The sequence below is a fragment of the Escherichia sp. WS1118 genome (assembly GCF_046487695.1).
Taxonomy (GTDB): domain Bacteria; phylum Pseudomonadota; class Gammaproteobacteria; order Enterobacterales; family Enterobacteriaceae; genus Escherichia; species Escherichia coli.
Window position 1 is genome coordinate 169,622 of sequence record NZ_JBJQIZ010000001.1, and the last position, 57,671, is coordinate 227,292.

Genomic DNA, 57,671 nt, shown 5'->3' on the forward strand with positions numbered 1-57,671 from the left:
GCGAAAGTTTACTGATGGCGATGTGTATCCGCGACATGATGCAAGGCAACAGCAAACTGGCCGATATTGGTCGCGTGGAAGAATCACTTGGCTACAACGCCATCGCTGCAGGCTTCCAGGGGCAACGTCACTGGACCGATCAATATCCCAATGGCGATACCGCTGAAGCGATCCTCAACAGTTCATTTGACTGGAATGGCGTGCGCAAACCGTTTGTCGTGGCGACCGAAAACGACAGTCTTAACGGCGTGGCAATGTTAATGGGCCACCAGCTCACCGGCACCGCTCAGGTATTTGCCGATGTCCGTACCTACTGGTCACCAGAAGCAATTGAGCGTGTAACGGGGCATAAACTGGACGGGCTGGCAGAACACGGCATCATCCATTTGATCAACTCCGGTTCTGCTGCGCTGGACGGTTCCTGTAAACAACGCGACAGCGAAGGTAAACCGACGATGAAGCCGCACTGGGAAATCTCTCAGCAAGAGGCTGACGCTTGCCTCGCCGCTACCGAATGGTGCCCGGCGATCCACGAATACTTCCGTGGCGGCGGTTACTCTTCCCGCTTTCTTACCGAAGGCGGCGTCCCGTTCACCATGACTCGTGTCAACATCATCAAAGGCCTGGGACCGGTACTGCAAATCGCGGAAGGCTGGAGCGTGGAATTGCCGAAGGATGTGCATGACATCCTCAACAAACGCACCAACTCAACCTGGCCAACCACCTGGTTTGCACCGCGCCTCACCGGTAAAGGGCCGTTTACGGATGTGTACTCGGTAATGGCGAACTGGGGCGCTAACCACGGGGTTCTGACCATCGGCCACGTTGGCGCAGACTTTATCACTCTTGCCTCCATGCTGCGTATCCCGGTATGTATGCACAACGTTGAAGAGACCAAAGTGTATCGTCCTTCTGCCTGGGCCGCGCACGGCATGGATATTGAAGGCCAGGATTACCGCGCTTGCCAGAACTACGGCCCGTTGTACAAGCGTTAATACATTACTCCCTGATGTGATGCCCGGTCGCTCCGGCTACCGGGCCTGAACAAGCAAGAGTGGTTAGCCGGATAAGCAATGTTATCCGGCTATATTGCAGGAGCGATTATGAAACAAGAAGTTATCCTGGTACTCGACTGTGGCGCGACCAATGTCAGGGCCATCGCGGTTAATCGGCAGGGAAAAATTGTTGCCCGCGCCTCAACGCCTAATGCCAGCGATATCGCGATGGAAAACAACACCTGGCACCAGTGGTCTTTAGACGCCATTTTGCAACGCTTTGCTGATTGCTGTCGGCAAATCAATAGTGAACTGACTGATTGCCACATCCGCGGTATCGCCGTCACCACCTTTGGTGTGGATGGCGCTCTGGTAGATAAGCAAGGCAATCTGCTCTATCCGATCATTAGCTGGAAATGTCCGCGAACAGCCGCGGTAATGGACAATATTGAACGGTTGATCTCCGCACAGCAGTTGCAGGCTATTTCTGGAGTCGGAGCCTTTAGTTTCAATACGTTATATAAGTTGGTGTGGTTGAAAGAAAATCATCCACAACTGCTGGAACGCGCGCACGCCTGGCTCTTTATTTCGTCGCTGATTAACCACCGTTTAACCGGCGAATTCACTACTGATATTACGATGGCCGGAACCAGCCAGATGCTGGATATCCAGCAACGCGATTTCAGTCCGCAAATTTTACAAGCCACCGGTATTCCACGCCGACTCTTCCCTCGTCTGGTGGAAGCGGGTGAACAGATTGGTACGCTACAGAACAGCGCCGCAGCAATGCTCGGCTTACCCGTTGGCATACCGGTGATTTCCGCAGGTCACGATACCCAGTTCGCCCTTTTTGGCGCTGGTGCCGAACAAAATGAACCCGTGCTCTCTTCCGGTACATGGGAAATTTTAATGGTCCGCAGCGCCCAGGTTGATACTTCGCTGTTAAGTCAGTACGCCGGTTCTACCTGCGAACTGGATAGCCAGGCAGGGTTGTATAACCCAGGTATGCAATGGCTGGCATCCGGCGTGCTGGAATGGGTGAGAAAACTGTTCTGGACGGCTGAAACTCCCTGGCAAATATTGATTGAAGAAGCTCGCCTGATCGCGCCTGGCGCAGATGGAGTGAAAATGCAGTGTGATTTATTGTCGTGCCAGAACGCTGGCTGGCAAGGCGTAACGCTTAATACCACGCAGGGGCATTTCTATCGCGCGGCGCTGGAAGGGTTAACCACGCAATTACAGCGCAATCTACAGATGCTGGAAAAAATCGGGCACTTTAAAGCCTCTGAATTATTGTTAGTCGGCGGAGGAAGTCGCAACACATTGTGGAATCAGATTAAAGCCAATATGCTTGATATTCCGGTAAAAGTTCTCGACGATGCCGAAACGACCGTCGCAGGAGCTGCGCTGTTTGGTTGGTATGGCGTAGGGGAATTTAACAGCCCGGAAGAAGCCCGTGCACAGATTCATTATCAGTACCGTTATTTCTACCCGCAAACTGAACCTGAATTTATAGAGGAGGTGTGAAATGCTGAAAACAATTTCGCCGTTAATTTCTCCCGAACTATTGAAAGTGCTGGCAGAGATGGGGCATGGAGATGAAATTATTTTTTCCGATGCTCACTTTCCCGCCCATTCGATGGGACCGCAGGTGATCCGCGCTGATGGCCTGTTGGTGAGCGACTTGCTCCAGGCGATTATCCCGTTATTTGAGCTGGACAGTTATGCACCACCGCTGGTGATGATGGCGGCGGTAGAAGGTGACACTCTCGATCCTGAAGTAGAACGACGTTATCGTAATGCGCTTTCACTACAAGCCCCCTGTCCTGACATCATCCGCATCAATCGTTTTGCGTTTTATGAACGGGCGCAAAAAGCCTTTGCGATCGTTATCACAGGCGAACGAGCGAAGTACGGGAATATTCTTTTAAAAAAAGGGGTAACACCGTAATCTCATACCGGTACGCCCGCATGACGCGGGCGGTTATCGAATGATGGGGTGAAAAATATGAAAGCGGCACGCCAGCAAGCGATAGTCGACCTGCTGCTGAACCATACCAGCCTGACCACGGAAGCTCTCTCTGAACAGCTAAAGGTCAGTAAAGAAACCATTCGTCGCGATCTCAATGAATTACAGACGCAGGGTAAAATTCTGCGCAATCATGGGCGCGCTAAATATATCCACCGTCAAAATCAAGACAGTGGCGATCCCTTTCACATCCGGCTGAAAAGCCATTATGCGCATAAAGCAGATATCGCGCGCGAGGCGCTCGCGTGGATTGAAGAAGGGATGGTGATAGCCTTAGACGCCAGTTCAACCTGCTGGTATCTGGCACGCCAGTTGCCTGACATCAACATCCAGGTCTTCACCAATAGCCATCCGATTTGCCATGAACTCGGTAAACGCGAACGCATTCAACTGATCAGTTCCGGCGGCACACTTGAGCGCAAATATGGCTGTTACGTCAATCCCTCGCTGATTTCCCAACTTAAATCGCTGGAAATCGATCTGTTTATTTTTTCTTGTGAAGGGATCGATAGCAGCGGCGCACTGTGGGACTCCAATGCCATCAACGCTGATTACAAATCAATGTTATTAAAACGTGCCGCGCAATCGTTGTTATTGATTGATAAAAGTAAATTTAATCGTTCAGGGGAAGCCCGCATCGGGCATCTGGATGAGGTAACGCATATTATTTCTGATGAGCGCCAGGTTACAACTTCTTTGGTAACAGCCTGACGGAAAGGGTAGCAGGCCGGAGACGACGCCCCGGCCTTGCCTGTTATCGCTCGTCGCGACGCCCCCCCACCGCAGCCCAGATACGGCGGACGTGCACCGTCACTTCTTCGCGATCGTGATACAACTGCCGCGCCTGAATCTGAGCATTTATGCCATGTTCATCAAGCTGTGCCTGAATATACGCCAGATTGTGTGACACTTCTTCGTAGCGTTTTTTCATCGGCAGTTTGAGATTGAAGATAGTTTCACGGCACCAGCCATTAACCAGCCACTGCGCCATTAATGCCGCAACTTTCGCCGGTTTTTCAACCATATCGCATACCATCCAGGAGATATTGCTGCGTGTCGGACGGAATTTGAAACCGTCTTCCCGCAGCCACGTCACCTGCCCGGTATCCATCAGACTTTGCGCCATCGGGCCGTTGTCGACGGAATAAACCCACATGTTGCGCTTCACCAGTTGGTAGGTCCAGCCGCCTGGGCAAGCACCTAAATCCACCGCCCACATCCCGTTCGCCAGGCGTTCATCCCACTCATCCGCGGGAATAAACACATGAAATGCCTCTTCCAGTTTGAGCGTGGAACGACTCGGCGCATCTGCCGGAAATTTCAGGCGCGGAATGCCCATATAGAACGGCGAATTATTGCTGCTGTATGAGTAACCAGTATAGCAACAGCCTGGTGCAATAAAGAATACATGCACAACCGGACGCTTCGGCGTTTCATAGTTCGCCAGCACCCCCGCATCACGCAAGGCAGCGCGTAGCGGCACGGTGAATTTACGGCAGAATTTCAGCAACTCTTTGCTTTCGTTGGTATCGGCAACTTCAACACGCAGTTCACCGCCCTTCTCTACTACGCCCTGTAACATGCCAACAATGGGGGTAATACGATCTTCTGGCGGCAAATGCTGCAGGAGTTCCCCCACTACAAACCACTGGCGGGCAAAAATTAATGAACTGAACGGCAGCTCACGGATTAACTTATCGCCATCATCAGGTTGATAACATTCATAAATCACATAACCCGCATTCTCTTTCACGCGGGCAAAACCGAAAATTTCCCGCTGGCCGGCTTTATCGGTAATTTCTGCGGCGCACTCTTTTTCAAAGCCCGGACGGCACAGCAATATAACCTTATTCATGACTTACGCCCTTGCGCTTTAAACGGATAGCACCAACTAACATTAACGCCCAGCCCGCAAGGAAGCTCACGCCGCCAACCGGTGTGACAAACGCCCACAAACGCAGATGGGACAGCGCCAGGCAATAAAGGCTGCCGCTGAACAGCACCGTGCCTAACGCGAGGAAAACGCTACTCCAGTAAAACCAGATACTGATGCGACGCTGCATTGCCACCGCCAGACCTAAGATCGCCAGCGTATGAAACGCCTGGTATTCGAGGCCGGTCTGGATCCAGCCCATCTCAACGGCCCCCATGGTTTTACTTAACACATGCGCGCCAAAAGCGCCCAGAGCTACAAAAATGAAGCCGCTAATGGCGGCGAAAATCAGCATAAAACGGCTGGTCATGGTCGTACCCTACGTAAATTATTGTTCATAACGAAAGCGGAATTTTTCTTGTTCAGCAGCGGCTTTCGCCAGGATCCATTGGCGAAAGGCGGCTATTTTACCCAGTTCTGCCTGGCTGTCATGACAAACCAGATAAAAAGCGTTTTTACTGACCAGAACATCATTAAACGGGCAAACAAGACGTCCGGCCTCGATTTCAGATTGCGCCATCACGTTATTTGCCAGCGCCACTCCCTGCCCGTGGATAGCCGCTTGCAGCACCATGGCGCTATGGCTAAAAATTGGCCCTTGCTGAACGTTGATATGATTTAACCCCAACTGTCGGGTATATGTCTGCCAGTCACGGCGTGACGCATCATGTAATAACGTATGTTTAGCCAGATCTTCCGGGGTCTTCAAGGGTTTTTCGCCAGTCAGCAGTAGCGGCGAGCACACCGGCAATAAATATTCGGCGTACAGTTTTTCCACCCGTAGCCCCGGCCAGTTGCCCCGACCATAAAATATCGCCACATCAACATCATCCGCCAGCTTATCTTCCTGACGATCAACCGCCTGGATTCGAACGTCAATTCCCGGATAAGCTGAATTAAAGCTGGAAAGTCGCGGAACCAACCAATGAATCGCGAAACTGGGGAGTAAACTGACCGTCAACGCCCCCTTAGCGCTACGGGCCTGGAGTTTACGCGTCGCTTCGGTTAATTGCGAAAATATCTCTTTGATATCGAGGAAATAGCTTTGCCCTTCCTCGGTCAGCAGGAGTGAACGATTACGGCGGCGGAACAGTTTTAGCCCCAGAAAATCCTCAAGAGACTTGATTTGATGACTTACTGCGGCCTGGGTCACAAAAAGCTCTTCTGCTGCGCGAGTGAAACTTAAATGGCGTGCTGCGGCATCAAAAACTCGTAAGGCATTTAGCGGTGGTAATCGTTTAGACATGGCTTTTAAACTTTGATGTTAAATGAATTTAACAATTAGATTACACTGTGTAACCTATTAGTTTTTTTAATCTGAGCCATTATAAATTGTCCGTTGAGCTTCTACCAGCAAATACCTATAGTGGCGGCACTTCCTGAGCCGGAACGAAAAGTTTTATCGGAATGCGTGTTCTGGTGAACTTTTGGCTTACGGTTGTGATGTTGTGTTGTTGTGTTTGCAATTGGTCTGCGATTCAGACCATGGTAGCAAAGCTACCTTTTTTCACTTCCTGTACATTTACCCTGTCTGTCCATAGTGATTAATGTAGCACCGCCTAATTGCGGTGCTTTTTTTTACCTTGCGATCGCGAATTACTGATCCAGTTCGACCATCTCTTTCACGTCAGTACGGTTGATCTGCTGTTTGTTGCCATTAGCGTCTTTATACGAAATCATACCGGTATCGTTATCAGTCTGTGGTTTACCGTCAGAGACGATGGTACGTCCGTCATTGGTGTGCATCACATAGTTCGAACCGGAACAGGCGCTCAGGGCAAAAGTCAGCATACAGGCAGAAATAATTGCGGCAGTCTTTTTCATCATCTTCTCCTTAAAGCGATTAATAAATCTTAATAGTATTGATTAACAGGCTAAAATTAACGCCTAACACTATTCAGCATATGTTACTGACGCGGCTTCGCCAGGATATCCAGATAATTCTGATGGTTAGCACTCTCCTTGTATCAAAGTGAATTTTGCGTCACGATCGGTGCATCAAGCCGAGGAGTACCATGAACGTTTTTAATCCCGCGCAGTTTCGCGCCCAGTTTCCCGCGCTACAGGATGCGGGCGTCTATCTCGACAGCGCCGCGACCGCGCTTAAACCTGAAGCCGTGGTTGAAGCTACCCGACAGTTTTATAGCCTGAGCGCCGGAAACGTCCATCGCAGCCAGTTTGCCGAAGCCCAACGCCTGACCGCGCGTTACGAAGCTGCGCGGGAAAAAGTGGCACAATTACTGAATGCATCGGATGACAAAAATATCGTCTGGACGCGCGGCACCACTGAATCCATCAACATGGTGGCGCAATGCTATGCCCGTCCGCGTCTGCAACCGGGCGATGAAATTATTGTCAGTGTGGCAGAACACCACGCCAACCTCGTCCCCTGGCTGATGGTCGCCCAACAAACGGGGGCCAAAGTGGTGAAATTGCCGCTTAATGCGCAGCGACTGCCGGATGTCGATTTGTTGCCAGAACTGATTACTCCCCGTAGTCGGATTCTGGCGTTGGGCCAGATGTCGAACGTCACTGGCGGTTGCCCGGATCTGGCGAGAGCGATTACTTTTGCTCATTCAGCCGGGATAGTGGTGATGGTTGATGGTGCTCAGGGGGCGGTGCATTTCCCCGCGGATGTTCAGCAACTGGATATTGATTTCTATGCTTTTTCAGGTCACAAACTGTATGGCCCGACAGGCATCGGCGTGCTGTATGGCAAACCAGAACTGCTGGAAGCGATGTCGCCCTGGCTGGGCGGCGGCAAAATGGTTCACGAAGTGAGTTTTGAAGGCTTCACGACTCAATCTGCGCCGTGGAAACTGGAAGCAGGAACGCCAAATGTCGCTGGCGTCATAGGATTAAGCGCGGCGCTGGAATGGCTGACAGATTACGATATCAACCAGGCCGAAAGCTGGAGCCGTAGCTTAGCAACGCTTGCAGAAGAAGCGCTGGCGAAACGTCAAGGCTTTCGTTCATTCCGCTGCCAGGATTCCAGCCTGCTGGCCTTTGATTTTGCGGGTGTTCATCACAGCGATATGGTGACACTGCTGGCGGAGTACGGTATTGCCCTGCGCGCCGGGCAGCATTGCGCTCAGCCGCTACTGGCAGAATTAGGCGTAACCGGCACACTGCGCGCCTCATTTGCGCCATATAATACAAAGAGTGATGTGGATGCGCTGGTGAATGCCGTTGACCGCGCGCTGGAATTATTGGTGGATTAATGACAAACCCGCAATTCGCCGGACATCCGTTCGGCACAACCGTAACCGCAGAAACGTTACGCAATACCTTCGCACCGTTGACGCAATGGGAAGATAAATATCGCCAGTTGATCATGCTGGGGAAACAGCTTCCGGCTTTGCCAGAGGAGTTAAAAGCGCAGGCTAAAGAGATTGCCGGATGCGAAAACCGCGTCTGGCTGGGATATACCGTGGCTGAAAACGGCAAGATGCATTTCTTTGGCGACAGCGAAGGGCGCATTGTGCGCGGCCTGTTGGCGGTGTTGTTGACTGCCGTTGAGGGGAAAACCGCCGCCGAATTGCAGGCACAGTCGCCGCTGGCATTGTTTGATGAGCTGGGATTACGTGCGCAACTTAGCGCCTCACGCAGTCAGGGGTTGAATGCGTTAAGCGAGGCGATTATCGCTGCGGCGAAGCAGGTTTAAGCACAGAACCAGGTCGGATAAGACGTTCGCGTCGCATCCGACCTGATTGTTTACCCCTGACGCGCCGCTTTCGCCATCATCTTCTTCAGCGCATGAGAAACCGCAACAAAGCCAAAAGTGGCGGTCACCATCGTCGCCGCGCCAAATCCTGAGGCACAATCCATCCGCTTTGGCCCTTCCGCCGTGGCTTTCATCGCACAGACGGTGCCGTCTGACTGCGGGTACACCAGCGCTTCGGTAGAGAACACGCAATCCACGCCGAGCTTACCTTTACTGTTTTTCACTACGCCAAAATCGCTTTTCAGGCGCTCGCGCAACTTCGCCGCCAACGGGTCCTGAATCGTTTTCGCCAGATCGGTAACCTGAATCTGCGTCGGGTCAATCTGCCCACCAGCGCCACCGGTCGTGACCAGCGGGATTTTATTGCGCCGACAATAAGCAATCAGCGCCGCTTTGGGCCGTACACTATCAATAGCATCAATCACGTACGAATAACCGGCATTCATATATTGCGCTACGTTATCCGGCGTCACGAAGTCATCCACCACCGTTACACGGCACTCCGGGTTAATCTGGCGAATACGCTCCGCCATTACTTCCGCTTTTGCCAGCCCGACGTTATCGCGCAGAGCGTGAATTTGCCGATTGGTATTGGTGACGCACACATCATCCATATCGATAAGCGTGATTGCGCCAATCCCCGTGCGCGCTAGCGCTTCCGCCGCCCAGGAACCGACACCACCGATACCAACCACACAAATATGCGCGTCAGCAAACAGTTGCAATGCTTTTTCACCATACAGACGCGCTGTGCCACCAAAACGCTGACGCCATGCATCACTAATTACCACAGACATAGCACCTCAGAATTAAAAAGGGTGAGGTTACCCCTCACCCTGTCATATCCGTAAAAACGGCATACAGAATATCACATCAGCCGCTAAAGACGTTACCTGCGCCCGGGGCGGTTTTCAGCACCCAGACACGTCCATAGTGGTTGTACCAACCTGCGCGGTGTCCGGCTTCCGGCCCGATCCCTTGATAGATATCGAAGTGTTGGCCTTTGATTGCGCCACCGACATCCAGCGCCACCATCAGACGCAATTCGTACTGACCGTTAAATTTGCCGTTATTATCCAGCAGCGGCACTTCTGCCAGCAAGGTAGTACCTGGCGGAATAATTGAACGATCGGAGGCAACAGAAGCACGGCCAACCAGCGGCACCGCACTTGCCCCTTTCACCGGTGCAAAAGATTGCGGTTTAAAGAAGACGAAAGACGGGTTCTGTTCCAGCAGCTCGCGAACCTCAGCTTCACTGTGTGTTTCGCCCCAGTGACGAATCGCCTGCATCGACATATCTTCTTTTTTCACTTCGCCACGGTCGATCAACACCTTACCAATGCTGCGATAGGCATGACCGTTTTTCCCTGCATAGCTGAAAAAGTTAAGCGGACTGCCATCACCAAAGTCGATATACCCGCTACCCTGCACATCCATAATGAAGTTATCCATCAGGGAGTTACTGTAAGCGAGAATATATTTATCACTCAGAGCTCCTGCGTAGATCTCCGCACGAGACGGCAGACGACCACGTTTTGGCGGCATACGGTAAATCGGATACTGGAACTCGCCCTGACGGGTATGGCGCGCCTGAATTACCGGCGTGTAATAGCCTGTAAACTGCACGTTACCATAGTTGTCGACACCTTCCATCTGCCAGGCATCAATGCCGAACTGGCGCATATTGCGGGTATCACCGCCTGCGCGCAGCCACTCTTGCACCGCGTTATAAACATTACTCTGGTTGCCATACAGACGCGGTGACGAATTACGGATATGGTTAATTTGCTCGGCAAAATCACCGGCATTAATCGGCGCGCCAACGGCATCTGGCTGGTTCACCAGAGAGAAAGGCTGGGTAAATTTCCCGTCTTTATATTGCTGTCCGCGATCGGTTGGTTTGGAAGAGCAGGCGGCAAGCATTGCCACAACCGTGCCCATAAGAAGGTACTTTACCCAACGTCCTTTCATTGTTCTCTTCTTCAGGTTAAAAAATAAGGCGCAACGAAGATAACAAACCACCGCGTTTAATGAAATGAGCAGCCTCTCCCTGACGCAAATTTTGCACAAAAAATAGGCTTTAGTGATTTGTTTTTGTTCAAAATCATGCCAAATCCGTGATCGGGGTAAAAAAAAGGTTGCATGAAAACGCGAGCAGAGTATAGTGCGCATCCACGGACGCGGGGTGGAGCAGCCTGGTAGCTCGTCGGGCTCATAACCCGAAGGTCGTCGGTTCAAATCCGGCCCCCGCAACCAATTAAAATTTGATGAAGTAAAGCAGTACGGTGACGCGGGGTGGAGCAGCCTGGTAGCTCGTCGGGCTCATAACCCGAAGGTCGTCGGTTCAAATCCGGCCCCCGCAACCAATCAAAATTTGATGAAATAAAGCTGTACGGTGACGCGGGGTGGAGCAGCCTGGTAGCTCGTCGGGCTCATAACCCGAAGGTCGTCGGTTCAAATCCGGCCCCCGCAACCAATTTATTAGAATGCTGACAAACCGCAAAGCTGCTATTGGCTTGCGGTTTTTTCGTTTTTACGCTTCCTTACCCGTTTCAGTGAAGCCTGAGACAATGAGTAAACCGTTAATATCCCTCCATCAAAGCCATCCATCTTATTTATATATTAAACATATACCCCATTAATGAATTTCATTTATATATTCTATAAATCAATTTATTTTGGTTATGTTAACATTTCAATATCACAACAGGGCGCTACGCTTATATAATCATTGTACAAAAAGCACACAACTTTTTAATTAGTAGAAAAATTAATAATTTTTTGTGAAAGCCCGGACAATAAGTTTAATGAATATCTTAATAGACTCTCATACTACCCAATTTCTTAAAAGTGCAAATTTGTGAAGCTTATCCTGTTATTATTTTAAGTTTCATGCCAAATTCTCTCACCAGATAATGCCGCCCTCTTCCGAAAAATAATCAAGAAGCCAAACAATATCTAAAATGATACAACTGTATCTATTCCCCTGAAAAATACATTATTCATTTGTATATTTTCCTCATCATTGCTTTTTATTTAAATCATCCGATAATCCCCTGAATATAATTATGTCAATAACCATCAGAAAAAGTGGATGATGAGGAAAAGGATATGGCCGACAGTTTCCAGAATGAAGTTCCCGCCGCTCGTGTAAATATCAAGCTTGATCTGCATACAGGCAATGCTAAAAAGAAAGTTGAACTCCCCCTCAAGCTTCTTGCCGTAGGCGATTACAGTAACGGAAAAGAGCAACGTCCGCTGTCCGAACGGGACAAGGTTGATATCAATAAAAACAACTTCAACAGCGTCATGGCTGAGTTTTCGCCTGCGGTTAATTTAACAGTAGAAGATACGCTAAACGGAAACGGTAATGAACAAAATTTCGCGCTTGAATTTAAAAGCCTGAAGGATTTTGAACCCGAACAGGTAGCAAAAAATATTCCGCAACTTCGTGTATTACTCGCTATGCGCAATTTACTACGTGACCTGAAATCCAATCTGCTGGATAACGCAACGTTTCGCCGTGAACTGGAAAATATCCTGAAAGACCCGACGCTCAGTTCAGAACTGCGTGATGAACTGGCGAAAATTGCGCCGCAGGAGAACGTTTAACCCGAACGCGTATTCAGGTTAAACCGGAGAAGAAAGGATCACTGAAAAGGAAATGCTGATGTCTGTACAACAAGAACATGCCACCTCTGAAACTGCAACACTCACCACCACTGAGTCCGGCGGCGTTTATCAGTCCCTGTTCGATAAAATTAATTTAACCCCGGTCTCTTCCATTCAGGAAATAGATTTATGGCAAAACAGCGAAACGCTGGCTGATGCCTCACCCGATGAGCGCGTGACAGCAGCGATTCACGTTCTGCTTTCCTGTCTGGCGAAATCAGGCGAGGACGTGGTCAAGCTCGACAAGAGCCTGCTGGATTTTCATATCGACGATCTGGATCAGAAAATCAGTAAACAGCTTGATGCGGTCATGCACCACCCTGAATTCCAGAAAGTCGAGTCGCTGTGGCGTGGTACATGGTTCGTCGTACAGCGCACTGATTTTCGCAAAAATGTCAGAATTGAATTGCTGGATATCAGCAAAGAGCATCTGCGTCAGGATTTTGATGATTCACCGGAAATCATTCAGAGTGGTTTATATCGCCATACATACATTCAGGAATATGATACGCCGGGTGGCGAACCTGTAGCCTCATTAATATCCAGCTATGAATTTGATAACAGCCCGCAGGATATTGCCCTGCTGCGTAATATTTCCAGAGTGTCTGCCGCTTCCCATATGCCTTTTATCGGTTCTGTCGGGCCGAAATTCTTCCTTAAAAATTCGATGGAAGAAGTCGCCGCGATTAAAGATATCGGCAACTACTTTGACCGCGCCGAATATATTAAATGGAAGTCGTTCCGCGATACCGATGACAGCCGCTACGTGGGATTAGTGATGCCGCGCGTGCTGGGTCGTCTGCCCTATGGGCCGGACACAGTGCCGGTACGCAGCTTTAACTATGTGGAAGAAGTCAAAGGCCCGGATCACGAAAAGTACCTGTGGACAAACGCCTCGTTCGCCTTTGCCGCCAATATGGTGAAGAGCTTTGTGAATAATGGCTGGTGTGTGCAGATCCGTGGTCCACAGGCAGGTGGCGCAGTGGCCGATCTGCCGATCCATCTTTACGATCTCGGCACCGGCAATCAGGTCAAAATTCCGTCCGAAGTGATGATCCCGGAAACCCGCGAATTTGAATTTGCCAACCTTGGCTTTATTCCGCTCTCTTATTATAAGAATCGCGATTACGCCTGCTTCTTCTCGGCAAACTCCGCCCAGAAACCGGCGTTGTATGATACCGCTGACGCCACTGCCAACAGTCGTATTAACGCCCGTTTGCCCTATATTTTCCTGCTGTCCCGCATTGCGCATTACCTGAAAATTATTCAGCGCGAGAATATCGGCTCCACCAAAGACCGCCGCGTGCTGGAACTGGAGCTTAACACCTGGATCCGCACGCTGGTGACGGAAATGACCGATCCGGGTGATGAACTGCAGGCGTCTCACCCGCTGCGCGACGGCAAGGTTATCGTGGAAGATATTGAGGACAATCCGGGCTTCTTCCGCGTCAGACTCTTTGCCGTGCCGCATTTCCAGATCGAAGGGATGGACGTCAACCTGTCACTGGTTTCCCAGATGCCGAAAGCGAAAGCCTGATCGGGCAGTGGTGTGATATGAAAATTCATCGACCACTGTGGGCTGAGGGGACATTCCTGTCCTCTCAGCAGTTTCAGCAGCAGGCCCGCTGGGAAGCGTTCAGCAATGACAGCATTGCGCAACTTTGTATTCGTCATCCGTGGGGGATCGCGAATGTGCTCTTTGACCGCGATGCCCTGACGTCCGGAAAGCTGAAAACGCAAGCTGTACGCCTGCGTTTTGCTGATGGCACGCTGATCGATTCTGACGTGAGCGATGTTCTGCCGCTCGCCTGCGATCTGCGCGCGCTGACGAACGACAGCGCGATTGTTCTGCTGGCGCTGCCGCTTGCGCATGGTAACGGCGGTAATCTCGGTCAGGGTGAGCAGACTGAAAGACCGCTGCGCTATCGTCAGGAATGGCAAAAGGTGCAGGATATCTACGGCAGTGACAGTGAAGATATGGCCGTTGAGCGTCATGCGCTGTCCCTGCGCTTTGCTCATGATAACAATCAGGATTACATCACCTGCCCACTGGCGCGTCTGGTGCGGGATGTTCAGGGCAACTGGACACAGGATGAGAGCTATATTCCGCCGTTACTGGCGTTTAACGCCCATGACGGGCTGGTACAGCGTCTGGACACACTGCTGTTGCAGCTACGGGCGAAGTGCCAGCGTCTGATGGCGATGCGCCGGGAAAGCAACCAGCGTATGGCGGACTTCGCCGTCGCCGATGTCTCCCTGTTCTGGCTGCTTAACGCGCTGAATTCCGCCGAGCCGGTGCTGAGCGATTTCCTGCGCTACCCGGCTGTCCACCCCGAACTGGTCTGGCGGGAGCTGGCGAGGCTTGCCGGTGCGCTGCTGACGTTTTCCCTTGAGCATAACGTCAGCGCCGTTCCGCCCTATGTCCACGAATCGCCGTCCACCGTCTTTCCGCCACTGTTCTCCCTGCTCAGCGAGCTGCTGGAAGCCAGCCTGCCGTCGCGGGTGATCGCGCTGGATCTGGCGTCCCTGCCGGGCAACCGCTGGAAAGCAGATCTGCACGATCCGCGCCTGCGGGAAGAGGCCGATTTTTATCTGTCCGTTCGTTCCTCACTGCCTGCGCATCAGGTACTGCACCAGCTACCGCTGGTCTGCAAAATCGGTGCGCCTGATGACGTCACGCTGCTTATCAACGTGGCGCTGAACGGTGTTCCACTGGTGCCACTCACCTCGGTTCCGGCGGCGCTGCCGCTGCGGCTGGAGAACCAGTATTTTGCGCTGGATATGCACAGTGACGCGGCTAAATCGATGCTGGAGTCCGGGTGCTGCATGATTTATGCGCCGGGAACAATGGGCGACCTGAAACCTGAACTGTTTGCGGTGCTGCGCACATGAAAAAAGAGACGGATATCAATATCGACGCGCTGCTGCGCGACACGTTTCTGACGGTGGTGGAACTGCGTCAGGGAACCACCGTGCGTCACGGTATCGAGCTGTATCGCCACTGTCAGCGGCAGGTGGAACTGGTCCGCGAACGTCTGAAAGATGCCGGATTCAGTCGGGAGAACGTGGAGCACATAACTTACGCGCAGTGCGCCCTGCTGGACGAAACGGTACTCAGCCGTAGTGGCATGGACGACGGTCAGGCCATCTGGATGAAAAACCCACTCCAGTCGCATTTCTTCAACACCCTGCAGGCCGGTGAGCTGCTGTACGAGCGGATGAAGCAGGTGCTACAGGAGCCCGCCCCCGCGCAGGCCGTGCTGACCTGCTTTCACCGCGTTCTGCTGCTGGGATTTCGCGGGCGTTATCAGGATCCGGCAGCCCCGGAGCGCGACCAGCTTATTTCGACGCTCAACGGGCAGGTCGCGCCATTTGGTGTGCTGCCGGAAACGGCGGTACTGAACGTGCCGTTATCCACCCGTCAGCACCCTTTGCTGCATTCGCCGTTTTTCTGGCTGGTAACACTGGCGCTGCTACTGGCGGGCGTCTGGTGGGGGCTACACCACTGGCTGAATGTACTGGTGGATGAACTGCTGCCGCAAAGCCTGCGTTAAAGGGAGTCGTGAGTGAGGAACACGCTGAAACAGGCCATCGTGCTGTGGGGAATGGTGTTACTGCTGGTGCTGTGGTCGGTGTTTATCAGTCCGTCTGGCGTGCTGAGATGGGCCGGTGCGGCGGCTATCGTTCTGGCGGTTGCTGCGTTGTTGATTTACCGGCGCAGGCAGGCGTGGACGGAGATGACCGGCGATGCCGGGTTGTCATCGCTGCCGCCGGAAACCTACCGACAGCCGGTAGTGCTGGTCTGTGGTGATATGTCGGCGCACCTGTTCACTGACAGCCCGGTCCGCCAGGTTTCAGAAGGGCTGTATCTGCATGTTCCTGATGAAGAACAGCTTGTGGCGCAGGTGGAGCGATTGCTGACCCTTCGCCCGGCGTGGGCATCGCAGCTTGCCGTGGCGTATAGCATCATGCCCGGCATACACCGGGATGTGGCGGTTCTGGCCGGACGGCTGCGACGGTTTGCCCACAGTATGGCGACGGTGCGTCGCCGGGCGGGCGTAAACGTCCCCTGGCTTCTCTGGAGCGGGCTGTCCGGCTCGCCGTTGCCGGAAAGAGCGAGTTCACCGTGGTTTATCTGTACCGGCGGCGAAGTTCAGGTAGCAACATCCACAGAGAACGCGATGCCCGCGCAGTGGATTGCACAATCCGGCGTACAGGAACGCAGTCAGCGACTCTCTTATCTGCTGAAAGCCGAAAGCCTGATGCAATGGCTGGATCTGAATGTGCTGGCGGAACTGAACGGCCCGGAGGCGAAATGTCCACCACTGGCGATGGCCGTGGGGCTGGTCCCCTCGTTGCCTGCGGTGGATAACAACCTATGGCAGTTGTGGATCACCGCCAGAACCGGCCTGACGCCGGATATCGCGGACACCGGCACAGACGATGCGCTGCCATTCCCGGATGCCCTGTTACGGCGGTTGCCGCGTCAGTCGGGCTTTACCCCGCTGCGACGGGCCTGCGTGACCATGCTGGGCGTCACCACCGTGGCGGGTATCGCCGCGCTGTGCCTGTCAGCCACGGCAAATCGCCAGTTATTACGGCAGGTCGGTGACGATCTGCACCGGTTTTATGCCGTCCCGGTGGAGGAATTTATCACCAAAGCCCGTCACCTGTCGGTGCTGAAAGACGATGCGACCATGCTCGATGGGTATTACCGGGAAGGAGAACCACTGCGCCTCGGTCTGGGGTTATACCCCGGCGAACGCATCCGCCAGCCGGTATTACGCACCATTCGCGACTGGCGTCCGCCTGAACAAAAAATGGAGGTGACGGCTTCGCTTTAGGTTCAGACCGTGCGTCTTGACAGTATGTCGCTGTTTGACGTCGGACAGGCCCGCCTGAAAGACGGCTCGACAAAAGTGCTGGTGGACGCACTGGTGAACATCCGGGCAAAACCGGGCTGGCTGATCCTCGTGGCCGGATATACCGACGCCACCGGCGACGAAAAAAGCAATCAGCAGTTATCGCTGCGACGTGCCGAAGCGGTGCGTAACTGGATGCTGCAGACCAGCGACATCCCGGCCACCTGTTTTGCCGTACAGGGACTGGGTGAGAGCCAGCCTGCGGCGACCAACGATACGCCACTGGGCAGGGCAGTCAACCGGCGCGTCGAAATCAGTCTTGTTCCGCGTTCTGACGCCTGTCAGGACGTGAAATAAAACATACCGCCGGAAGAAGGCGGTGCTTCAATCACACTAACAAGGAGAGTAATTCTCATGGCTATTCCTGCTTATCTCTGGCTGAAAGATGACGGCGGCGCAGATATCAAAGGTTCCGTGGACGTTCAGGGGCGCGAAGGCAGCATCGAAGTGGTGGCGTTGGATCACGATGTGTACATCCCGACCGACAACAACACCGGCAAACTGACCGGTACCCGTACTCACAAGCCCTTTACGTTTACCAAAGAAATCGATGCGTCCAGTCCGTATCTCTACAAAGCTGTGACCACCGGTCAGACCCTGAAAACGGCAGAATTTAAGTTTTACCGCATCAACGATGCCGGTCAGGAAGTGGAGTACTTCAACATCACGCTGGATAACGTCAAGCTGGTCAGAGTCGCTCCGCTGATGCACGACATCAAGGATCCTTCCAGAGAGAAGCATAACCACCTGGAACGTATTGAGTTCCGCTACGAGAAAATCACCTGGACTTACAAAGACGGCAACATCATTCATTCCGACTCGTGGAATGAGCGTCCTTCCGCCTGATAACTGCGGCAGACAGGAAACTGTCTGCCTTTTTGTTGTGTGCTTTGTCCAGTGCCGCAGGCACCGGTACTGAGCAAAGCATACCCACAATCTGGTGAAACCTGATGGGCCTGTGTGAGGTAACGGCTATGGGCGGTAGCGTGCCTGAACGCGGATCGCAGGAATACAGAACACGATAAGGAAACCCTTCTATGACAGGAAATCACCCCGCCGCGCTGCTGCGTCGCCTTAACCCATACTGTGCACGGGCGTTGGACGCTGCCGCCTCACTGTGTCAGACCCGCGCCCATGCGGAGATAACCATTGAACACTGGCTGCTGAAACTGCTGGAGCAGGGAGAAGGCGATATCACGGTGATTGCCCGTCGCTATGAATGGGATATCGACACGCTCTGGCAGTCTCTGCTGGCGCATCTGGACACCTTACCCCGCCCGGTCCGCGAACGTCCTCAACTTTCTGAACCGCTGGCAGCGCTTATCCGACAGGCGTGGCTGATAGCGTCACTGGAAGGCGACGATCCACAAATCCGCAGCCAGCATCTGCTGATGGCGCTGACAGAAAAACCGATGCTGCCCGCCTGTAATGACCTGTGGGTATTGCTGAGTCTGAGCCGCGTGCAGCTTGAGCGGCTGCGTCCCCTGCTGGATGCGCAGTCGGATGAATGTCCGGCACGTCAGCCACAGGTCACCGAACCGCTGACCTCTGCACTGCCGGAGACGGCAACGGCGGACGCACCGGCAAAAACGCTGACGGAGAAACAGGATGACGCCCTGCTGGCGGTGCTTAACCGCTTTACCGAAGACGTGACGGAAAAAGCCCGCAGCGGGCGAATCGACCCGGTATTCGGGCGCGACACGGAAATTCGCCAGATGGTCGATATCCTCTCCCGTCGCCGCAAAAACAACCCGATTCTGGTGGGAGAACCGGGGGTGGGCAAAACCGCGCTGGTGGAAGGGCTGGCGCTGCGTATCACCGAAGGCAACGTGCCGGACAGCCTGAAAACGGTGCATATCCGCACACTGGACCTCGGTCTGTTACAGGCTGGCGCGGGCGTTAAAGGTGAATTTGAACAGCGGCTGAAAAATGTCATCGATGCAGTGCAGAAATCACCGGAGCCGGTACTGCTGTTTATTGATGAAGCCCATACCATTATCGGTGCGGGTAATCAGGCAGGCGGCGCGGATGCGGCGAACCTGCTGAAACCGGCACTGGCAAGGGGCGAACTGCGCACCATCGCGGCGACCACGTGGAGCGAATACAAACAGTATTTTGAGCGCGACGCCGCGCTGGAGCGCCGCTTCCAGATGGTTAAGGTTGACGAGCCGGATGATGACACCGCCTGTCTGATGCTGCGGGGACTGAAGGCTCGCTATGCACAGCACCACGGCGTGCATATGCTGGACAGCGCCATTCAGACCGCCGTGCGCCTGTCGCGCCGCTATCTGACCGGACGCCAGCTGCCGGACAAGGCGGTTGATTTGCTGGATACCGCCGGGGCAAGAGTCCGCATGAGCCTTGACACCCTGCCGGAACCGTTGACGCAGCTTCATGCGCGACTGGCGGCACTGGATATTGAGCGGGAAGCGATTGAGCAGGACAGCGTATTTTATCCCGAAGCCAGCCCGGAGCGGCTGGCGGAACTGACCGATTTGCGTGATGAGCTACAGGCAGAAGCCGGGCATCTGGAAGCGCAGTATCAGCAGGAAAAGGCACTGGCGCAGCAGATTATGACGTTGCGTCAGGAAGGAACAGACAGCACTGAACTGCAACAGCAACTGCGAACGCATCAGGGCTTTGCACCGCTGCTGGCGCTGGATGTGGACGCCCGCGCCGTCGCTACGGTGGTGGCGGACTGGACCGGCATCCCGCACTCATCCCTGCTCAGGGACGAGCAGAGCGATCTGCTCAGTATGGAACAGAGCCTTGAAAACCGCGTGGTCGGGCAACGCCCGGCGCTCTGCGCCATCGCACAGCGGCTGCGGGCGGCTAAAACCGGCCTCACGCCGGAGAACGGCCCACAGGGGGTATTCCTGCTGACCGGCCCCAGCGGCACCGGCAAAACCGAAACTGCGCTCACACTGGCCGACACCCTGTTTGGTGGTGAAAAATCCCTTATCACCATTAATCTTTCGGAATACCAGGAACCGCATACCGTTTCCCAGTTGAAAGGTTCGCCTCCGGGCTATGTCGGCTACGGTCAGGGCGGCGTACTTACCGAAGCCGTTCGCAAACGCCCTTACAGCGTGGTGCTGCTCGACGAAGTGGAAAAGGCGCATCGCGACGTGATGAACCTGTTCTATCAGGTGTTCGACCGGGGCTTTATGCGCGACGGCGAAGGGCGGGAAATCGACTTCCGCAACACCGTCATTCTGATGACCGCCAATCTGGGCAGCGACCACATCATGCAGCTGCTGGAGGAAAAACCGGACGCCACGGACGCAGACCTGCATGAACTGCTGTATCCCCTTCTGCGAGACCATTTTCAGCCTGCACTGATGGCGCGTTTTCAGACGGTGATTTACCGCCCGCTGGGACAGGAGGCGATGCGCGCCATTGTGGAAATGAAACTGGCGCAGGTGGCCCGCCGTCTTCACCAGCACTATGGGCTGGAAACGGAAATCAGTAACAGCCTGTACGACGCCCTGACCGCCGCCTGCCTGCTGCCGGACACCGGTGCGCGTAATATCGACAGCCTGCTGAACCAGCAAATCCTGCCGGTCTTAAGCCAGCAGTTGCTGGCGCAGCAGGCCGTGCATCATAAGCCTGCCCGACTGCGGCTTGACTGGGATGATGAAGACGGGATTGTGCTGGAATTTGATGAGAAATAATGGAGGCTCTTATGAACGTACAGTTCTTCGACCACGCACACCACAAGCTCAAAATTCGCGGCCTGCAAAGTCCGGTGGATGTGCTGACCTTTGAAGGCCGCGAGCAACTGAGTACCCCGTTCCGCTACGACATTCAGTTTACCAGCAGCGATAAAGCCATCGCGCCGGAGTCGGTGCTGATGCAGGATGGCGCATTCAGCCTGACGGCACCGCCGGTACAGGGAATGCCGGTACAGACTGCCCTGCGCACCCTGCACGGCGTCATCACCGGCTTTAAACTTCTCTCCTCGTCACGCGACGAAGCCCGTTACGAAGTGCGTCTTGAACCCCGTATGGCGCTGCTGGCCCGCAGCCGTCAGAACGCCATTTACCAGAATCTGACGGTACCGCAAATCGTCGAAAAAATACTGCGCGAGCGGCACCAGATGCGCGGTCAGGATTTCGTGTTTAACCTCAAAAGCGAATACCCGTCCCGCGAACAGGTGATGCAGTATGGCGAGGACGACCTGACGTTTGTTTCACGCCTGCTGTCAGAGGTGGGTATCTGGTTCCGCTTCGCCACCGATGCCCGGCTGAAAATTGAGGTTATCGAGTTTTACGACGACCAGAGCGGCTATGAGCGCGGGCTGACGCTGCCGCTTCGCCATCCTTCAGGGCTGTTTGATGGTGAAACGGAAGCCGTATGGGGGCTGAACACCGCGTACAGCGTGGTGGAAAAAAGCGTCTCCACGCGGGACTACAACTACCGCACCGCCACGGCGGAGATGATGACAGAGCAGCATGACGCCACCGGAGGCGATAACACCACCTATGGCGAAGCCTACCACTACGCCGACAACTTCCTGCAAAAGGGCGACAAGGAGGCAGCGGAAAGCGGCGCGTTTTATGCCCGTATCCGCCACGAACGCTACCTGAATGAACAGGCCATTCTCAAAGGCCAGAGCACCAGTTCACTGCTGATGCCGGGGCTGGAAATCAGGGTTCAGGGCGACGACGCGCCAGCGGTGTTCCGCAAGGGCGTACTGATTACCGGCGTGACGGTCAGCGCGGCGCGTGACCGCAGCTATGAGCTGACGTTTACCGCCATCCCGTACTCAGAGCGCTACGGCTACCGCCCGGCGCTTATCCCACGTCCCGTAATGGCCGGCACGCTCCCGGCGCGGGTCACCAGCACGGTGAAGAACGATATTTATGCCCATATCGACAAGGACGGGCGCTACCGGGTCAACCTCGACTTTGACCGTGACACGTGGAAACCGGGCTATGAGAGCCTGTGGGTACGCCAGTCGCGCCCGTATGCGGGAGACACCTACGGTCTGCACCTGCCGCTGCTGGCGGGAACGGAAGTCAGCATCGCGTTTGAGGAAGGCAACCCGGACAGGCCGTATATCGCCGGGGTAAAACACGACTCGGCGCACACCGACCATGTGACCATCCAGAACTACAAGCGTAACGTCCTCAGAACCCCGGCGAACAACAAAATCCGCCTCGACGACGAGCGCGGCAAGGAGCATATCAAGGTCAGCACCGAGTATGGCGGCAAGAGCCAGTTGAATCTGGGTCATCTGGTGGATGCCGGAAAACAGCAGCGCGGGGAAGGGTTTGAACTGCGTACCGATCTGTGGGGCGCGGTGCGGGCGAAGAAAGGCATCTTTATCAGCGCCGATGCGCAGGATAAGGCGCAGGGTCAGGTTCTGGATATGACTGATGCACTGGCTCAACTTCACGAGGCACAGTCTTTGGTAGAGGCACTATGTAGTGCTACTGAAGTGGCAAAGGCTGAACTTGCAGATTTGCAGACTCAGAAAGTAATGATGTCAGAGACTCTGGCGGAGCTCAAAAAATCAGCGATGCTACTTTCGGCTCCGGAAGGAATAGCGCAGGTTACGCCAAAAAGCCTGCAACTGTCCGCCGGGGAAAACATCATTAGTACCAGTGGAAAGAATTCAGATTTCAGCGTGTTGAAGAAGTTTACCGTTGCTGCTGGAGAAACGGTAAGTCTGTTTGCCCAAAAGCTGGGGATAAAAATTTTTGCCGGTAAGGGAAAAGTAGAGATTCAGGCGCAGGGAGATGAAATGTTGCTGGATGCGCTGAAAGATATCCGCATCAGCAGCAGTGAGGGGCGAATCCTTATTAGCGCAAAAAACGAAATCATTCTGACCAGCGGCGGCGGATATATTCGTATTGGTGATGGTACGGTGGAATGCGCAGCCCCAGACAAGATCATAGAGCGTGGGGCCGTATGGCAGAAGTTCAGCGGCCAGAGCATCAGTCAGGCGATGCAACAGTGGGATTCTGCTGATTTTGCTGTCACACCAGAAATACTCTGGCAACAAACTGGCAAACCTGCAAAAAATCAAAAGGTACAGGTCACTCGGGGTGATGGCTCAGTGGTGGAAATGACCACCGATGAACAAGGGCGATTGCCCATACAGTCGGGGCTTTTCGTTGAGTCAATAAAAATTGATCTGCCGGATAGTCAGGAAAACTGAGTGCATACAGGGGAAAATTATGACATCGACGATGCATATGGACAGGGCCGATAAGAATAAAGTTAGCACCGCTGAAATTGAGGATCTACGGGTCATTCCGGTTATTTTTCTACCCGGAATTATGGGAACTAATCTGAAAGCAAAGTCTTCCAAGAAGAATGCTAAAGCTGTCTGGCGATATGATAGTGAGACCTCTTTGCTTGGCTGGTCACTTCCCTCATCAGGGCCAATAGAGAGAAAAAGGGTGCTTCATCCTGAGCGGGTGGATATAGACAACCGGGGAAGTATTCCGCTGTCATCAGGGATACAGGAGCAGGTCTCAGCTATCCGCCCCTACCCCTCATCCAATTATGATGAGGAAGGAAAGAAACGTTACGCTGAAGCACTGGATAAGGTAATGGAAAATAACGAACCGGAGAAAAAGCTCTTTGGCTCACGTAGGGGGCGCGGCTGGGGTGAGGTGGCTGCGGCAAGCTATGGCGCTTTTCTTGATGTGCTACAGACAGCACTGTACCGGGATAAGCCCACGAAAAAAGACAATACCCTGAGTGCGACCTATCAGAAATTAATTGATGAACCACTGGGGCTGGAGTACGGCCCGGATTCACTGGATGAAGAATGTCTTGAAGTCATGAAACTGTATCAGTTTCCGGTTCATGTTGTGGGCTACAACTGGCTGGGTTCCAATAGGCTTTCAGCAAAAAGACTAAGTGAAGAAGTCGATAAGATTATTAAGCGGTATCAGGAGCAGAAAATGAAGTGCCATAAGGTTATTCTGGTTACCCATTCAATGGGAGGACTGGTGGCACGGTATTATTCAGAATGTCTGACCGAACCTGGACCGGGCCGGGATAAGATTTATGGTATTGTTCACGGTGTAATGCCGTCCATCGGTGCGGCGGCAACCTATACCCGCATGAAGCGTGGTACTGAAAATCCGGAATCGGGTGCGGCTGGCGCTGTAGGATATATCATCAGCCATGTACTTGGCCGCAACGCAGCAGAAATGGTGGCTATTGGCTCCCAGTCTTCCGGCGCGCTGGAGTTGCTCCCTGCCAATGATTATGGTGACGACTGGCTTAAAATAGTTGATCGTGACGGCAGTACATTAACACTCCCCAGAGATCTCCCGGTCAAAGAGGGCGGCAACTCCGAAGATTGTCTTTATAGCGGACTTTATCTGAACAGGGATAAATGGTGGAAACTGATGGATGAGAATCTGTTGAATCCTCTTATTACCACACCGAGTAAAACACAGATCGACGGTGACTGGCAGATATATGAAAATCTGATTAAGGATAATGTCAAACCATTCCACGAACAGATGGTTAATAAGTATCATCCGAATACCTACTCATTTTATGGAAAAGCACAAGAAGGGGAAATTCCAGAAGCGCATCGGACTCAGGAAACGGCGATTTGGAGCGGCGCTCTGGCAAGCAGTGAAATGGGGGAGCCTCCGCCAGAGCCAAAAATGAATGACGATCGCCTCTATTTAAGTGAGATCAGTGCCGATAGAACGGTGAAAGATGAGCTTTCGCCGGAAGAGCAGGCATGGAAATTAAAGGGCGATAACGGTGTGATGTACGGTTGGGTAGGACAGCGTTTTACACTACGGGATGCCTGTGAAAATGGCGACGGTACGGTGCCTCTGCGTGCCGGGCAAATCGTTCACGCGAATATTCAGGAGCGTCTGGCAGTACCGGCTCTTCACGAAGCGGCTTACCGTCATGACGTTAGTCAGGCTTTTGCCTTACGCTCTATTATAAAAATCGCTCAGCAGGTAAATAAAGATGAAAAAATGGCCTTTATTTAATGGCCCGCACCGCCTGATGAACGGGTTACTGCTGGCGACGTTGATATTAATAGCCGGATGGCTGGCACTCAAACCCGGAACATATCATTATTCATTAAGTGACAGGGAGAAAGAGATGGTCACCTCGTTATTGCAACACCCCGAAACGCGGTATTTTGGCTTCTATTCCGTGGCGCTTCCGGCTGAATTTACGCCAACGGGAATGGTGATGTTTATACAGGGCTCAGAGATGACCCCGGTGGAAACAAAGCTGCAATATTACCCTCCGTTTCAGCAGTTTCTGCTCAGGTATGAGGAAGAACTCAGAAATAAGCCTGTAACAGATCCTCGGGATGCACCTTATCTTAAGCAGGTTTATCAACAGGAGCCACCACTAAAAGGCGCTATTTTTGAACGTAATGAAGAGTCTTTTACTCCAGATATGGCAAGAGTATTAGATGCGTGGAAATGGGCTGAGGGGGTCACATTTTCAGTTAAAATGAAAGCCCGAGACGAACGGGCAGCCCGCTACGATGGTTACTGGCGAGGTAAGAGTAAAGAAGTTTCTGATACCTTTCGATATAATGTCCCACAGAAAAAAGCACAATTACTGGCTATCCTGTCAGGATTACAGCCCCGCAAAGACAACCAGCGCCCGTCAGAAAATAAGTTAGCCATTCAGTACGGACAGGTTGATGCTTCACTGCTCGGGCAGTATGAAGCCTCCGTAAGTTATCAAAACAGCAAAGAAATCACTATAACATTAAAGACGGATAACCACAGTTATATTGGTACACCGTTACTGGATAAAGATGCCCGTGTAATGGAAACAGAGCGTGGTGAAACGTTATATAAAGGGAAACGCAAGGTCAACGGTCTTGAGATTTCAGAGTGGTGGAATAAACAGCATGATAATTATAGTTCAGAACCCGCTATAAACTATAATTTCGAACTGGTTATACATGAAGATAAGAAAGGAGGAAATAAGTTACTTGAGTTGTCGATGGATTACAGTATTGACCTCTTACACGCTGATAACGCATTAACCGAACATGAGCTTGTGGCACTGTGGGAAAGTATAACAGGGACAATTAAATATCATCCTACTCAATGGTAAAGGAAGATAATTAGATATTGCCTGATTAAAGATAACGCCTCCGTCAAACTTTGGCATTACGCTCTATTATAAAGATCGCTCAGCAGGTAAATAAAGATGAAAAAATGGCCTTTACTTAATGACCCGCACCGCCTGAGAAACGGGTTACTGCTGGCGACGTTGATATTAATAGCCGGATGGCTGGTACTCAAACCCGGCAGCTATCATTATTCATTAAGTGACAGGGAGAAAGAGATGGTTACCTCATTATTGCAACACCCCGAAATGCGGTATTTTGGCTTTTATTCCGTGGCACTTCCGGCTGAATTTACGCCAACGGGAATGGTGATGTTTATACAGGGTTCAGAGATGACCCCGGTGGAAACAAAGCTGCAATATTACCCTCCGTTTCAGCAGTTTCTGCTCAGGTATGAGAAGGAACTCAGAAATAAGCCTGTAGCAGATCCGCAGGATGCCCCCTATCTGAAGGGGGTTTATCCACTGACCTCGCCAATGAGTGGACTCATTTTTGAACGGGTGGAGTCTGGAGATACTCCGGACTTTGCAAGAATACTGGACGCGTGGAAATGGGCAGAGGGTGTCACGTTTTCAGTTAAAATGAATGTTACAGACAGGCGACCTGCTCGTTATGATGTGGATCGAAAGGGATCGCCAGGTATCTATTCATATGATGTCCCGCAGAAAAAAGCACAATTGCTGGCTATCCTGTCAGGATTACAGCCCCGCCGGGACAACCAGCGCCCGTCAGGAAACAAGCTAGCCATTCAGTATGGACAGGTTGATGCTTCCCTGCTTGGAGAGTATGAAGTGTCCGTGAGCTATAAAAACAGCAACAATATTGAAATAAGTTTACAGACGGATACTGACAGCTATATTACCTCATTATTAGATGAAAACGCCCAGGTAATGGAAACAGCGGATGGTATAACCCTGTATAAAGGTCAGAAGAAAATTAATGGTCTGGAGATATCTGAGTGGTGGGTTCGTAAGCAAATAATGTTGAGCTCAGAACCATCACGAGATTATGAATTCAGTCTGGCAATCCATGAGGATAAGAAAAACAACAAACAATTATTAAAACTTGTTATGAATTACAGTATTGACCTCTTACACGCTGATAACGCATTAACCGAACATGAGCTTGTGGCGCTGTGGGAAAATATCACGGGGACGATAAAATATCATCCAACGCAATGGTAAGGAAGATAATCAAGTGTATTGAAATATCCACCGCAAAATATAAAGATAGCGGCAACGCATTTATATCAGTGGCTGAAAATGGACTTTCTGCTTTTTAACTATATTTTCACTTTTTTAAGTGTGCTTCAGTTGTGAATAAATCAGAGGTAAAAATTATGCCTGGGATCGTTTGTTTAGGTGATGCCACGACTCATGGTGGTAAGGTGATTACCGCAACTTCAACGCTTTTTATCAATGGCATTCAGGTAGCTCTCGTAGGTGATCTGGTTTCCTGCCCAAAGCACGGCGTGAATCCCATACAAGAAGGTGACCCGACAGCGACGGAAAAAGGTCGTAATGTCGTTGTTAATCATTGCCAATGTGCATGTGGCTGTAGGGTTATCAGTTCTCAACCAGAAAATAGTATCGAGTCATAATATGGGATGGCCTGTACCCGATATTCCAGAAAGAAAAATGCTACCTGAGCCTGTTTATCGACGCTGGATTATATTATTAATATCTATGTTAACAGTTGGTACTCTGTTTATTTTATCGGTCTGGAATTCTGCGACATACTGGGATATTTTTATTTATGGCGTTCTGCCAATGCTGTTTCTTTGGCTATGTTTATTTGGTATTGCGCTAAACAAATATGAACAATCCGTTGCCGCCTGTATAAGTTGGGAATCTGAAAAACAACAAATAAAACAACTCTGGCAGCACTGGAGCCAAAAACAACTGGCAATAGTAGGGAATGTTCTTTTTACACCGGAAGAAAAAGGCATGAGTGTTTTACTGGGGCCACAGGAAGAGATCCCTGCATATCCTAAAAAGGCACGACCGCTATTCTCTGCATCCCGTTATTCTCTTTCGTCTATATTTAATGATATTCACCAGCAACTGACACAACAATTTCCTGATTATCGTCATTATCTACATACGATCTACGTATTACAGACTGAGAAATGGCGTGGAGAAACGGTGAGACTGGCTATTTTTCATCAATGGGACTTAGTTCCTGAACGGATCAGTACTCTTGATCAAATTCAGTCTCTTTATGATGAAGATTTTGATGGTCTCATTCTGGTTATTTGTTTACAAAACTGGCCGGAGAATAAACCTGAAAATACGAGTGAGTTGGTATCAGCGCAGCTTATCTCCTCGTCGTCATTTGTACTACAGCACCAGATACCCGTTATTGCTGGTCTGGGGCGTGTAATGCCATTAGATCCAGAGGAACTGGAGCATAACCTAGATGTATTATTTGAATATAACCAACTGGATAACAAACAACTACAGCATGTCTGGGTCTCTGGTTTAGATGAGGGAACGATAGAAAACCTTATGCAGTATGCTGAACAACATCAACTGTCGCTCCCTAAAAAACGGCCCCTGCACATGATTGATCATTCCTTTGGCCCTACAGGAGAGTTTATTTTTCCTGTCTCTCTGGCAATGCTGTCAGAGGCGGCCAAAGAAACTGAACAAAATCAGTTAATTATTCATCAATCAGCACAACATGCTCAGAAAAAGAGCCTTTGCCTGATTACCCGGAAGCTTTATTCAAGGACTTGAGGAAAAATAATGCATACTCAGCGTTACGGTTTCTGGGGATATCTAATTCTGATTATTGGTCTGGCAGGGATTTGCGCCCTGTTAATTATTATTAATCAGGATGTTCTGGTAAAGAACGGAGTGTCTGCTCGTCTGACATGGGGAATATGGGCGGGATTATTTTCGCTTTTGTTACTTGGGGTTGTGTGTTCGCCGTTCTGGTGGCTCCGGAAGCAAAAGAAAGCGCAATTTATTTACAGACCAAAAAATTCGGCAGAAAACGACCAACCCGTATCTTCTCCATCAGAGGATATTTTAACCGATCTCAGCTCAAATATTCGGTTACGCTATGGTCCGTTCTGGCGGCGTAAAGTCCGCCTGCTGCTGGTGACCGGCGAGCCTGAAGAGGCAGAGGCCATCGCGCCGGGGCTGACCGGGCAACACTGGCTGGAGGGCGACCACACCGTGCTGATATATGGCGGCAGGCCAACAGCGGAGCCTGATGTCACACTGCTGACCGCCTTAAAAAAACTGCGCCGCAGCCGTCCGCTGGACGGCATCATCTGGCCGCTGACAGAAGAACAAAGCCGCCAGACCGCACAACTCGACAAAGGCTGGCGCGAACTGATAAACGGCGGTAAGCGACTCGGTTTTCAGGCTCCACTCTATTTGTGGCAGGTCTGTGACAACGGTGATTATCAGACCGGACGCCCTCTGCAAAGCGTCGGCTGCCTGCTGCCGGAACGCTGTACCCCGGAACAACTGGCTGTAATGCTGGAAGCACAAACCCTGCCGCTGACGGAACAGGGCATGTCGCAACTGCTGGCGGATAACCGCCATGATTTCCTGCTGCGTCTGGCCCATACCCTTGCAGAGCGGGGTATCGCTCACTGGCAAAGCGTTCTGAAACCGCTGCTGGCAGGCGGCGCATTTTCTTCCCTGCGCCTGCGTGGCCTGATGTTCAGCCCGCCGCTTGCCGCCGTGCCGGAGGCCGCACCTCATGCGTGGCTGCCGTCACCGGTCTGGGCGGGCGTGACGGGTGATAACGCGCGCGGGCGCACGGTGGGTTTTCCGTGGCTGCGTACCGCACTGATGTCCGCTGTCTGCGTGCTGGTGATATGGGGGGCCGGAATGACGACCTCGTTCTTCGCCAACCGCGCTCTTGTTCAGGAAACCGGTATCCAGACGGCGCGTGCGCTCGATACCCGCCTGCCGCTGGCAGAACAACTGGTGGCGCTGCATACCCTGCAGGGCGAACTGGAACGCCTGCAATACCGTATCCGCGAAGGTGCGCCGTGGTATCAGCGTTTTGGCCTTGAACGTAACCAGCAACTGCTCGCTGCCGCTTTTCCCGGCTATGCGCAGGCGGCAAACCGGCTGGTGCGCGACGTGGCCGTTGACCATCTGCAACAGCAACTGAGCGCCTTTGTCGCCCTGCCGCCCAACAGTCCTCAGCGTACCGCCACCGGCGAACAACGCTATAAGCAGCTTAAGGCATTGCTGATGACCGCTCACCCGGAAAAGGCCGACGCCGCCTTTTTCAGCACTACGCTGATGACAGATAACCTGCGCTATGCAGGTGTACCGGAAGGCGTGCGGCAGGGCGTGCTGCCGTCACTGCTGACCTTCTGGATGGCGAACCTGCCGGAACACCCGCAGTGGAAAACATCGCCGCCGCCGGAACTGACCGGCGCGGTACGTAAAATCCTGCTGCGCCAGATTGGTGTGCGTAATGCCGAAAACACCCTCTACCAGAACGTGCTGCAACAGGTGTCCCGCAACTACGCCGATATGACGCTGGCGGATATGACCGGGGATACCCTCACCGAATCTCTTTTCAGTACGGAACAGACGGTGCCGGGGATGTTCACCCGTCAGGCGTGGGAAGGACAGGTCAGGGAAGCCATCGAGCAGGTGGTGACGGCGCGGCGCGAGGAAATCGACTGGGTACTCAGCGACCGCCAGCAGGATACCTCTGCGGATATCTCGCCGGATACGCTGCGTAACCGTCTCACCTCACGCTACTTTACCGACTTTGCCGGAAGCTGGCTGGCGTTTCTCAACAGCATTCGCTGGAAAAAGGAAGACTCGCTCTCCGGCATTCTCGACCAGCTGACACTGATGGCCGATGCCCGTCAGTCGCCACTGATTGCGCTGACGGACACCCTCGCGTGGCAGGCGGCGACAGGCAGGGAAAACCGTGGTCTGTCAGACTCGCTGGCGAAATCGGCACAGGAACTGTTTAACGGCAAGGAGAAAACGCCGCAGCAATCCCGTGAAGGTGACGACGTGCCTGTCGGGCCGCTGGATAAAACCTTCACGCCGCTGCTGCGTTTGCTGGGCGATAAGGCCGGAGGCGGCGACAGCCAGCTGAGTCTACAGACCTACCTCACCCGCGTCACCCGCGTGCGCCTCAAACTGCAACAGGTGACCAACGCCCCCGACCCGCAGGAGATGACCCAACAACTGGCGCAGACGGTCTTACAGGATAAAACCGTTGACCTCACCGACACCCGCGACTACGGACGGTTAATCGCCGCCAGTCTGGGCGAGGAATGGAGTGGCTTCGGTCAGGCGCTGTTCGTTCGCCCGGTAGAGCAGTCGTGGCGGCAGGTGCTGACGCCTGCGGCGGACAGCCTGAACCGCCAGTGGCAGCGGGCGATTGTCAGCCACTGGAATCAGGACTTCGCTGGCCGCTATCCGTTCAAAGCCTCACAGAACGATGCCTCCCTCCCCCTGCTGGCGCAGTACCTGCGCGATGACGGGCGCATCAACCTGTTTATTGCAGCCAACCTTTCCGGCGTGCTGAAACGAGAGGGCCGCTACTGGGTGGCTGACGCCATGAACACGCAGGGGCTGACGGTTAACCCGGACTTTATCCGCGCCCTGAACCGCCTGCGTGACGTGGCCGACACCGCCTTTGCCAGCGGCGATGCGGGAATACATTTCGAACTGCGGGCAAAACCGGCGCGTGACGTGATGAAAACGCATCTGGTGATTGACGGGCAGGAGCTGGAATATTTCAACCAGAAGGAACGCTGGCAGCGTTTCAACTGGCCGGATGAACAGTGGCAACCCGGCGCATCGCTGAGCTGGACCAGCACGCAGGCGATGGAACGCATTCTGGCGGATTACCGGGGAAGCTGGAGCCTTATTCGCCTGCTGGAACAGGCGCAGGTGACACCGGTGGACAGCAGCACCTTTAAGGTGGTGTGGAAAGCGCAGGATGGCCTGCCGCTGAATTACCTGCTGCGGGTTGAACAGGGTAAAGGGCCGCTGGCGCTGCTGGAGCTGAAAAACTTCCGCCTGCCGGGACAGGTATTTCTGACCGGCAGGAGTATGAAGGATGCGGAAGAGTATGGGGAAGACGCCGATGAGTGAACTGTTGCAAAAGCTGACCCGTAGCTGTTTTGCCGACCGGGATGCACTGGATGTGGCGCGAACACAGGCGGCGCTGTGGCAGACATGGCTGCTGCCGGTGACGGCAGACACGCCGGTCGGGGAAGACCCCGGCTACCACGACGATTTCCTGCGTATACGCGACGAAATGAACAAACTTTCCGGCACAGATACCGGCCTTATCTGCCAGCTTGCCGAATCCCTGCTGCTGACGCAGGCCAAAGACGTGCGCATCGCCACTTACTACATCTGGGCGCGACTGCACCGCGACGGTGAGCGCGGACTGGCGGAAGGACTGGCGCTGCTGACCGGACTGGTGGAACGCTTCGGTACGCAACTGCTGCCCTCGCGTCCGGCCAGCCGGAAAATGGCGCTGGAGTGGCTGGCAGGGGAAAAGATGCTCGACAGCCTTGCCCGCTACCCGGAAGTGGCAAAAGAGGATTTTGCGAACATTGTTGCCGCTCTTAATCAACTGACGGTTTCCTTCACTGCATGGCCCGAAGACCAGCATTCCCCCTCCCTGATGCCACTGATTAACGCGCTGGAATCACGTCTGGCGCAGTCGGGCGGGATGAACGCGGTGGTGCCGCAAAACAGCAGCAGCGTTACTGCACCGTCATCCCCGGTGGATGCGCCACAGGTACAGACCATCACCTCCGGGCGTGACCTGCTCGACCAGGCGAAAGTGCTGGCCCGTTATCTGAACGAACAGCCGCAGGGCTGGCTTTCGGCGCACCGGCTGATGAAAACCCTGCGCTGGGACACGGTGCATGAACTGCCGCCGGATGTGGACGGCAAAACCCGGCTGGCCCCGCCGCGCACCGAGTCACGCAACCAGCTTAAGCGGCTGTATGCCCAGCAGAACTGGACGGAACTGCTGGAGCAGGCCGACCTGATGTTCAGCACTGGCGTCAGCCATTTCTGGCTGGACATTCAGTGGTATCTGCATCAGGCACTGACTAAGGCGGGCGTACCGTGGGACAGGTGGACAGCCGTTATCCGTCAGGACCTGGCGTTACTGCTGGAACGCCTGCCAGGGCTGGAAAATCTGGCATGGAACGACGGCACACCGTTCGCCGACGAGGTGACGCGCAACTGGATAGCGCAGCAGGTCATGATGCGGGAAGACGGCGCATGGCTTGCGGGGAAAGCCGCTGTACCGACAGACGACGCCACAAATGACGTACTGGCGCTGGAGCCGGAAGCACTGGCGATGGCAGACAGTCAGGGCGTGGAAGCGGCGCTGGGCTGGATACAGACCCGTCCGGGCATCACCACGGCACGACAGCGCCTGTTATTGCGGCTGCTGATGGCACGGGTGGCGGAACAGTACGGTAAAAACGAGATGGCGCTCCTGCTGCTGGAAGAACTGGATACCGCCGCACAGGGAATAACGCTGACGCAGTGGGAGCCAGAACTGCTGTTTGAAGTAAAAGCCCGGCAACTGAAACTGCTGCGCCTGCGGGCACATCGCCACGCGGACAAGGCGGCGCTTGCCCGGAAAATGGACGCTCTGCTGGGTTCGCTGGTGGCAATCGATCCGGCGCGGACAGCGGTACTGTGTGATACGCAGCATAAGGACTGATTTCTTATTTGTATTTCAGATTAAAGGACTTTGATGGACGACCTGACCCAACGCTACTTTGAGGCCGAAATGCGCTACCTGCGTGAAGCGGGTAAAGAATTTGCGCAGGCTTACCCCGACCGCGCTGCGATGCTTAATCTTGATAAACCCGGCGCACGCGATCCCTATGTGGAGCGCCTGTTCGAAGGCTTCGCCTTTTTAATGGGCCGCCTGCGCGAAAAGCTGGACGACGATCTGCCGGAACTGACTGAAGGGCTGGTCAGCCTGCTGTGGCCCCACTACCTGCGAACCATCCCGTCACTTTCCGTGGTTGAACTGTCGACAGATCACCGGCAAATGAAGCAGAGCGAAACGCTGAGCGATTTTCAGGTATTGTCGCGCCCTGTTGGCGAGCGCAGAACCCGCTGTTTCTACAGCGCCACGCGGGATATCACGCTGCATCCGCTGGCGTTGCCGGACGTGTCATTGCAATATGAACCGGACGGACGTTCGGTTATCCGTCTGCGCTTTGAATGCGGCCCGCTGGTCGGCGACTGGTCGCAGATCGATTTATCCCGCCTGCCGCTCTATCTCAATGCCGACAGCCCGGTAGCCTGTGCGTTGCACCGGGCTTTAACGCTTGGCACGCAGCAGTTCTGGCTGCGTCTGCCGGGGCAGGATCGCCGGATGCTTGGCGCACACTTTTCCCCGATGGGCTTTGAGGATGATGACAGGCTCTGGCCAAAAGGTGAGTCAGCCTTCAGCGGTTACCAGTTGCTGCTGGAGTATTTCACCTTCCGCGAGAAGTTTATGTTCGTGGCGCTGAACGGGCTGGAGCAGGTTGCATGGCCGGAGGGGATAACCGGCTTTGAGATTGACGTGGTGCTGAACGAGAACTGGCCTCACGACCTGCCGTTTGACAGCGATAATATCCGTCTGCACTGCGTGCCGGTCATCAACCTGTTCCCGCTCGAAGCCGATCCGTTACACCTTTCGCCACTGGAAAACGAATTTCTGCTGCGCCCGATGCGCATTCAGGACGGGCATACCGAGATTTATTCCGTCGACAACATTATTTCTTCGCGCCATACCGGCAGTCAGGCATATGTCCCCTTTTCCAGCTTTCGTCACCGGGGCGGGATGCTGCGCCACGATGCGCCGGAACGCTATTACCACACGCGGGTAAAGCGCGGCCCTTCCGGCTTGCACGACACATGGCTGATTCTGGGCGGCGATGCGTTTGATTCCGACCGGATGCTGGAGGATGAAACCCTGTCCTTAAGTCTGACCGGCACCAACGGGCAGCTTCCCCGTAAAGCCTTACAGAGCACCCTGCTCGATACGCCAGTTCATGCCTCACAGAACGTCCTGCGGGTGCGCAACCTGTGCGCCCCGACGCAGCCCTGCTATCCCCCGGCGCGTGACCGCTTCCACTGGCGGGTGCTCAGCCACCTCGGTTCTAACTTTTTATCGATGATGGATAACGCCGAAATTCTGCGCGGCACGCTGGCGCTGTACGACTGGACCGAAAGCGAGATGAACCGCCGTCGTCTGGAGGCGATTGTCGACGTTCAGCACAGCCTGATACAGCGTTTTGAAAGAGGCTTTCTGCTGCGTGGCGTGGATATTCAGGTGACGCTGGACAGTAACGGCTTTGCCGGAGAAGGTGATATCACGCTGTTTGGTGAACTGCTGCACCGCTTCTTCGCACTGTATGCCGATATCCACTTATTCACTCAACTGACCTTAATTCTGCAACCCACAGGAAAGTGCCTGCAATGGACAGAGCATCACAGCCAGCGCGTACCGGGCTGACCGACCGGCTGGCCCCGGATATTGCGCGGATCAATTTTTACCGTTTTTGCCAGTTGCTGGAACAGAGCCAGCAGAAAGCGCCGCTGGGCAGTACCGACAACCCCGCCGCCGATGCGGTGCGTTTTCGCCCCCATCCCGGAATGGGCTTTCCGGTCAGCGAGTTAAAGAACGTTGAACGTGACGTGGACAATCCCGACGCGCCACCCACGGTGCGCACCACCTTTCTCGGCCTGTACGGCGTGGATTCACCGCTGCCCACCGCCTATCTGGACTACATTACCCAGCGTCATGACGGACATGACGCAGTGATGGCGTTTCTCGATATTTTTAACCATCGCTTTATCACCCAGTATTACCGCATCTGGCGCAAATATAACTACCCGGCGTCGTTTGAAGCAGGTGCCGTGGATGACATTTCCCGTTGTCTGCTGGGGTTAATCGGGCTGGGTATTCCCGGCAGCGAGAACCATATCGCCACGCCTGTATCCCGTTTTCTGGCCCTGCTCAGCGTGATGCGCCTGCCCACCCGCACGGCTGAAGGCGTCACGGCACTGGTGGGGCTGCTTGCCCCGCTGACGAAAGCCACGGTGGTGCCTCACGATCCGCAGCCTGTAATTCTCCCGGCCCCTGCGGGTCTGTCAAAAAATTCACGCATCAGCCTGAAAACGCGAACGCTGCTGGGGCGTACCGGTACCGACGTCAACAGCCAGTTGCTGCTGAAACTGTATACCGAAGATGCCGCAGAAGCACGTGGCTGGCTGCCCGGCGGGCAACTGCACAGCGATTTGCTGGTGCTGCTGCGCGTTTATCTGGGCTGGCGCTGTCAGGCCCGTCTGCAACTGACGCTGCCCGTCAGCCTGTTGCCTGCTGCCCGGCTGGGAAAACAGCGTGTACAGATTAGCCGTACCGGCATCCTTCGCGCCTCCTTTGCCGCGCCCGCGACCGGAACAGTGACGGTCAGTCTGGGGCGTTATCAGGGATTAATACCCGCTTTTTCCATTCGTAACAGGGAGAGTATGACTCATGTTTCCTATTCGTTTTAAACGTCCGGCGTTGCTCTGTATGGCGATGCTGACGGTTGTTCTGAGTGGCTGCGGGCTGATTCAGAAAGTGGTGGATGAATCGAAAAGCGTGGCCTCAGCCGTTTTCTACAAACAAATCAAAATACTGCATCTCGATTTCTTCTCCCGCAGCGCCCTGAATACGGATGCGGAAGATACGCCGCTTTCCACGATGGTGCATGTCTGGCAACTGAAAACCCGCGAAGATTTTGACAAGGCGGATTACGACACCCTGTTTATGCAGGAAGAGAAGACGCTGGAGAAGGACGTACTGGCAAAACACACCGTCTGGGTAAAACCGGAAGGCACGGCATCCCTGAATGTGCCGCTGGATAAAGAGACGCAGTTTGTCGCCATTATTGGGCAGTTTTATCACCCTGATGAAAAAAGCGACAGCTGGCGTCTGGTGATCAAAAGGGACGAACTGGAGGCCGACAAGCCGCGCTCGATTGAACTGATGAGAAGCGACCTGCGACTGCTGCCTCTCAAGGATAAATAACCGATGTCGACACCTTCCTTATATGAAATGCTGACGTTCAGTTTCAGCGGCGAGTTACCGCTGGAACAGATCAGCGAGCGGGATCAGCTTATCCTTTCCGTGATGGACAATATGCAACGCATTATCAACTGCCGGGCAGGCACGCTGGCGCATTTGCCGGATTACGGTCTGCCGGATCTCAGTCTGATCCATCAGGGGATGGCTGCGGGTATTCATGGCCTGATGCGTCAGATTGAAGAAACACTGCTGCGTTATGAACCACGCCTGAGTCAGATACAGGTGGAATTACTCCCCCAGCCCCGTCCGGGGCATCTTAATTACCTGATCCACGCGCAGCTTCCCGATACCGGCTGGATACGCTTTGATGGCGTATTTTCTCCGGAAGGACGAATTGTTCTGCGTCATCTCAAACAGCAGGAGCGGGCGTACTGATGGCAAGTAACGCGAATTTTATCAGCCAGTTCGTCATGGGCGGCGATCCCTGTACGTATAAGGAATCCGGTGAACTGCAGGCTGAAATGAGTAAACTGACTCACCCGGCCCGGCCAGACGTGGACTGGCGCCAAGTGGAAAAACTCAGCCTCGCGCTGTTCCGGCAAAATGGCGTGGAACTACAGACGCTGGTCTGTTACGTACTGGCGATAACCAGACGGCAGGGGCTGGCAGGGATGGCAGACGGACTCGGTTCACTGGATATACTGCTCCAGCGCTGGGCTGACTTCTGGCCGGTACAGGTACATTCCAGAATATCACTGCTCAGCTGGGTCACAGAAAAAATGCAGCAGGCACTGAGAACGCTGGATATTCAGTATCAGGATCTGCCGCAGATCTACCGTTGTGTACAGCATCTTTCTACCATAGAAACCACGCTGCAACAGTGTGAACTGTGGCATATGACGAAGCTGGACGTATTGTCCGGGCAGTTTCGCAATACCGCATTGCGTCTGGAACGGCTGGCGCCTCAGGGAGCGGAAACCACTATCACTCCCCCTGAATTACCCCGCCGGGAAATGAATCAACCGAAAAAGTCAGAGGAAAGTCCACAGCCGGTTTTTGCAACCAGATCCGTTCAGCAAAACGATAAGGATGCCAGTCCACCCGTTCCATCCCCTGAAATCTCCCGGCAGCGGACATGGCCGATATTTATGGCCGGAATGGTTGTGATGACCGGTCTCGGCGGAACAGGATTATGGGGCTGGTCGCAGCTTAATCAGCCGGACGCGCTAATCCAGCGAATACAACTGTCTGTCATGCCGTTGCCGCAGTCGCTGGAGAGCGGCGAACTGGCAAAGCTGGATGTAAAGGATAAGGCGCTGCTGGCTCAGGACAGAACAATTGCGGCAAGTCAGATGCAACTGGAGCAGTTAAACAAATTGCCTGCCCGCTGGCCACTGGAGCAAGGATATCGCCAGCTACGCCAGCTTGATGCCCTGTGGCCGGATAATCCTCAGGTCAGGGCGCTGAACGCGCAGTGGCGCAAACAGCGGGAGCTGAGCGCCCTGTCTGCTGAGGCACTGAATGGCTATGCTCAGGCGCAGAGCCAGCTACAGCGCCTGTCGGCGCAGCTGGATGCACTGGATGAACGTAAGGGGAGATATCTGACCGGTTCGGAACTAAAAACGGCGGTGTACGGCATCCGGCAGTCGTTAAAGGAGCCGCCGCTGGAAGAACTGCTTCGGCAACTGGAAGAGCAAAAACAGACCGGAGAGGTTTCGCCAACGCTGTTGACGCAAATTGATACCCGGTTAAATCAGTTGTTGAATCGCTATGTCATTTTACTGGATACGAAGGTGGAACAAAGTCAGTAAACATCGGGGGATTTATGTACCAATAAGGGATATGTGACCTTGCCATTTTTTAAAATGGAGTCTCTGTGTACAAAAAAAGAGAGGAACAGGCCATTCGATCTACTCGTTGATTCACATCAGATAATGAGTGTATATTTCGGTAGATAGCTTGGGTTCGGGAACAGTGAATACCTTAAGTTTCAAAAGATTGGATTAACCTCTTGACTGTGGCCCCCGCAACCAATTTATTAGAATGCTGACAAACCGCAATGTGTTCTACAAATTGCGGTTTTTTTGTATTTAAAATCTTTGTTCGCTGAACTCACAACACGTTTTTTATCTCCCTTCCTGCGAAGTAATCAATTATCGACTGGGCAACGTGTATCCCGGTTTGCTGGTATGACTCAACGGTGGCGGCCGCGATATGCGGCGTTGTAATGATATTTTTGGCATGTAGCAGTGGGCTAAATTGCGCCAACGGTTCAGAGCTAAACACATCCAGCGCCGCAAACACATTTCGTTCTTCAATCACCTGAAGTAAAGCGCCCTCATCCAGCAACTTTCCCCTTGCGGCATTGATGATCAGAGCACCATTGCGCATCATCGACAAATATTTATGACTAATGAAGTTCTCCAGCTCAGAAGAAAAAGGCAAAAGAACAATGATGACATGCGACTGCATAAAGATATCTTCAATTGATACAAACTGAACTCCAGCTTTGTCAGCAACCTGATAGTCGGGTTGTTTGTCAAAAGCTAAAAGCTCAACATCAAAACCGGATAACCTTTTCGCCAGAGTTTTACCTATATTACCGTAGCCAACCAGGCCAATCCGTTTCCCTTGTAATTCACAGCCATGCGACTCACCCCAGTAGCCATTTTGCATCGCATGATAGCTGCCAGGGATATTTCTCATGCTCGCGAAGATAAGTCCAATGATAAATTCCGCAACCGCATTTGAATTAATCCCAACCGCATTATTGACAACAATACCGGATTGCTGTGCCGCACGAAGATCAATATTGTCTATCCCCGTCCCGAATCTCGATATTATTCTCACACCAGGCAGCAATGATAGCGTGTCCGCCTGATAACCATCTTTTCCGGCGATGACCGCGCAAATAGATTCTCGTAATGCAGTGGATTCTGATTTAAGCAGATGCTCCACATTATTCTTAATAATAAGATTAAAATTATTCTCTCTTAGCAACTTGCTGGCGGAAACACAGCGTGCTGAAAAGCTGGGGACGGTGACCAGAACATTTTTCATAGCGGACACTCACTTCAAAGAACGCCACCCCAAAAGATGGCGTGACCGGTTACTGTATTTATATTTTGAAATTATGAATTTGCTTTAATGCCGAGTGCACCTCCTGGATGATATAAGCCGAAATCAGCACGAGTAAATTTTTTCAATTCAGAGAGTGCAAGCGCCACCGCATCACCAACAACCAGAACAACAGTCGACGAGCATGACGGTGCTAAACCTAAATTATCCGCCTCACTTTTGACGGGGATTTCAACAGATAAATCACAACTTATCGCAAGCGATGAGTGATGACTGCGGGTAAAAGAGATCAAATAATTACCCATTTTTTTCAAACTAGGCAGTGTCGCCAGGATTTCCGCCGTCTCACCACTGTTTGAAATAAGAATAACAACATCGTCTTTCGCCACCATTCCAAGGTCGCCGTGTACCGCTTCCGTACCGTGAACAAAAAACGAGGGAGTTCCGGTACTGGCAAAAGTTGCTGCGAGTTTTCTGGCAATAATACCGGACTTACCAACACCAATAAAAACAACTTTTCCCTGACAAGATTGTAATACTTTAATTAAATTAGCGACCTCCGAAAGAGGGGAATCAATAACTTCTTCAACTGCTTTATGTTCGTTACGCATAAAATGTTTAATGAGATGGATAAGATCCGTGTTATTCATTTTTATTCTCCCTGATTAATATTTTTAATTACACTCACAAGACGCGTAAGCCCCATATATAATTTTTCTCGACCGCAGGCCAGGTTCAGACGAAGGTAGCCCTCCCCCTCCGTTCCATAGACATGCCCCGCCATAATGCCCACTTTGCCTTCATGAATTAATCGACTGTAGAATTCATCAAAAGGATAACCAATAGCAGAACAATCTATCCAGGAAAAATAGCAACCATCAGCTGGCCTTACGATCAATTCTGGAATATTTTCATTCAGATACTGCTGGGTGAATTGAATGTTAGAGGCAATATGTGCCTTTAATGACTTTAACCATCCCTCACATTCGTTATAGGCAATAATAGTTGCAATTATATTCAGTACTGATGGGGAGTTTACAAAATCGCGATACCTCGATATCGTTCTGAACTTATGATTAAAATTATCGTCAGTTGAAATCATATACGATCCTGTTAGTGCAGGAACATTAAATGTTTTCGATATCGAGTTAAATACTACTACTTTTTCTTTTTTTATTTTAAGCGCGGATGTAAAGCTACGATTAAAAACAAAATCACTATGGATTTCATCTGAACATAACCAGACATTATGCCTTGTACAGCTTGCAGCGATTTTATGCAGTTCTTCTTCCGACCAGACTGTTCCTGTCGGGTTATGAGGATTACATAATAACACCATCTTTGCGCTTTTAATCTTAAGATCAAAATCTTGCCAGTTGATAGCGTAGCCCCCCTCATTTTTTATAATCAAAGAGGCTGTCAGAATATTTCGCTCGCTATGTTTAATTACATCAAAAAATGCATTATAGACAGGTGTAAAAACGAGAATATTATCACCATGCGATGTCAATAACTCTATTGCTTTTGCAATAGAGTACATCACACTGGGGCTATAGGTTATCCATTCAGGTTTAATATCTGTTTGATATTGTTGATAATACCAGTTTACTATCGCATTCAGATATTCACCATGTTGCCAACGACTGTACCCTAAAATCGGGTGTTCCAGGCGTTTTTTTAATGCTCTGGTGATAGCGTCTGGTATCGGAAGATCCATATCTGAAATAGAGAATGGTAGTACATCTTTTACACCAAATCTGTCCTCGCAAAAGTCCCATTGGGTACAATATGTTCCTTTGCGGGAAACAGGAGTATTAAAAACATCCATCAGTATATCCCCATATAGTTATCCATATCCCGACGCAGGGCGATGACTTTAGTGCCGATAATGACTTGTAGGGTATTTTGATCAAGTTTAACAACCGCAATCCCGCCAGCTCTTTTTATTGCAACTTCGTCAATCAATCCCATATCTGCGATTGTTAAACGTAAACGAGTTACGCAATTATCCAGTGACTTAATATTCTCTTTACCACCAAGTGCCTTAACCATCTGCTCCGCCGCTTGCAGCTCTGATTTATCAGGAGTTGGGATATCCGCTATAGCCGTATCTTCGTGAACGTTCAGCGTGACAGGATTGGACTCTTCACGGCCTACGGTCATCAGGTTAAATTTAAGAATGGTCCAACGGAACACAAAGTAATAAATGAAGAAATAGGCCACTTCGACACACACCGCGATCGGCCAACCTGTTCTTGTGCCACGCAATACGCCAAAGCTAATAAATTGAATCAGATCGCCAGTAAATCCCATCTTCACGCCCATATATGGCAGAACCATGTTAGCGAATCCATTCATAAAGGCATGGAAGACAAACAGCAGTGGACTGACAAATAAGAACAGAAACTCAATCGGTTCGCTGACGCCGCCAATAATCACCGTAAGCACCCCGGAAATAAGCAATGCTTTGATAGCCTTTCTGTTTTGAGCATGAGCAGTGCGATACATCGCCAGCGCGGCACCAGCCAGACCATACTGAATCATCAGTTTGCCCTGCTCCATTTTCCCCGCCAAATCCAGCGGAATGACCGCATTCTCTTTAACGTATGCCATAAACATGTTCAGGGTGCCGTAATATTCTTCGCCGCCAATCACAGCCGAACCGCCGATTGGCGTAAAGCGGAAAACTGACGTCACCAGATGGTTTAAGCCAAAAGGAATCGTCACACGTTCGGCAACTGCATAGAAGAAATAACCAACAGGACCGGAAGTTGAAATCCAGTGTCCAATGAGCATGAAAAGATTGAAAAACGGCGGCCAGATAAAAGGAATGATCAGACCAAATCCACTCATCACAATCAGTGTAATGATAGGCACCAGACGTGGGCCGCTATAAAAACCTAATGATTCTGGAATGCGTAAATTAACGATCTTTTTATACATGCTGGCGACTAATAACCCAGCAACAATTCCCCCCAACACGCTGGTATTGTAGGACTGGATCCCCAGAATGATGGTTTGCCCATGTGTCGACATTTGGTCAGCAACGACCAATAAGTCGTGCTGTTTAAGATAAAAGTTCGTTCCCAGATGCATCGCCATAAAACCAATTAAGCCAGAAAAAGCACCATAGGCTTTATCCTCTTTATCTTTTAATAATCCTAAGGGAATCGCTATCGCAAACAATACAGGTAAATTAACAAAGGCAAACAAACCAAGACTAACAATGAAATCAAGTATGGTTTTAATTATTGGAATAGCCAGAAATGGAATTAACTTTGCCATATCATCACTGGCTAAACCACTTCCCAGCCCTAGCATCATGCCACATACACTTAGCAGAGCAATGGGATACATAAATGCCTTCCCCAGGCTCTGAAAAAAACTCCAGGCTTTCTTTTGTTTCATGTGGGTTATCTCATATAAATGTTATATATAATTAGTCCATTAATACTTTGGTACGAATAGAGAGATATAATTTTTCTTCTAAAATTAATTCATATTTAAAAGTGGCATACAGATACCGTTCAATTTCATGAATTGCGCGCTGTAACAGGATGTCCTTTTCAAGAAACTGTTCATAGATATCACCAATATCTTTCTGTTTTATTTTTTCATTGCATAACACGCGACTTGAAAAATATTTAAGGTGCATCATAAATCTGGAATAGTTAAATGAACTTCTGTCCACCTTTCTGTTATAAACAACTTCAATAAGCTCCGTGATTATTTGCGACAACTCAATAATCCGTACTGATTCATAATCAACTGAATTTTCATAATTATTTAAAATATGCAATGCTATAAAACCAATCTCATCATCAGGAAGTTGAACGCTGAATTGCTCATTAATGATAGTTAATGCATCGCGACTTATCGCATACTCTGCTTTGTACAACGCTTTGATTTCATCAAGGAAAACATTATTAATTTGTATACCTGAAACGACTCGGGATATTGCATTCGAAATGTGATCCGCAAGAATCAATAGTAGCGATGGATTGAGATTTTTTTCGAGATTTTTCTCCGCATATTGCACTATTTTTTCGGCAACAAACACATACTCAATATCTACATGTTCAATCAATTTATAAAGTTTGTTTTTTTGTTCATTTCTGACATAAAAAATCCGGTTAGCCGGATGCTCAGGGACCGACATTCCATATTTTTTGTTGTAACCGACACCAGGCCCAGAAATGATAACCTCCTGTCCATTCATCGATGCCTGTACACAATTATTGTTCATGACTTTTTCGATGATCATTCCATGGCTCCAAAAAAAAAGGCAAGGCACGTCAGAAGTAATAACTACTTCAAACATTGCCTTGCCTGATTTAACAGTTACAAGATGATTAACTAATGCGTATACATTACACGGAATTGTGCTTAATTAAAGAGATGGTCGGCTTATTTTTCAAGCCGACATTCAAATATCCGACATCAGTCACAAAACCAGCGTCTAATATTCAGGTAAATGTTATCTATTCAACGAAATATAAATTCATTGAATAAATAAAAACATTATCCCCTTCTCGCCAGCGTCGCCCCATCGGCAAAATACGCTTTAATTCCCGCAAGAATAGACTCCGCAACTTCCTGCTGGAAAGTCGCCGTTTTCAGTTTTCGCTCTTCCTCAACGTTACTGATAAACGCCGTTTCGACCAGAATGGAGGGAATATCTGGTGCCTTTAGTACGGCAAACCCGGCCTGTTCAACTTGATTTTTATGCAGCTTGTTGATTTTACCGAGCTTATTCAGCACCGCTTTACCAAACTTAAGGCTGTCGGCAATGGTCAGCGACTGCACCATATCGAACATGGTGTGGTCGACATAGCGGTCACCGCTTTTGCTTACGCCACCAATCAAGTCCGAGGCGTTCTGGGTTTGTGCCAGATATTTTGCCGCAGTACTGGTTGCGCCTTTGGTTGAGAGCGCAAACACCGAGGAACCGCTCGGCTGGCGACTGGTAAAGGCGTCGGCATGGATAGAAACAAACAAGTCAGCGCGCTGTTTCTGGGCTTTTGCTACGCGCACTTGCAACGGAATGAAGATGTCTTCATTGCGCGTCATGTACACCTTCATATTGCCCTCTTTCTCGATCAGAGAGCGCAGACGGCGAGCTATTTGCAATACCACGTCTTTTTCGCGCGTTTTGTATTTCCCCACCGCACCGGAGTCTTCGCCACCGTGGCCAGGGTCAAGCATAATGACAATCGGACGATCCCGCCCAGCTTTACCCGGTTGTGGACCACTTTGTGCTGGCGGCACCTGCTTTTCGAGGTCGCCTTTGTTGTAATCCTCCAGCAGCGCCAGCAGCGGGTCCTGCATATCCTGTGCATTGGCCGGATAGAGGTCCATCACCAGACGCTCTTTAAACCCGGCGACCGGCGCAAGGGCAAACAGCTGCGGTTTTACGTTTTGCTTTAATTCAAAAACCATACGTACGGTTTGCGGGTCAAATTGCCCGACGCGCGCCGACTTGATGAACGGGTCGTCAGCGCGGATTTGCGCAGCCATCCCCTTGAGCACCGAGTTCAGGTTTACATCTTCGATATCCACCACCACGCGTTCAGGATTACTCAACGCGAACTGCTTATATTTCAGCTGACGATTTGATTCTACCGTCACGCGGGTGTAGCTGGACGCAGGCCAGACGCGCACCGCCACGACCTGGCTGACCGCAGCCAGGCTGACCTGACTTACGCTCAATAGCCACATGGCACCCGCGCCTTGCAGTAAACGACGACGGCTGATTGCAGTGTTGGATCCTGACATGCCTCTCCCGAGCAAAAGAAATCTAAGCTGTGTAACAAGTAAACGACCAATTTGACCGGAAACTTTAGCGAAAGACGCATAATCTGTCATCTATAAAACGGTAAACATTCTTTTTATATTCACGGTATTACTGATAAAAAACTCGCTCCCGCATAAAATTTACACTTGCACCCTGCAAAAAAACAGAATAAAAATACAATAATTTCGAATAATCATGCAAAGAGGTGTACCGTGGTAAAGGAACGTAAAACCGAGCTGGTCGAGGGATTCCGCCATTCGGTTCCCTATATCAATACCCACCGGGGAAAAACGTTTGTCATCATGCTCGGCGGTGAAGCCATTGAGCATGAGAATTTCTCCAGTATCGTTAATGATATCGGGTTGTTGCACAGCCTCGGCATCCGTCTGGTGGTGGTCTATGGCGCACGTCCGCAGATCGACGCAAATCTGGCTGCACATCACCACGAACCGCTGTATCACAAGAATATACGTGTGACCGACGCCAAAACACTGGAACTGGTGAAGCAGGCAGCGGGAACATTGCAACTGGATATTACTGCTCGCCTGTCGATGAGTCTCAATAACACACCGCTGCAGGGCGCGCATATCAACGTCGTCAGTGGTAATTTTATTATTGCCCAGCCGCTGGGCGTCGATGACGGCGTGGATTACTGTCATAGCGGGCGTATCCGGCGGATTGATGAAGACGCGATCCATCGTCAACTGGACAGCGGTGCAATAGTGCTAATGGGGCCGGTCGCTGTTTCGGTCACTGGCGAGAGCTTTAATCTGACCTCGGAAGAGATTGCCACTCAACTGGCCATCAAACTGAAAGCTGAAAAAATGATTGGTTTTTGCTCTTCCCAGGGCGTCACTAATGACGACGGTGATATTGTCTCCGAACTTTTCCCTAACGAAGCGCAAGCGCGGGTAGAAGCCCAGGAAGAGAAAGGCGATTACAACTCCGGTACGGTGCGCTTTTTGCGTGGCGCAGTGAAAGCCTGCCGCAGCGGCGTGCGTCGCTGTCATTTAATCAGTTATCAGGAAGATGGCGCGCTGTTGCAAGAGTTGTTCTCACGCGACGGTATCGGTACGCAGATTGTGATGGAAAGCGCCGAGCAGATTCGTCGCGCAACAATCAACGATATCGGCGGTATTCTGGAGTTGATTCGCCCGCTGGAGCAGCAAGGTATTCTGGTGCGCCGTTCTCGCGAGCAGCTGGAGATGGAAATCGACAAATTCACCATTATTCAGCGCGATAATACGACTATTGCCTGCGCAGCGCTCTATCCGTTCCCGGAAGAGAAGATTGGGGAAATGGCCTGTGTGGCAGTTCACCCGGATTACCGCAGTTCATCACGGGGCGAGGTTCTGCTGGAACGCATTGCCGCTCAGGCGAAGCAGAGCGGCTTAAGCAAATTGTTTGTGCTGACCACGCGCAGTATTCACTGGTTCCAGGAACGTGGATTTACCCCAGTGGATATTGATTTACTGCCCGAGAGCAAAAAGCAGTTGTACAACTACCAGCGTAAATCCAAAGTGTTGATGGCGGATTTGGGTTAAGCGATGAAAATCGCCGGATGCGGCAGGCGTAACACTCGTGCGTCGCATCCGGCAATTACGTTTATTCCCGCGAACTAAACAACGCCGCCAGACCACTGCGCCGCTCGGTGCGCGTGGCAATTGCCGCACTTAAAATGCGCTCATCGGCATACAGCGACAGACGGCGACGCGCGCGGGTCACTGCGGTGTAAACCAGCTCTCGCGTTACTACCGGCGTGCGTTGACTCGGTAAAATCAACGCCGCATGGTCGAACTCCGATCCCTGCGATTTATGTACCGTCATCGCCCACGTCGTTTCGTGCTCTGGCAGGCGACTCGGTTGCACAGACTTAATATTGCCGTCCGGCATCGCAAACCAGACGCGCGTCCCCTGCCCGCGATCCAGCGCAATACCGATATCGCCATTAAACAACCCAAGCGCGCTGTCATTACGGGCAATCATCACCGGTCGACCTTCGTACCAACGAGAGTGCGGATGACGATGAATTTTGCGCTTCTGTTGCATAAACTGCTCAATTCGCTCATTCAGTCCAGCCACGCCAAACGGCCCTTCCCGCAGGGCGCACAAAAGCTGGTACTCATTGAACGCCTGAATGATTAAATCCGGCTCGGCACGCGCTTGCAGCAGATCCAGATAACGCCCGTAACCCGCAAGAGCTTCCTCAAGCATCGCAATATAATCTTCGCCACTCTGTAAAAGCCGTTTTTCGATATCAGTAAAATCCTGCTGAAAAACGGTTTTCACTGCCGTTTTATCACCACGGTTAATCGCCGCAGCTAACTGACCAATGCCAGAATCGCTGCCGAAACGATAGCTTTTTTGCAGCAGGCAGAGGCTGTCGCGCAAAGATGCCGCTTCTGTGCCAGTTCCTGCTGGAACGTGGCTTCCCGTCAGGCGGCTCAACTGCCCGGCACGCTCGGCGGTAAAGCCCGCGTTGGCATAAGCGCAGATATCGCCCAGCACAGCCCCAGCCTCAACCGAGGCCAGTTGATCACGATCGCCGAGAAAGATCACTCGCGCATGATCGGGCAAGGCGTCGATCAGTCTCGACATCATAGGAAGATCGATCATTGACGCTTCATCTACCACCAGCACATCAAGATGCAGCGGGTTACTGGCATGATGACGTAAACGCTGGCTACCCGGCTGCGCACCCAGCAATCGGTGCAAAGTGCTGGCATCTTCCGGAATGCGTTTCTTTTGTTCATCGGTCAGCGGTAATTGTCGCAAAGCCTTGCCGAGAGATTCGGTTAAGCGCGCGGCAGCTTTACCCGTTGGTGCAGCCAGACGGATACGGCAGCGTTCGCCGTCGGCCATTTGAATTAACGCTGCCAGCAACTTCGCTACGGTGGTCGTTTTACCGGTGCCAGGGCCGCCGGAAATCACCGAGATCCGCCGCGTCAGCGCCACTGCCGCCGCAACTTTTTGCCAGTTAATTTCATCGCTTACTGGAAAAAGTTTGTCCAGGGTTTGCGCCAGTAGAGCTTCATCAACCTCAATGGCATGATTCACTTCGTTGAAAAAGCGTGCCACTGTGCGCTCGTTACACCACATGCGATTCAAATAAAGACGATCGCCACAGAGGATCATCGGCGTTGGTTCATCTCCCCGGCTGACCGCTTGTGAAGCCAGCAAGCATTCTTCCCAATTTTGTAGCTCACCGATTTCACTGACACAGGTCGCCAACAGCGGATGCGATGCCTCGTTATTTTCCAGTCGTGAAAGCGGCAAACAAACGTGTCCCTCTCCGGCATCATGACTTAATAGTGCCGCCGCGAGGGTGACGGCAGGATGTTCATCTCCCGCCACGGTCAGGGCAAACTGCACGTCCAGTGGGCGTAGCTGTTTGTGCTCCACAGCTTCCAGTAATTGCTTTTGCAATTTCATTACGCCTCCTCCAGGGTCATACCGGCAAACATCTCATCCATCAGGGCAATCAACCCGGCATTGGGTCGGGTTGTGTAAATCCCCTGTTGCGGATGTTCTTTATCAACACCACGCAGGAACAGATAAATAACGCCGCCAAAGTGGCGCTCATAGTCGTAATCAGCAATGCGATGGCGCAGATAACGGTGCAGCGCCAGGGTATAAAGCTGATATTGCAGATCATAGCGGTGCGCCTGCATTGCCGCTGCCATAGCCTGTTGGGTGTAAGCCGAACTGTCTTCACCCAGCCAGTTGGATTTATAGTCGAGCAGGTAATAACGCCCTTCGTGGCGGAATACCAGGTCGATAAAGCCTTTTAACATGCCGCGTACCTGCATGAACTCCAGCGGCGGGCAGCCAGCGGATAGCGGGTCAAACTGGCGAATTAGTGCATCAAGCTGGCTGGCGATAAGCGGTTCACTAATCGGCAGGTAAAACTCCATCTCCACCTGTTTATCGCGATCGGAAAGCTGATTCAGGCTAACACCCGTTTCATTGAGAGGTGCCTGGAGGACAGCCGTGATCCACTCGGTCAACACTGGTTCCCACTGCGATTCAAAGCCGCCGAGTTCCAGTTTTTCCTGTACCCAGTTCGGGTCAACCGGCTGGGTAAAATCGAGGTCTTCAAACAAACTGTGCAAGAATGTCCCTGGTGACGCACCGCGCGGGAACTGATGCGGTGTTAACGTCGGTTCTTCAACGACGCTGACCACGCCTGCGGCATCAACATCCAGCCGTGGCATCAGATCCTGAGCGATACCGTGACCACGCTGCTGCAAACCGGAGTAGCTGGTGACACGCCAGTTATCGCCGGGCAATCGTTGTAGCGTCCTCGCATTCAGTTCTGCAGTTAAAACATCATTAACCTGCCAGGGCTGGTTATCACCAGTTTGTGCCGTTTGCCAGGCAATATCATCATCGCATAACGCTTCAATACAGGTGCGAAGCCCTGCCGCATCTTGTGGTTCCCCTTTTTGCAGCAAACGCCCAAGCGCACTTTGGTGGACGTCGGTGTCACTTTTTTTATCGCCACGACGGCGCACCAGCGGTGCAACGCCGAGACTGCAATGCCAAACCGAACGCGTCAGCGCCACGTAAAGTAAACGCAGATCTTCCGCCAGACGTTCGGCCTCCGCGAGGTCGACGCTTTCTGGCGCAGCATTAAGATCCAGAACGGCCTCAAACGAGTGGCGATCGTGATAGAACGCCTGATCCTGGACGCGGAAATTGGTAATAAATGGCAACCAGACCAGCGGATATTCCAGCCCTTTTGATTTGTGGATCGTGACAATCTGCACCAGATGTTTATCACTTTCGAGGCGCATTTGTTGGCTGGAGGCATTACTGTCTGGCTCGAGGATATGTTGCGATAACCAGCGTACCAGCGCATGTTCACTTTCCAGCTGCGTTCCGGCTTCTTGTAGCAGTTCGCTGATATGCAAGATATCGGTAAGACGCCGCTCACCGCCTGCCGTTGCCAGCAAGTTTTCAGCAATGTTACGCGCCGACATCAGCGCCCGCAGCATCGGCATAACGCCACGTTTGCGCCAGATTTGCCGATAACCATCGAACTCTTCGACTACCGCATCCCACGCATGTTCGTCATTATTCAGCGTTTCAATATCCAGCGCATTCAGCCCCATCATTGACGTTGCCAGCGCACTGCGCAGGGTGTTCTCACGTTCGGGTGTCATCACCGCCTGCAACAGCCAAAGCATCTCCTGTGCTTCCAGAGTTTCAAAAACACTGTCGCGGTTCGAAAGGTAAACGGAAGGGATTTCCAGCAACGTTAAGGCATCGCGCACCTGGGCGGCCTCCTGGCGGCTGCGCACCAGCACACTGATGTCCGAAGCACGTACCGGACGTGCATCATCGCCGTTCATCAGCAACGCTTCCCCGCGCTGCCCAGCCTGTAACCAGTCGCGGATTTGCGCAGCACATACCTGCGCCATGGTACTTTGATAGTCGCCAACGCCGCAGCTTTCGCCTTCCATCAGCCACATTTTCATCGCAGGCTGCGTTTCACCTTTAAACACAAAACGTAACGCCTGATTTTTCCCGGCTGATTTCACAGGAATAAACGGTATTTCGCGAAACATGAACGCGTCATCAGTCTGGCTGAAAAGCTTGTTCACACTATTCACCATTCCCGGTGCGGAACGCCAGTTGGTGTCTAAAGTGTAGTGGGCGTGAACTTCGCTACGCGCCTTCATATAAGTGAAGATATCCGCACCCCGGAATGCATATATGGCCTGCTTCGGGTCGCCAATCAGCAACAATGCGGTTTCCGGCTGATGGTGCCAGATACGGCGAAAAATTCGGTACTGCTGGGGGTCGGTATCCTGAAATTCATCGATCATTGCCACCGGGAATCGCGTACGGATCGCCGCTGCCAACACCTCGCCGCTTTCGCTACGCAGCGCGGAATCGAGCCGACTTAACATGTCATCAAAACCCAATTCGCCACGGCGGCGTTTTTCACGCGCTACTGTTTCGCGGATCTCAGCCAATGCGCGAGTGATCACCAGATCGCGGATCGACAATGGTTCTGCAAGCAGTTGATCGATCGCCTCAAACAGTGGATGTCGCGGGGTTTCCCCCCCGGCTTTCGTGCGATCTTCTAAGAAACGCTGAGAGAATTTTTCCAGCGACTCTGGCAACTGATAACTGTTGGTCTCTTCTTCTGCCCAGGCGCTGATCTTGTCGATCCATTTAGCCTGATTGCTACGGTTAAACTTGCGTCGATCAATACCAGAAGATTCGATCAGCGCATCCAGTTCACCCACTGCGTCGCGCCACTGCTGTTTTACCGTATCAATACGCGCCACAATTTGCGCGTGGCGGGAAGCCAGCGTTTCATCATCGGGCGGCGGTGCTTTGATAACCGGTGCTTCGCCTTGCAGATAACGATTAATATCGCGCAGCAACGCCTGCGGCCCTTTCCAGGTTTCAAAGACCACCTGGGCAATTTCACGCGTCAGCGGGTAGCAGTGGCGACGCCAGAAATCGGCGCAGGCCTGGTAGCGTAGCAGAGACTCATCTTCAATCAGCTGCTGCTCAAACAGCATGCCGGATTCAAAGGCATTCAGGTTGAGCATGCGCTGGCAAAAACCGTGAATAGTAAAGACTGCCGCTTCATCCATCTGCCGTTCGGCTAACAACAACCACTGCGCGGCTTGCGCTTTATCGTCGATCTCTTCCAGCAGACGTGCATACAGCGGATTGTCAGTGGTTTCACGCAGGCAGGCGATACGCAACTCGTGAATATTGCTACGGATACGACCGCGCAATTCTGCCGTGGCAGCCTCGGTAAAGGTGACCACCAGCAGTTCTTCAACGGTCAGCGGGCGGGGAAAGGCGGCGGAACCGCCTAGCCCAAGTAACAGGCGCAAATAGAGCGCTGCAATCGTAAAGGTTTTGCCTGTGCCGGCAGAGGCTTCAATCAGGCGCTCACCCTGTAAGGGCAAGCGCAAAGGATCTAGTGTCTCGGCGACATCACTCATTCTTTTCACTCATCAGGGGCATTGTTTGCTGCAACGCGCTGACGTTCTCCCACACTTTCCAGCCTTCAGGATGCACATATTCGGCTTTCCCGTTCTGGCTGCCGGAAATCTGCGACAGAATAGCCATACCTTGCGGCTCGACCACCGCCTGATGGAAGAAATCAGCAAGTTTTTGCGGCGTCAGCAGTTTTATCTGGGCCACGATTTTATCACGCGAATCGAAGCGCATATTGCCGCGATCGAAATCTTTACTTAACTTCGATGCTTCTTCGCCGAGCGTTTGCGGTGCCTGCAGCATCTGGGTTATTACCGCCTGCTGGATTTGCGCAAACTCTTCTGGCTTCATCGTCCGCAATTTTGCCTCTGCGGTTGGGAAAAACGCCTTGTAACGCTCCCACAAGAATGAAGGCTGTTTATCATTGCTTTGCAAAAGGAAGCCCATGCCCCACTGACGCCCCACGCTCATTGGAAACGCAAACACGGCATAGCCCAACTGTTCTTCGGTACGCAACTGATTGTAGAACCACGGCTGTACGATCTGCCCCAACAGAGAGCTATAGGCTGAGCTGGTGTATTCATCGTAGCCAGTCGGTACAAATATCGCTGCCAGTGCGGAGTCGGTGCTGTTACCAGCTTTTTCAAAGATGACGGATTGTTTTTTATCGACCACGACATCTTTGTTACGACACCACTCTGAACCATCAGCGCCCAACTGTTTTTGCACATGGCGTGCCAGCGTTGTTGCCTGGGCTTCAGTCATGTTGCCGATAACCATAAACTCTGGTCTAGCCCCTGATTTTAAGGCGTCGCGATAGGCCAGCACCTCTTTCAACGTAATGGAGGGCAAAATTTTGCGCCGTTCATCTCGCGAGAAGTACGGCACTTGCGAGAGCATCTGCGCGGGCATAATCGCCTGCTCAAACGCTTTGCCCTTTTCTGCGGAATCCATCATCTGGTTATACCAGGACTTCGCCTGCTCAAGCTGATCTTCCGTAGCGGTATAGCTAAAGTAGCCCTCCAGCAGAGCCTGGAACAGCTGCGGCAGGCGCTGAGTGTAACCATTGGCATTAACCATAAGGCCGTTGTTAGCATTGGTGGAAAAACTTATGCCACCAACCGACGCCTGGTTGCTTAACTGATCAAGCGCCAGCCCTGCGAGATAATCATTGAGCGCAAACATCACCTGATTGCGGGCGCTGTCCATGGCTTTCGGATTACGCAAAATCAGGCTGACATCAGCTTTGGGCTCACTGGCAAAATAACGGCTTGGCGCATACACCACGCGCAGATTCGACTCATCAACAATCAACTCTGGATGGTCGTATTTCTTCTCTGACTTAATCAGCGAGAAATCGTCAGGAATATAGGGGTTAAGCTCCGGTAAGGAGAGCGCAATATTGGCGGCTTTTTTCTGCCAGTCCGCGAAAGTTTGTGCGCTAATTTTATCGACCTGATACGGCGCATCGACAAAGTAAGCCGTTTTGTTGTGCGGCTCTTTCGGGCTGATATACCAGATACGCGCATTCTGCGGCGTCATCATCGCCAGACGTTCTTTTACTGCTTTAGCATCGTACCTATCGGCAATATTGACTGCATCCAGTGTATGCTCAACAGGAACGCGAATCATGGTATCAGCCAGCCATTCGACGTAATCCATATCACGGGTGATTGACGGATAACGGAAGTCGATATCCAGCACATTCGCCAGTTCATCGAAGTATTGTTTATCGATCCCTTTTTCACGTAACAGATTGAGGTAGCTAAAAATGGCCGCCACAACCTGATCGCGATTCGCCAGACCTTTATCGGTTAAAGACGCAGAGATCGCTAATACGCCGCTGTTGCCGTTGACGATAGGATCGGAATTGGCGCTAATGCCCTCAACTAATCCCTGCTTTTGCAGCCAGTCAGAAAGTGTACCAGGGCTGCGATTACCAATCAGATAGGTAATCAATTCATCCGTTTTACTACGGAACTTCGCTGAATTGTTATCGATGCGAAACTCAACGCGCAGAACTTTACGCGGCAACGCCGGGACGTAATGAATGATAATGCCCTTTTGCGCGTCGGTGACTACCGGCACGGTGATTTCCGGTTTTTTGCTCTCTTTGTTCGGCACGCGACCAAAGGTGTCCGCCGCCATTTTCGCCAACTCCGGCAACGGTTTATTGCTGTAAATAACCGCCTTCATCAGATTGGCGGAATAGTACTTCTCGTGGAAATCTTTCAGCGCCTGCTGTACCGGATTGCCTGGTTTGTCGCTTAAAGTTTCGAGGTTACCACCAGAAAACTTTGAACCGGGGTGTGCCGGGTTAATGGTTTCTGCGCTGACCTGTGCCATGCGCATCCCGTCACGCGTACGCGCCATGGTTAATTCGGCATTCACTGCATTACGTTCACGTTCGGCGTATTTCTTGTCGAGCAAGGGTTCTGCAATAGCGTCCGCCAGGCGGTCTACCGCACCGGGCAAGGCGTCGTTCTCAACTTCCAGATAGAAAGCCGTGCGATACGGTGCCGTGCTGGCATTGTGACTGCCGCCGTGCATTTTGAGATATTCGGCCAGACTGTCAGCCTGCGGATACTTTTTCGACCCCATCAGACTCATATGTTCAAGGTAATGTGCCAGCCCCTGGTACGCCTCAGGATCTTCCAGCGACCCAACGGGCACCACCAGCGCCGAGAGCGATTTAACTGCCTGCGGATCAGAAACCAGTAAGACCACCATACCGTTATCCAGACGTATAGCCTGATACTGGCGGTTATCTTTATCACTTTTACGGATGGTTTCCTGAATCGGCTGCCATCCCGTTTCTGCCTGACTTAAGGGTGCCCAGAGGGCAACAAACAACAATAATGCTTTGAACCAGATGCTGCGGGGCATTCACGGACCTCATAATCAACTTTATTTTCTGGCCAGATTCAACACGTTAACGCAAATCATCTGCCAGAATTTAATCTTGTGCTGCACGAGTCAGCCTATGTCTATATAACCATCAGTCCGTGACTGGTGCGCATCATAAAGTAAGCGGATAGATTGCGCAATTTTTATACAATACTCATGACTGATTAAAGCGAAACAGCGGTAACAGGAAACGTTGCGACTGTTCAACGATAGCCTCCATTGTCTCTGGTGTTAATTGCCGCCAGAGCCGTTGATACCAGATATCATCACCTTCGCCACGCACCATCATGTTGCCTTCGTAAGCCTGAAGGAATTTCGTACGGGCTTTTTGCAACGTGGAATCGTCATCCAGCATGGCATCGTTTTGCGCGTCATAACAGGTTTTTAGCCACGCGCCGCCACTTTCAGGTAACACCAGCAATGGCACGGACATTCCTTCACGATACCCTTCAATCAGCTGTGAGAGGTAATGTAAAGCCTGTTCGGCTGCAAGCGGCGGAAAACGCCACTCGCCGTCTTTGCGTAGAAAAAGGCGACTTTCACCATTACCACCGCTGGCACAGTAGACAAGGTGTTCCAGCCAAAGTTGCATTCCCTGCGCCACACTTAATAAAGAGGGACGCCAGCGCAACAGGCCATCCGGCTGCACCTGCGGCAACCAGCCAGTTATCTGCACACCGTTGCAGGCGAGATCGATTTCCATGCTCTGCCCTGGCTGGCGACAGGCAATGACTCTGTCGGCAAGTTGCTGCATCTCCTGACACTGCGTTTCCCAGAAAATTTCACCAAAGGCACCATACGGCAAATCACCTGCCGCCCGGAATCGGCGGAACAAGCGTTCGGCATCATCCTGCTCAACCAGTGCATTTAATAACTGCTGGTTGATTTGATAACGACTAAGCCCTTCAAGAATAAATGGCTCGGTGTCGGGGATTTCGCTGTCTTCGGTACGGAAGTTCACCTGCAAACGCATCTGGAAAAATGCCCGCACCGGATGTGCCCAGAATCGTTGTAGCGTTTCCAGCGGCACGGTTTCCGGTAAGGTAAATGGCAGCGGCTGAACAAATTCAGAATGTGCTTTACCAGCCTGGCTGGCCGCAGGTAGCCACTCGCGCGCATAGCTTTGTAAGTTACCGGGCTGGTAGTTTTGCGGGTCAAACGGCATCCGGGTATGGTGGCAAGTAAGATGCGCTTTTACCCTTGCCTCGCTTTCATCACAGTTAAGCGCTTCATCGCCCGGTAGATAATGGCTTTGCCCGATGTAGTCGATCAGTTCCTGCACCAGTACCGACGGGAAACGTTCACTGTTATCCTGAATGGAACGCCCGATATAGCTGATATAGAGTTTTTGCTGCGCGGAAATTAACGCTTCCAGGAACAGATAGCGGTCGTCATCGCGACGGCTACGGTCGCCACGCTTCGGTTTCTGGCTCATCAGATCAAAACCCAATGGCGCAAGCTGACGTGGATAAACGCCGTCGTTCATTCCCAGCAGGCAAACC

At 52.1% G+C, this 57,671-nt stretch carries 42 protein-coding genes, 3 tRNA genes and 1 pseudogene (2 of these 46 running past the window's edge); 30 read left to right on the plus strand and 16 right to left on the minus strand.

Translation table 11 applies throughout. The annotated features are described in order from the left end of the window. The 4 genes from fucI to fucR all read left to right on the plus strand — a co-directional run. A protein-coding gene (gene fucI / locus ACJHYO_RS00875; protein ID WP_000724161.1) for an L-fucose isomerase crosses the window boundary here: on the plus strand, positions 1–995 show its 3' portion. Its footprint begins 781 nt before the window's first position; only the last 995 of its 1,776 coding nucleotides appear in the window; its start codon lies off the left edge, out of view; it ends in the stop codon at positions 993–995. 108 nt (positions 996–1,103) lie between these two features. Then, positions 1,104–2,522 carry an L-fuculokinase gene (gene fucK / locus ACJHYO_RS00880; RefSeq protein ID WP_085455569.1) on the plus strand — a complete coding sequence of 473 codons (1,419 nt, stop codon included), beginning with the start codon at positions 1,104–1,106 and terminating at the stop codon, positions 2,520–2,522. A 1-nt stretch (position 2,523) separates the two neighbouring features. Further along, entirely contained in the window at positions 2,524–2,946 is a 423-nt protein-coding gene (gene fucU, locus ACJHYO_RS00885; protein WP_000920840.1) for an L-fucose mutarotase, read from the plus strand. 57 nt (positions 2,947–3,003) lie between these two features. Then, complete coding sequence (gene fucR / locus ACJHYO_RS00890) at positions 3,004–3,735, plus strand: L-fucose operon activator (protein ID WP_001385459.1); 732 nt, start codon at positions 3,004–3,006, stop codon at positions 3,733–3,735. A gap of 43 nt (positions 3,736–3,778) precedes the next feature. Here the strand turns inward: fucR and rlmM are convergent, their stop codons facing one another. The 4 genes from rlmM to ACJHYO_RS00910 all read right to left on the minus strand — a co-directional run bounded on the left by rlmM (position 3,779) and on the right by ACJHYO_RS00910 (position 6,781). Continuing rightward, on the minus strand, positions 3,779–4,879 hold the full coding sequence (gene rlmM, locus ACJHYO_RS00895; protein WP_001045128.1) for a 23S rRNA (cytidine(2498)-2'-O)-methyltransferase RlmM: 1,101 nt from the start codon (positions 4,877–4,879) through the stop codon (positions 3,779–3,781). After that, positions 4,872–5,267 (minus strand): DUF423 domain-containing protein, encoded by a 396-nt coding sequence (locus ACJHYO_RS00900; protein WP_000203905.1) that lies wholly within the window; start codon positions 5,265–5,267, stop codon positions 4,872–4,874. Before ACJHYO_RS00900 ends, rlmM begins: the two co-directional genes overlap by 8 nt. Before the next feature lie 18 nt (positions 5,268–5,285). Next, positions 5,286–6,203 carry a glycine cleavage system transcriptional regulator GcvA gene (gene gcvA / locus ACJHYO_RS00905; protein WP_000044401.1) on the minus strand — a complete coding sequence of 306 codons (918 nt, stop codon included), beginning with the start codon at positions 6,201–6,203 and terminating at the stop codon, positions 5,286–5,288. Positions 6,204–6,553: 350 nt separating this feature from the next. Next, positions 6,554–6,781 carry a YgdI/YgdR family lipoprotein gene (locus ACJHYO_RS00910; protein WP_000750398.1) on the minus strand — a complete coding sequence of 76 codons (228 nt, stop codon included), beginning with the start codon at positions 6,779–6,781 and terminating at the stop codon, positions 6,554–6,556. A 191-nt stretch (positions 6,782–6,972) separates the two neighbouring features. Between ACJHYO_RS00910 and csdA the strand changes: the two genes are divergently transcribed. Next, positions 6,973–8,178, plus strand: coding sequence for a cysteine desulfurase CsdA (gene csdA / locus ACJHYO_RS00915; protein ID WP_042020235.1), 1,206 nt, complete (start codon positions 6,973–6,975; stop codon positions 8,176–8,178). Next, positions 8,178–8,621: a cysteine desulfurase sulfur acceptor subunit CsdE gene (gene csdE, locus ACJHYO_RS00920; RefSeq protein ID WP_000184272.1), complete on the plus strand. Its 444-nt coding sequence runs from the start codon at positions 8,178–8,180 to the stop codon at positions 8,619–8,621. Before csdA ends, csdE begins: the two co-directional genes overlap by 1 nt. A 50-nt stretch (positions 8,622–8,671) precedes the next feature. Here the strand turns inward: csdE and tcdA are convergent, their stop codons facing one another. Further along, on the minus strand, positions 8,672–9,478 hold the full coding sequence (gene tcdA / locus ACJHYO_RS00925) for a tRNA cyclic N6-threonylcarbamoyladenosine(37) synthase TcdA (protein ID WP_000117716.1): 807 nt from the start codon (positions 9,476–9,478) through the stop codon (positions 8,672–8,674). Positions 9,479–9,554: 76 nt separating this feature from the next. Next, positions 9,555–10,652, minus strand: a complete 1,098-nt coding sequence (gene mltA / locus ACJHYO_RS00930; protein ID WP_000678650.1) for a murein transglycosylase A — start codon at positions 10,650–10,652, stop codon at positions 9,555–9,557. A gap of 208 nt (positions 10,653–10,860) precedes the next feature. On the opposite strand from mltA, the gene ACJHYO_RS00935 reads away from it, so the two are divergent. The 23 genes and pseudogenes from ACJHYO_RS00935 to ACJHYO_RS01045 all read left to right on the plus strand — a co-directional run bounded on the left by ACJHYO_RS00935 (position 10,861) and on the right by ACJHYO_RS01045 (position 39,232). Next, positions 10,861–10,937: transfer RNA gene (locus ACJHYO_RS00935), tRNA-Met, on the plus strand. A 33-nt stretch (positions 10,938–10,970) separates the two neighbouring features. Next, positions 10,971–11,047: transfer RNA gene (locus ACJHYO_RS00940), tRNA-Met, on the plus strand. A 33-nt stretch (positions 11,048–11,080) separates the two neighbouring features. Next, positions 11,081–11,157: transfer RNA gene (locus tag ACJHYO_RS00945), tRNA-Met, on the plus strand. 635 nt (positions 11,158–11,792) lie between these two features. Continuing rightward, positions 11,793–12,293 (plus strand): type VI secretion system contractile sheath small subunit, encoded by a 501-nt coding sequence (tssB, locus tag ACJHYO_RS00950; protein WP_001298136.1) that lies wholly within the window; start codon positions 11,793–11,795, stop codon positions 12,291–12,293. A gap of 58 nt (positions 12,294–12,351) precedes the next feature. After that, complete coding sequence (gene tssC, locus ACJHYO_RS00955) at positions 12,352–13,890, plus strand: type VI secretion system contractile sheath large subunit (protein ID WP_011579173.1); 1,539 nt, start codon at positions 12,352–12,354, stop codon at positions 13,888–13,890. A gap of 17 nt (positions 13,891–13,907) precedes the next feature. Next, positions 13,908–15,245 (plus strand): type VI secretion system baseplate subunit TssK, encoded by a 1,338-nt coding sequence (gene tssK / locus ACJHYO_RS00960; protein WP_021516395.1) that lies wholly within the window; start codon positions 13,908–13,910, stop codon positions 15,243–15,245. After that, positions 15,242–15,907, plus strand: a complete 666-nt coding sequence (gene tssL / locus ACJHYO_RS00965; protein ID WP_021516396.1) for a type VI secretion system protein TssL, short form — start codon at positions 15,242–15,244, stop codon at positions 15,905–15,907. Before tssK ends, tssL begins: the two co-directional genes overlap by 4 nt. Positions 15,908–15,919: 12 nt before the next feature. Further along, a pseudogene (locus tag ACJHYO_RS00970) lies at positions 15,920–17,572 on the plus strand (OmpA family protein). Between the two features lie 57 nt (positions 17,573–17,629). After that, the gene (locus ACJHYO_RS00975) at positions 17,630–18,121 is read left to right on the plus strand and encodes an Hcp family type VI secretion system effector (RefSeq protein ID WP_000997068.1); all 492 of its coding nucleotides are present in this window, start codon (positions 17,630–17,632) and stop codon (positions 18,119–18,121) included. A 191-nt stretch (positions 18,122–18,312) separates the two neighbouring features. Beyond that, positions 18,313–20,949: a type VI secretion system ATPase TssH gene (tssH, locus tag ACJHYO_RS00980; protein ID WP_024009276.1), complete on the plus strand. Its 2,637-nt coding sequence runs from the start codon at positions 18,313–18,315 to the stop codon at positions 20,947–20,949. An 11-nt stretch (positions 20,950–20,960) separates the two neighbouring features. After that, positions 20,961–23,441 carry a DUF2345 domain-containing protein gene (locus ACJHYO_RS00985; protein ID WP_085455510.1) on the plus strand — a complete coding sequence of 827 codons (2,481 nt, stop codon included), beginning with the start codon at positions 20,961–20,963 and terminating at the stop codon, positions 23,439–23,441. A gap of 19 nt (positions 23,442–23,460) precedes the next feature. Beyond that, positions 23,461–25,257, plus strand: coding sequence for an esterase/lipase family protein (locus tag ACJHYO_RS00990; RefSeq protein ID WP_001683245.1), 1,797 nt, complete (start codon positions 23,461–23,463; stop codon positions 25,255–25,257). After that, on the plus strand, positions 25,235–26,353 hold the full coding sequence (locus tag ACJHYO_RS00995) for a T6SS immunity protein Tli4 family protein (protein WP_000759220.1): 1,119 nt from the start codon (positions 25,235–25,237) through the stop codon (positions 26,351–26,353). The genes ACJHYO_RS00990 and ACJHYO_RS00995 overlap by 23 nt, the downstream gene beginning before the upstream one ends. A 96-nt stretch (positions 26,354–26,449) precedes the next feature. Continuing rightward, positions 26,450–27,553: a T6SS immunity protein Tli4 family protein gene (locus ACJHYO_RS01000; RefSeq protein ID WP_000759222.1), complete on the plus strand. Its 1,104-nt coding sequence runs from the start codon at positions 26,450–26,452 to the stop codon at positions 27,551–27,553. A 155-nt stretch (positions 27,554–27,708) separates the two neighbouring features. Further along, positions 27,709–27,969, plus strand: coding sequence for a PAAR domain-containing protein (locus tag ACJHYO_RS01005; protein WP_001117814.1), 261 nt, complete (start codon positions 27,709–27,711; stop codon positions 27,967–27,969). Position 27,970: 1 nt separating this feature from the next. Then, entirely contained in the window at positions 27,971–29,107 is a 1,137-nt protein-coding gene (locus ACJHYO_RS01010) for a hypothetical protein (protein WP_170986207.1), read from the plus strand. A 9-nt stretch (positions 29,108–29,116) separates the two neighbouring features. Beyond that, positions 29,117–32,467 (plus strand): ImcF-related family protein, encoded by a 3,351-nt coding sequence (locus ACJHYO_RS01015; RefSeq protein WP_085455512.1) that lies wholly within the window; start codon positions 29,117–29,119, stop codon positions 32,465–32,467. Further along, on the plus strand, positions 32,460–34,070 hold the full coding sequence (tssA, locus tag ACJHYO_RS01020; protein WP_032341125.1) for a type VI secretion system protein TssA: 1,611 nt from the start codon (positions 32,460–32,462) through the stop codon (positions 34,068–34,070). Before ACJHYO_RS01015 ends, tssA begins: the two co-directional genes overlap by 8 nt. A 33-nt stretch (positions 34,071–34,103) precedes the next feature. Continuing rightward, on the plus strand, positions 34,104–35,864 hold the full coding sequence (gene tssF / locus ACJHYO_RS01025; protein WP_021513786.1) for a type VI secretion system baseplate subunit TssF: 1,761 nt from the start codon (positions 34,104–34,106) through the stop codon (positions 35,862–35,864). After that, positions 35,828–36,907, plus strand: a complete 1,080-nt coding sequence (gene tssG / locus ACJHYO_RS01030; RefSeq protein ID WP_000373308.1) for a type VI secretion system baseplate subunit TssG — start codon at positions 35,828–35,830, stop codon at positions 36,905–36,907. The genes tssF and tssG overlap by 37 nt, the downstream gene beginning before the upstream one ends. Further along, the gene (gene tssJ / locus ACJHYO_RS01035; RefSeq protein ID WP_000484008.1) at positions 36,888–37,424 is read left to right on the plus strand and encodes a type VI secretion system lipoprotein TssJ; all 537 of its coding nucleotides are present in this window, start codon (positions 36,888–36,890) and stop codon (positions 37,422–37,424) included. The genes tssG and tssJ overlap by 20 nt, the downstream gene beginning before the upstream one ends. Before the next feature lie 3 nt (positions 37,425–37,427). After that, positions 37,428–37,856: a type VI secretion system baseplate subunit TssE gene (gene tssE, locus ACJHYO_RS01040; RefSeq protein ID WP_000106967.1), complete on the plus strand. Its 429-nt coding sequence runs from the start codon at positions 37,428–37,430 to the stop codon at positions 37,854–37,856. Next, positions 37,856–39,232: a VasL domain-containing protein gene (locus ACJHYO_RS01045; RefSeq protein WP_021574347.1), complete on the plus strand. Its 1,377-nt coding sequence runs from the start codon at positions 37,856–37,858 to the stop codon at positions 39,230–39,232. Before tssE ends, ACJHYO_RS01045 begins: the two co-directional genes overlap by 1 nt. A 301-nt stretch (positions 39,233–39,533) precedes the next feature. Here the strand turns inward: ACJHYO_RS01045 and ACJHYO_RS01050 are convergent, their stop codons facing one another. From ACJHYO_RS01050 to amiC, 6 genes are all read right to left on the minus strand, one after another. Continuing rightward, the gene (locus ACJHYO_RS01050) at positions 39,534–40,481 is read right to left on the minus strand and encodes a phosphoglycerate dehydrogenase (protein ID WP_001350145.1); all 948 of its coding nucleotides are present in this window, start codon (positions 40,479–40,481) and stop codon (positions 39,534–39,536) included. A gap of 71 nt (positions 40,482–40,552) precedes the next feature. Next, positions 40,553–41,149, minus strand: a complete 597-nt coding sequence (locus tag ACJHYO_RS01055; protein ID WP_001066226.1) for an SIS domain-containing protein — start codon at positions 41,147–41,149, stop codon at positions 40,553–40,555. Between the two features lie 2 nt (positions 41,150–41,151). After that, positions 41,152–42,327, minus strand: a complete 1,176-nt coding sequence (locus ACJHYO_RS01060) for a MalY/PatB family protein (RefSeq protein WP_000382413.1) — start codon at positions 42,325–42,327, stop codon at positions 41,152–41,154. Continuing rightward, positions 42,327–43,907, minus strand: coding sequence for a PTS transporter subunit EIIC (locus tag ACJHYO_RS01065; protein WP_000810553.1), 1,581 nt, complete (start codon positions 43,905–43,907; stop codon positions 42,327–42,329). Before ACJHYO_RS01065 ends, ACJHYO_RS01060 begins: the two co-directional genes overlap by 1 nt. Positions 43,908–43,938: 31 nt before the next feature. After that, positions 43,939–44,763: a PRD domain-containing protein gene (locus ACJHYO_RS01070; RefSeq protein WP_001314100.1), complete on the minus strand. Its 825-nt coding sequence runs from the start codon at positions 44,761–44,763 to the stop codon at positions 43,939–43,941. A 257-nt stretch (positions 44,764–45,020) separates the two neighbouring features. Further along, on the minus strand, positions 45,021–46,274 hold the full coding sequence (amiC, locus tag ACJHYO_RS01075; protein WP_000016907.1) for an N-acetylmuramoyl-L-alanine amidase AmiC: 1,254 nt from the start codon (positions 46,272–46,274) through the stop codon (positions 45,021–45,023). 231 nt (positions 46,275–46,505) lie between these two features. On the opposite strand from amiC, the gene argA reads away from it, so the two are divergent. Continuing rightward, positions 46,506–47,837 carry an amino-acid N-acetyltransferase gene (argA, locus tag ACJHYO_RS01080; RefSeq protein WP_000237947.1) on the plus strand — a complete coding sequence of 444 codons (1,332 nt, stop codon included), beginning with the start codon at positions 46,506–46,508 and terminating at the stop codon, positions 47,835–47,837. A gap of 61 nt (positions 47,838–47,898) precedes the next feature. Here the strand turns inward: argA and recD are convergent, their stop codons facing one another. The 4 genes from recD to recC all read right to left on the minus strand — a co-directional run. Further along, entirely contained in the window at positions 47,899–49,725 is a 1,827-nt protein-coding gene (gene recD / locus ACJHYO_RS01085) for an exodeoxyribonuclease V subunit alpha (protein ID WP_410232392.1), read from the minus strand. Then, on the minus strand, positions 49,725–53,267 hold the full coding sequence (gene recB, locus ACJHYO_RS01090; protein WP_001305291.1) for an exodeoxyribonuclease V subunit beta: 3,543 nt from the start codon (positions 53,265–53,267) through the stop codon (positions 49,725–49,727). The genes recD and recB overlap by 1 nt, the downstream gene beginning before the upstream one ends. Next, positions 53,260–56,148 (minus strand): pitrilysin, encoded by a 2,889-nt coding sequence (gene ptrA / locus ACJHYO_RS01095; protein ID WP_085455513.1) that lies wholly within the window; start codon positions 56,146–56,148, stop codon positions 53,260–53,262. The genes recB and ptrA overlap by 8 nt, the downstream gene beginning before the upstream one ends. 175 nt (positions 56,149–56,323) lie before the next feature. Next, positions 56,324–57,671: the final stretch of an exodeoxyribonuclease V subunit gamma gene (recC, locus tag ACJHYO_RS01100; protein WP_000946904.1), read on the minus strand. The gene runs 2,021 nt beyond the window's last position; 1,348 of the gene's 3,369 nt are visible here — the last part of the coding sequence; the start codon falls outside the window, past its right edge; it ends in the stop codon at positions 56,324–56,326.

What these genes read in the sequence shown, in the direction of transcription:
- tssA (WP_032341125.1), top strand. Translation starts at nt 32,460, where the DNA reads ATGAGTGAACTGTTGCAAAAGCTGACCCGTAGCTGTTTTGCCGACCGG.
- recB (WP_001305291.1), bottom strand. Translation starts at nt 53,267, where the DNA reads ATGAGTGATGTCGCCGAGACACTAGATCCTTTGCGCTTGCCCTTACAG.
- fucU (WP_000920840.1), top strand. Translation starts at nt 2,524, where the DNA reads ATGCTGAAAACAATTTCGCCGTTAATTTCTCCCGAACTATTGAAAGTG.
- ACJHYO_RS00900 (WP_000203905.1), bottom strand. Translation starts at nt 5,267, where the DNA reads ATGACCAGCCGTTTTATGCTGATTTTCGCCGCCATTAGCGGCTTCATT.
- tssC (WP_011579173.1), top strand. Translation starts at nt 12,352, where the DNA reads ATGTCTGTACAACAAGAACATGCCACCTCTGAAACTGCAACACTCACC.
- tssG (WP_000373308.1), top strand. Translation starts at nt 35,828, where the DNA reads ATGGACAGAGCATCACAGCCAGCGCGTACCGGGCTGACCGACCGGCTG.
- ACJHYO_RS00990 (WP_001683245.1), top strand. Translation starts at nt 23,461, where the DNA reads ATGACATCGACGATGCATATGGACAGGGCCGATAAGAATAAAGTTAGC.
- tssE (WP_000106967.1), top strand. Translation starts at nt 37,428, where the DNA reads ATGTCGACACCTTCCTTATATGAAATGCTGACGTTCAGTTTCAGCGGC.
- recD (WP_410232392.1), bottom strand. Translation starts at nt 49,725, where the DNA reads ATGAAATTGCAAAAGCAATTACTGGAAGCTGTGGAGCACAAACAGCTA.
- ACJHYO_RS01005 (WP_001117814.1), top strand. Translation starts at nt 27,709, where the DNA reads ATGCCTGGGATCGTTTGTTTAGGTGATGCCACGACTCATGGTGGTAAG.
- ACJHYO_RS00985 (WP_085455510.1), top strand. Translation starts at nt 20,961, where the DNA reads ATGAACGTACAGTTCTTCGACCACGCACACCACAAGCTCAAAATTCGC.
- mltA (WP_000678650.1), bottom strand. Translation starts at nt 10,652, where the DNA reads ATGAAAGGACGTTGGGTAAAGTACCTTCTTATGGGCACGGTTGTGGCA.
- tssB (WP_001298136.1), top strand. Translation starts at nt 11,793, where the DNA reads ATGGCCGACAGTTTCCAGAATGAAGTTCCCGCCGCTCGTGTAAATATC.
- ACJHYO_RS01045 (WP_021574347.1), top strand. Translation starts at nt 37,856, where the DNA reads ATGGCAAGTAACGCGAATTTTATCAGCCAGTTCGTCATGGGCGGCGAT.
- tssF (WP_021513786.1), top strand. Translation starts at nt 34,104, where the DNA reads ATGGACGACCTGACCCAACGCTACTTTGAGGCCGAAATGCGCTACCTG.
- ACJHYO_RS01065 (WP_000810553.1), bottom strand. Translation starts at nt 43,907, where the DNA reads ATGAAACAAAAGAAAGCCTGGAGTTTTTTTCAGAGCCTGGGGAAGGCA.
- tssK (WP_021516395.1), top strand. Translation starts at nt 13,908, where the DNA reads ATGAAAATTCATCGACCACTGTGGGCTGAGGGGACATTCCTGTCCTCT.
- ACJHYO_RS01000 (WP_000759222.1), top strand. Translation starts at nt 26,450, where the DNA reads ATGAAAAAATGGCCTTTACTTAATGACCCGCACCGCCTGAGAAACGGG.
- gcvA (WP_000044401.1), bottom strand. Translation starts at nt 6,203, where the DNA reads ATGTCTAAACGATTACCACCGCTAAATGCCTTACGAGTTTTTGATGCC.
- ptrA (WP_085455513.1), bottom strand. Translation starts at nt 56,148, where the DNA reads ATGCCCCGCAGCATCTGGTTCAAAGCATTATTGTTGTTTGTTGCCCTC.
- tssL (WP_021516396.1), top strand. Translation starts at nt 15,242, where the DNA reads ATGAAAAAAGAGACGGATATCAATATCGACGCGCTGCTGCGCGACACG.
- ACJHYO_RS00910 (WP_000750398.1), bottom strand. Translation starts at nt 6,781, where the DNA reads ATGAAAAAGACTGCCGCAATTATTTCTGCCTGTATGCTGACTTTTGCC.
- tssH (WP_024009276.1), top strand. Translation starts at nt 18,313, where the DNA reads ATGACAGGAAATCACCCCGCCGCGCTGCTGCGTCGCCTTAACCCATAC.
- ACJHYO_RS01060 (WP_000382413.1), bottom strand. Translation starts at nt 42,327, where the DNA reads ATGGATGTTTTTAATACTCCTGTTTCCCGCAAAGGAACATATTGTACC.
- tssJ (WP_000484008.1), top strand. Translation starts at nt 36,888, where the DNA reads ATGTTTCCTATTCGTTTTAAACGTCCGGCGTTGCTCTGTATGGCGATG.
- fucR (WP_001385459.1), top strand. Translation starts at nt 3,004, where the DNA reads ATGAAAGCGGCACGCCAGCAAGCGATAGTCGACCTGCTGCTGAACCAT.
- amiC (WP_000016907.1), bottom strand. Translation starts at nt 46,274, where the DNA reads ATGTCAGGATCCAACACTGCAATCAGCCGTCGTCGTTTACTGCAAGGC.
- csdA (WP_042020235.1), top strand. Translation starts at nt 6,973, where the DNA reads ATGAACGTTTTTAATCCCGCGCAGTTTCGCGCCCAGTTTCCCGCGCTA.
- rlmM (WP_001045128.1), bottom strand. Translation starts at nt 4,879, where the DNA reads ATGAATAAGGTTATATTGCTGTGCCGTCCGGGCTTTGAAAAAGAGTGC.
- ACJHYO_RS01055 (WP_001066226.1), bottom strand. Translation starts at nt 41,149, where the DNA reads ATGAATAACACGGATCTTATCCATCTCATTAAACATTTTATGCGTAAC.
- csdE (WP_000184272.1), top strand. Translation starts at nt 8,178, where the DNA reads ATGACAAACCCGCAATTCGCCGGACATCCGTTCGGCACAACCGTAACC.
- ACJHYO_RS01015 (WP_085455512.1), top strand. Translation starts at nt 29,117, where the DNA reads ATGCATACTCAGCGTTACGGTTTCTGGGGATATCTAATTCTGATTATT.
- ACJHYO_RS00995 (WP_000759220.1), top strand. Translation starts at nt 25,235, where the DNA reads ATGAAAAAATGGCCTTTATTTAATGGCCCGCACCGCCTGATGAACGGG.
- ACJHYO_RS01070 (WP_001314100.1), bottom strand. Translation starts at nt 44,763, where the DNA reads ATGATCATCGAAAAAGTCATGAACAATAATTGTGTACAGGCATCGATG.
- ACJHYO_RS00975 (WP_000997068.1), top strand. Translation starts at nt 17,630, where the DNA reads ATGGCTATTCCTGCTTATCTCTGGCTGAAAGATGACGGCGGCGCAGAT.
- ACJHYO_RS01050 (WP_001350145.1), bottom strand. Translation starts at nt 40,481, where the DNA reads ATGAAAAATGTTCTGGTCACCGTCCCCAGCTTTTCAGCACGCTGTGTT.
- fucK (WP_085455569.1), top strand. Translation starts at nt 1,104, where the DNA reads ATGAAACAAGAAGTTATCCTGGTACTCGACTGTGGCGCGACCAATGTC.
- tcdA (WP_000117716.1), bottom strand. Translation starts at nt 9,478, where the DNA reads ATGTCTGTGGTAATTAGTGATGCATGGCGTCAGCGTTTTGGTGGCACA.
- ACJHYO_RS01010 (WP_170986207.1), top strand. Translation starts at nt 27,971, where the DNA reads ATGGGATGGCCTGTACCCGATATTCCAGAAAGAAAAATGCTACCTGAG.